Origin of the sequence: Erwinia sp. MMLR14_017, assembly GCF_033657285.1 — a bacterium.
In the GTDB taxonomy this organism is placed as follows: domain Bacteria; phylum Pseudomonadota; class Gammaproteobacteria; order Enterobacterales; family Enterobacteriaceae; genus Erwinia.
This window is the reverse complement of the sequence record NZ_JAWVWP010000005.1, coordinates 288,118-345,788: the sequence shown is the minus strand read 5'-3', so window position 1 is coordinate 345,788 and position 57,671 is coordinate 288,118. Positions and strand designations below refer to the sequence as shown.

Genomic DNA, 57,671 nt, shown 5'->3' with positions numbered 1-57,671 from the left:
TAAGCGTGTGATTGCTGTTGGCGAGCTGGCATCACGGGTTAAAAAAACGGGCAGGCTGATCGAAACAGAGTTCGTTCTGGAGATGATGGTTGAAGAGGGACTTATCACCCGGTTCCGTATGTTTGAAGACAGTTATGCCGTCTCTGAAGCCTGTCGCTGAAGCGGTAAATATCACCAGGGCTGCTGCCGGGCAGGGCAGCAGCCTTCTGCGTCAGGGTTCGACCTTCCCCGGGCTTCAGCATTTATCAGGCTTCGACTTCACCCTGCTTCAGCCAGTTTGGGCAGAGCAGGCATTTGTTGCCCGCTAATGCGCCTGATGCCCTATCTGGTCAGCATTAGCGGGTGAAGGTTAGCTGCCCTTTAGCCCACTTTCGGCAAATCTTTAAAGCTGGTGGTATAGGCGGGCGACAGCATCTCGCGCTTCATTGACCACTCCTGTTTGATCCCCTGGCCAGCGAACCAGACGCGGCTGCCGCTTTTCTCGTTTAATTTATCCAGGACGGCCATCAGATTTTCGCTGTGGGGTTTTGGCTGGAATTCATCAAACAGATTGAGCTGGGCCACGCCCTGCGTGAAAAAATCCCCAAGCATAATGCCCCCCTTCATATAACGATGGCCTGGCCGCCAGATTTTGTCCAGACAGCGGATCGCCGCGCTGATAATGTCACGGGTGTCCTGAGTCGGCGACAGCAGTTTATAACTGGCGGCGTTGGTGTAGTAAGGGTGCTCAGGATCGTGCGGACTGGTACGGATAAAGGTGCTGATCTCCCGGCAGTAGCGCTCCTGCCCACGCAGTTTTTCCGCCGCGCGGACGGCATAGCTGCAGATGGCTTCATGCATCTCCTGATATTCGGTAATACGGCTGCCAAAAGAGCGCGAGCAGAGGATGTTTTGTTTGGCAGGCTGAAGGGATTCCAGCTCCAGGCAGGATTCGCCGCGCAGCTCTCTTACCGTGCGTTCCACTACCACGCCAAAATGCTTGCGGATCAGGGCCACCGGCGTGTCGGCCAGCTCAAGAGCGGAGCGGATGCCCAGACTTTCCAGCTTTTTCGCCAGCCGACGCCCGATACCCCAGACCTCAGCCGCAGGCAGCAGCGCCATCAGCTTACGCTGGCGGAGAGGGCAGGAGAGATCCAGCACGTGGCCGGTTTTGGTCCACTTTTTAGCGGCAAAGTTCGCCAGCTTGGCCAGGGTTTTGGTCTGGGCAATACCCACGCCGACCCGCAGATGAGTATCCTGCCAAATCTTCTGGCGCACCTGATGACCAAATGTCTCCAGCGGCAGGCAGTTGCTGATGCCGGAGACGTCCAGAAAGGCTTCATCGATGGAGTAGATCTCAATGGCTGGCGCCAGCGCCTCCAGCGTGCTCATCACCCGCTGGGACATGTCGGCATAGAGCGTATAGTTTGATGAAAATACCGTGACGTTATGGCGCTGAATATGGTCACGTATTTTAAAAAAAGGCGCGCCCATCGGGATATCGAGCTTTTTCGCTTCTCCATTGCGGGCAATCACGCAGCCGTCGTTATTGGAGAGCACCACCACCGGTTGCCCCAGCAGGTCCGGGCGAAACACCGTCTCGCAGGAGGCGTAAAAACTGTTAACGTCTACAAGGGCAAACATGGTGTTTTGCCTGCTTTAAGGGGGAAAAACATGGCTTTCGGGCCGGGCAAATCAGCTTCATGCTGGCGGAAGGCAGAGAAGCCATCCGAACAGGAGAGGCACGCCATAAAAGGTGCGGGGAGAAGTGAAAATAAATGCTGAGCAGAGTGTGTAACTAACATAACGATCCTCCTTTTTTTACTGTGTTTATATACAGTATGGCGAAACGCCGGAGGCAATCAAGCGGAGCGGTAAAAATTCAGTAAGAAACGCAAAGCCTTTGAGGGGAGAGAGGGATAACTACGCGTTATTAAGAGATAAAGAGGCGGACACCAGCATATCGGGCGTAAAGAATCGCCGCGTAAAGCGGCGAGAGTGGAGTATCAGCTGTTGAGGTTGTCAGGCATGGCCCAGCCAAGCGCCTCAACTATTGCCCTGCGATAGGGCGTAGTCAACTGAGCCGGAACACGCTCAATATAGCGCCGTGCATGGTGCCGTTTTTCGCCTTCCAGTCCACTCAGATAGGCGATCGCTTCCTCTGCTGAGGGGATTTTCCCTTCGACAGAATCACTTCTGGCTGGCAGTGCGGTCCAGATCACCGCCTCGATGTCTCTGGCCTGCGCCCACTCCGCCAGAATACCCACCGGCCGTTCAGTCACTGTCAGGCTGCCAATTCCATCACTACGACTGGCGGGGATCCCTTCCCGCAGAGTGAGCGCGTGCCGTGCTGCCGCCAGATCCTCTGTCCCAAGCCACGCCCACAATACCGGTAAAGGTGCCGCATTCACGCAAATTGCTGTCGCCAGCTCTCCTGCCTCACCAATCCGGCAAAACTCAATGGGTATGGCAGGGCCATCCATCTTCCATTCACCTTTAACGGGTAACTGTTCCTGTTTCCAGATAAGCGACCCCCACCCCAGGCAAGCAATCTTCATGTTTTCCCTTTCTCTCACATCACTAAATTGCGGGTAAAACATCAAGTTTAGTAGGGCGTTCCTGTTTTTGTCGATGCTGAGAGCAGCGCTTCTGCCGCTTTTTTACCGGCCAGAAAAGCATGATCGGAATTGTAATATTCCCATTCACTGTATCGTCCGGAAAGGGTGATACCGTACTGGGTGAGCCATTGTCGAATTTTCGTCACGTTTGCCTGACGCTGATGGTCATAAATCACATAGGCGCAGGGAATATCGGTCTGAGAGGCGGTAAGCACCTCATCATCCGCCGTAAAAAGCCCCACCCTGATGCAATCCTCAATACAGCGCTGGTTCAGCGCCTCCCCGGTTAAAGGCAACGGAGAATCCTCGGTATAGGTCATTTCGCAAGTAAGCCCAAACCCATTTTCCGGATTGCAGAATGGACTGGCATTGCCCTGCATAAAGACGCGGTGGAAGAGCGTATCGCCCGGATAGTAGACCCAGTGCTTATCAGTAATATTCGCCCGTCCGATCCCCAGGTTCACGCAGCGTACGGAAGTGAATTTAAGCCCTGCCGCCGCCTCCCTGATCTCCTGTGGCGCAAATGTTCCCATCATCCTGATTAATTCCGGTAAAGGTAACGTGCTGATTAACGACTCATACTGATAGCGCTGTCCGTCGGAGAGGATCACTCTGCGTTGCGCCGGATGGATGCGTACAATTTCCGCGCCTGTTTTCAGCGTCCCTTTTAATAACGGCAGGAAACCTGACATCAAAGCCTGGAAACCGCCCTGCAGAGGATAGGCGAAGCGGGCATTCGGCCCCACAGGTTTGGCAGAAGGTTCCAGCGCGCCCTCAATAATCTGCGCCAGGTCGGGCAAGGGCACGCGTCCTCCCAGCCAGGAGGTTTCCATTTCATTAAGCGGAACTTTCCAGATCTTTTTGTTGTAGGGAATGGCGAAATGTTTGGCGATGCCAGCGCCCCAGGTACGATAAATAAACGACTCGAAATCAGGGCACTCTTTATCTTCACGCGTGAGCGTGCAGTCACCCGCTGCTGAAACAGTGCCATCGGCACAACAATCTTTATCCGCCAGGTCACGAACCGCTTTCAGATCCGTTCGTCCATAACGAGCCTCGATGGCTCCCAGCAGGCACTCTTTAATCACTGAGGCTGGCAATCCATATAATGCGCCCTGGAAAGGGTAACGGGTATAGACGCCATCGCTCCAGACCCAGGCTTCACGGTTTTGCCAGTGCAGATTTTCACCTAATAAAAGGGTGTACATCTCCAGCACATAGGGATCGGCAGAAAACATAATATGGCCAGCGTAATCAAAGACAAATCCCTTGTCGTTTACCGATCGGCACCAGCCACCCACAGCGTCATTGCGCTCAAGAGTTACCGCCTCTTCGCCAAGATGATAAGCGGCGCTAAGGCCAGTAGGACCCGCACCCAAAATCAGATATTTTGCGGATAGCGGGCGCTCTTCAGGTGCTGAAAACAAATTAACCACCGAATTATCCTCAGCAGAGAGGTAATTTGCCGGCTTATGCTGCAGGCGCTTTCTTGCCGCCTCATCAATCAGATCTTTCATCTGTGCCGCGGTTTCTAACCAGGAACTTCTGCTGACAATATCCCGCATTCTCTGCCGCATGCTGCGGATCTCTTTCCCCGTCATCATTAAAGCCTGCTCACAGCCAGTGATAAAACTGGCGGTATCAGTAGCGATAAAAATAAGATCGCCATACAGCATATCCACATCTTTTATCGCTGTGCTGACGACCGGCAGTTCCGCAGCCATATATTCCAGCACTTTTGTCGGGCTGATAAATTGAGTGGACTCATTAAGAGCGAAGGGCATCAGGCAGAGATCCCAGTCCGCCAGAAACTGGGGCAGAGCCTGATAAGGCTGCTGGCCGAAATAGTGAATATTGCTGGCTTGCGGCAGGGAAGAGGGATCTATTTTGACCACCGGGCCGACATAAATAAATTCCCATTCAGGATGCGCCGTCGCCAGAGCGGCTATCAGCGTAAGATCCATACGTTCATCTATAACGCCGTAATAGCCCAGTCGGGGATGCCGCATCTCCTGTTGCAGAGGATGACCATTACTTCTGTCCAGCGCCTGCTCGAAATGAATGGCATCCACGCTGCTGGGAAAACAGTGAATATTGCTATGCAGCGATTTTTTGGCTGCAAAAAGGCTCGGCCCGCCGGTAAAAACAATATCGGCCCGGCTGAAGAGCTCTTTTTCCCGATTCAGTAAGTCGCGTGGAGCATCTTTAAAAGCGGAGAGCTGATCCATGCAATCGAAGACAATTAAACCCGGTTCGAACGCCTCCATCAGCGGCAACGCCAGCGGCGTATAAAACCAGACGTAAGGGGCATCCTCATCCGCACAATATTCGCCAAGCAGGGGGCGCATCTCCGCTATCTGCTCGTCGCTGAAACCGGGCGAAGAGATCTCGGTGTGAGGACGTGCCACGGTAATATTGGGTGCAGGCTGGGAAAGGTGTAGCCCGGACGGCCCCTGTTCATACACAGGCTCTTCAACATACAAAATGCGAAAATGGGGGGCCAGCAGCGTTAAAAGATGCTGTGGACGCTGATAAACAAAATCCCAACGCAGGTGACTGAACACTATCATTAAAGGGGGCGTCATTTTTCTCTCCTCGCTGTGACGGCTTATGCGGTACTGATGTTCCTGAAAATGCTGCAGAAAATTTCTGGCATTAAGAATGGCATCTGCATAAGGTTGATTTAAGGTTCTTGTAAACAGGCCGGTAGTAAAAGGGGCGACATCCCATATGCCGCTGTGATGCCAGAGATCGCTGTTTTCCCAGTCATGGCGATCAATCGCCGGATAGAGGCAAATTCCCAGTAACTCTGTTCCCTGTAGTAAAGCGTGCGCGATTTCGCCGGTAATATGATTCAGCCAGGCACCTCTGCCGCTGCCGGGGTGGCTTGTTTCTGCCAGCAGAATCGGGCGCTGATAGCGTTGGTAAAGTGTGCCGAGCAGGCGATGCAATGGTTCGCGGCGGGGATCGCCCAGATGCCACCAGAGGCGGTGATGCGTGAGAAGCTCCCATTGGTTATCGTGGTAATAGTTGGCGCCGATAAGGTCCAGATAACGGGGCGCGCCGCCTAATTCAGGTTCAAGACGACCGCACAACATATCCCATGCCTGGTACTGAGCATCGCTTTCCGAACGGGCCATTTCCTGCAGCGCGTCGTCGGGTGCCACGATATGAATGACAGGATCGCAGTGCAGGATGCGGGCGCGCGGGTCCGCGAGCCAGATTGCATCGCAGGCGGCGATGGCAGCCCTGACCAGTAAGCGCTTAATGACCATCCCTTCAGGCAGCGATTCAGCCTCTGAGAAGGGGAAAAAGCCTACCGAGAGCGCCCAGCTGGTAAAAGAGATCTCATTTATCGGAGAATAGATGGGAGCATCGTCATAAAACGGGGCCAGAAAACGGGCCAACGCACCTGAAAACTCAGCAAAGCGCTGAATAAAAACCGCATCAGAAATCAGCGCCTCCGCCGGAAAGCCATAATGACAGATCGACCAGTTTATCTGGATGCCAGCTTTTCTGGCCGCCCTCATACAGCGCTCAACGCCAGAAAAATCATAGCCTGAGCGGGTAACACATTGTCGCCAGCCGGCGCTCTCCCGCACGGTGGTAATGCCTAACTCAGCCAGTGAAAAATAATCTTCCTCTACTTTACTCTGGTGCCCATTGGTAAAAGTCATCGATAAGGGTATTCCCTGCCGCGTTATATGATCTGCTCCCTCAAAGCCCGCCTGCCAAAAGGATGAAAATGGTGTCATATTTTATTCCAGCTAAAAATAAACGTGCCCACGAAAACCTCGGCCAGGACCTTTTTTATTTTAAGTCCTTTATGCTTTAAAATGAGGTATAGAGTCCTCATGTTCAGGAAGGAATTTTTAATAACGTCAGGGAATCGATTCTTTGAGTATTAGTCTGAGGTGGGGAAATTTCAAATGCGGCAGCAGAAATAAGTTAAATTTTCAGAATTTAACACCTTAGTTATTTATTAAGCTTCTTTTTTACAACAGGATAGGTACGGGGCGGCGGCGGGATTTATTCTGGCTCTTTAAAGCGTGACCTTGAACACGGTTTAAATTTATTGCTAATAAAATCAGGCTACATAATTTCTTTTTTTATTATAAATCAAAGGCAAGGTTTAAATATCGCTCAGGGGAATGTATTACATTAAAATAGTTAATGAATCCGACTTTTGTCAGTTCTCTTTATAATTAAATAGCAGCCTTATTAGTTAAAAGTAACAAGCAAAAGTAAATTATTTCATGGTCCTGAAATGATAGAATATTGCCTTGCTTGAATAGCTAAAAACACGTTTGTTTACAGCGAAACAGGATAAAATACGTTACCCGTTACCCGTTACCCGTTACCCGTTACCCGTTACCCGTTACCCGTTACCCGAAAGCGACAACCCTGCTGACAGAGGCGTCTGTTATTTTTTTTGCGTGGCAGGGCGTAAGAACATGATTAACAGTGAAAGCATGGAAAAGGTCACCAGCGCGGCAGTAGCGCTGCTTTGCGCGGAGAGCAGGCCAAACAGCGTGGCGCCAGCAACCTGACCCGCGGCCAGCATAAAAAAGACCACGCTGGCGCCGGTCGCCGGGGCTTTCTCCAGTGCGGAGACGCCACAAACCAGCAGAACGCCTGTCAGAGTGATATAGCCTACGCCACACAGAGCAACCGCAGGAAAAAACCACCCTGACAGCTCATGGCTGAACGCCAGCAAAAGCAGGGGAGCAGCCATACAGAGCTGAGAGGCACGGTAAACCTGGTGCAGACCAATGGATGAGGCAACCGGGCCGGTCAGCACGCCCAGGATCCCCGCCGCGCCGCTGACCAGCCAGAGCAGATTTGCGGTGCGGGCGTCCACGCCAACGTGATGACGCAGGATCTCGGGTCCAAAACTCCACCATGCGGCGCTGGCCATTCCACTTACGAAGGCAATAATCATCAGGCGTACCAGCGCACGGCAAAAAAGGGTTTGCCGCCAGCTTCCCCGTTCTGCGCCCTGACTCACGCTTTCACGCGGCAACCAGCGCAGCGCGGGGATGGCGCAAATCAACGCCAGCAGGGCAAAAATCCAGCAGGCCATGCGCCAGCCACCCGGCACAAAAAACAGTACCGGCACGGAGAGAATGATGCCTGCGCTGGTTCCGGCATTGATCAGGGTATTCATCCCCGGCTGCTGTTTTTCGCTAACCACACGACTTACTGCGTCGGCAAGGGAAGGCGAGGCGAGGCCAGGGCTTAAGCCGGCAATAAAAATCCCGGCAGCAAGCCCTGCCGGAGCGGATGAGAGTGCCAGCACAATCAGACCGACTGCGGCAAACCCCGCGGCTGCGGCTGCCATCAGACGGGGCCCCGCGCGCCTGGCCAGAAGCGGTGAAAAGAGGATTGTCAGACAATAAGCAACAAAGCTACAGGCAGAAAGCAGGCCTGCTACCCGTGGTGTGAAGGGAATATCGCGTACCACATCCGGCATCATCAGCCCCCAGGAGAAGCGGGCCATACCATAGCTGACGGCAATCAGCGAAAAGCCGGTAATGCCAAGCGTCAGGGCACTTTTCATCGCTTCACCTCTGGCCTTGCGATCAACCGACTGGCCGCATCTCCGGCATGGCGGGCGGCGTCCGTGCCTACCACCAGCGCGGTGGTAATAGCGCCTTCAAACAGCATCCAGAGGGCATCAGAAAGCGCATCGTTTTCCTCTCCCTGCGCGTGGCTGACGCAGGCCGCAATGTACTTTCTTAACGTGTAGCGATAGTCGAGGGCGAGCGCTGCCAGAATAAGATCCTCTTCAGCATATTCGCCCCAGGCTTTCATAAAGAAGCATCCCAGCGCGCCCTGTTCCTGCATCCACTTGCCCAGCACGATAAAAAGCTGGCTTACTGCCTCCGGATGCGTGGGGTGAAACAGATCGGCAAAGAATCTTTCACTTCTTGCCGTCATAACCGCACTGGTGAGCACCTCCCTTGAGGGAAAATAGCGATACAACGTCCTTGTGGAGACGCCCGCTTCGCGGCAGATCCGGTCCGTGCTGGTAGCATGGAAGCCGTTGAGATAGAACAACCGTTCGGCGGCCTGCAGGATATCTTGTTTTTTATTCATCCTTAAAAAGTAAACCGATCGTTTTACTTTTGCAACCCGGCAGCGGCAAAAAGCGGTTCAGCTCCCGCGTTATTGCCTGCCGTGATCCCTTACGGCGGCTCTGGCTCGCTACCGCGCCGCATAAATAATGTAAGTAATCACGCCAAAGATGTTCAGGCCCTGTTCATCATCAATATCGATAGAGGGATAGCTGGGGTTCATGGAGAGCAGCCTGACGCAGGGGGTAAGCTGTAGCTTCTTCAGGGTAAATTCGCCATCAATAGCAGCAATCACCCGGTCGCCATGCTGCGGCTTCAGCGAACTGTCCACTACCAGCAGATCGCCGTCGTTAATATTGCCCTCGATCATCGAATTCCCGGCAGCGCGAAGAAAGTAAGTAGCGCTGGGATGAGTGACCAGCAGCTCATTCAAATCGATTCTGGACTCAACGTAGTCTGCTGCCGGGCTGGGAAAGCCGCAGGCCACACGCTCGACGTACAGGGGCAGCGTCAGGGAAAGCGGGGCCTCAGCCAGCTGATAAATATTCATTATTATGACTCAATGTTACTGTGTGTATGTACAGTATTATCAATTACGCCACCTGAGCAAGTGCTTAATAAGCAGAAATTTCTACCCTCCTGTTCCCTGAGAAAATTTAGCGATCGCCTGGCAGCCGTTTTCAGCTCATCTGCTGAGGAAACAACAGGCAGAACTTTTAGTGGCAGGCTACAGAGTGAACAGCGGGTTAATTTGTAAAATTCCAGTAAAAAGTGCCTTCGGTTACTGCATCTACTGAAGGTTTTATCGGCAAAGCCGATACCAGTGCTGAAGGGAGGAACAGGAGGAACAGACAGAGGATGATAAAGCGAATTCAGGTACAGCAACTGCGGCTCGGAATGTATGTGCATAAGCTGGAGGTATTCTGGCTGAAGCACCCATTGGTGCATAACGACATGCTACTCACCACCGATATGCAGATTCAAATCATTGCGGAAAACGACATCAAAGAGGTCTGGATAGATCTCGCCAAAGGGCGCGGCCCTGATAAAGCTGAAACCGGAGCCGGATCGGATCGGGGCATCGCCTCGTGTGGCCCTGGCGGTATGTATGAAGAAATTGGGCAGGCGCAGGCGATCTGCCTGAATGCCAAAGGGCAGGTGATGGGGATGTTCAACGATGCCCGGCTCGGAAGAACCATTGACACGGGCAGCACGTTGCCGCTGGTGGATGAGATCGGCGGATCGATCAGTCGGCATCCGGCGGCGTTACTGAGCGTGGTGCGGCTTAAAACCCATGACGACTATACCTATCTGCATTCAGTGGCGGTCTGCGCGCTGATGATTTCTCTGGCGCGGCAGCTTGAGCTGAATGAAGAACAGGTGCGGCGGGCGGGTATGGCCGGGCTGTTGCATGATGTCGGAAAAGCGGGCATCCCTCTGGAGCTCCTCAACAAGCCAGGTAAGCTGACCGATACAGAATTCACCCTTATGAAGCAACATCCGGTCATCGGTGAAGCCTTGCTGCGTAAAAGTGGCGGGGATGAGGATTTGCTGGATGTGGCGTTACATCATCATGAGAAGGTAAACGGCTGCGGTTACCCGCACGGGCTGAAGGGCAACGAGATTTCGCTGCTGGCCCGGATGGCAGCCGTTTGCGATGTTTATGATGCTGTTACCTCAAACCGGCCTTACAAGTCCGGCTGGAACCCCGCCAGCGCCATGCATCAGATGGCGAGCTGGGAAGGGCATTTCGATCGTAAAGTATTCTATGCCTTTGTGAAGGCGGTAGGTATCTATCCGGTAGGATCAGTCGTTCGCCTGGCTTCCGGCCGTATCGCCGTGGTTGCAGAACCCGGTGACGCTTCTCTGCTACAGCCGAAAGTCTGCGCTTTCTATTCGCTGGTCACTAACCAGAGCATCTCGCCGGAAAAGGTCGATCTCTCGGATCGATTTTGTTGGGACAGCATTACCGGCCCGGAAGAGTCCACCCACTGGCAGGGAATGGATCTTAATGCACTGTGGATGGCACCGGTTGCCTGAGCTGCGGCTAAACTGCGCATTGCCTTATCGCCCAATGGCCAGCAAGGTCTTATAACGTTAACCCCCATCAGCACACTATCTTTACCTCACCTCAGCCCGTTGCACTTCATCAGCGTTGCTATAGCCTTACCCAGCCGCTACTTTTCCCGAGCCATAGAGAGAAACATTTCGCCTTTATCCTATGTATTTTTCTCCAGTGATTTGCCAGTCTGTGTGACCATCACCAGGCCGGCCGCCCCGTTTCGCCTGGCAAAATCGGGATCGGCCACTATACTGAATACTGATAATGTTGCGTTTTCCTCGTGCGTTGGGGTCATACAGATTTTTCTGTCCCAGCCCGTTTATCAGGCTGACTCACTGCCTGCTTAACGTAGCGCCGTAACATACTCAATCAGGAGGAATACTTTGAACACCCAGAATGAGTCCGGTCCCCGGTTAGCCGTGGGCGGACAGTATGCTTTCTTCTTTGATGTTGACGGGACTCTGGCTGCAATCCAGTCCCGACCAGATGAAGTGTTTATCCCAGAGCAGGTTATTGCGCATCTCGCCCGGCTCGCCCGGTTATCAGATGGTGCGCTGGCACTGGTCTCAGGCCGTCCGATTGCAGAACTGGATGCGCTCGCTTCTCCTCTCCATCTTCCTCTGGCAGGCGTCCACGGCGCAGAACGCCGGGATGCTCAAAATCGCGTTGATCGTCTCTCCCTGCCGGATGAGGTTGCCAGCTCGCTCTCACTACTGCTGAGCGATGCGATAGCAAAGATGCCCGATACCCAACTTGAAACCAAAGGCATGGCCTTTGCGCTGCATTATCGCCGCGCGGAGCACTATCAGCAGGAGATCCTCGCCCTGGCCGAAGCGATGTGCGAGCGTTTCCCCATAATGGCTCTGCAACCAGGCAAATGCGTGGTGGAGCTGAAGCCGAAAGGCGTAAATAAAGGCGCTGCTATTAAAGATTTTATGCAGCAGCCTCCTTTTGCTGGCAGAACGCCCGTCTTTATTGGCGACGATCTGACAGATGAAGCCGGTTTTACCGTGATTAATGCCCTGGACGGCATCACCATTAAAGTGGGCGAGGGTCCGACAGAAGCAACTTCGCGGCTGGCGGATGTTAACGCCGTTTATCACTGGCTGGAACAAACACTATTACAATTAGATCAAGACGAAACAACGTCGGTAAGGAGTCAAGGTTATGAGTCGCTTAGTAGTCGTATCTAACCGCATCGCTGTACCCGATGGGTCAAAAGCCAGCGCTGGCGGTCTGACCGTGGGAATTATGGATGCCCTGAAAACCACTGGTGGGCTGTGGTTTGGCTGGAACGGCGAAATCAATGAAATCGGTGAAGATGACGAGGAGATGAGCCTGTTTGAACAGGATAACGTCACCTACGCCTCGTTTGGGTTGAATCAGAATGATTACGACCTTTATTACCTGCAGTTCTCTAACGCTGTGATCTGGCCCGCCTTCCACTACCGTCTGGATTTAGTCAATTTCCAGCGAGAAGCGTGGGAAGGGTATTGCAACGTCAACACCATGCTGGCAAAACGCCTGCTGCCTTTCCTGAAGCCAGACGACATTCTCTGGATCCACGATTATCACCTGCTGCCTTTTGCTGCTGCGCTGCGTGAGTTGGGTGTAACCAACCGGATTGGCTTCTTCCTGCATATTCCTTTCCCAACGCCGGAAATTTTCAACGCGCTGCCGCCGCATAATGAGCTGCTGGAGATGCTGTGCGATTACGATCTGCTGGGCTTCCAGACGGAAAGTGACCGCACCGCGTTCCTGGAGTGCCTGTCACTGATGACGCAGCTGCAGACCACTGGCAAGCAGCACCGCGCCTTTGGCAACACTTTTGCCACCGAGGTTTATCCTATCGGGATTGAGCCGGACAGCATTAAAGAGATGGCCGAAGGGCCGTTGCCACCGAAAATGGCCGCGATGAAAAGAGATTTGGGCGATGCTAAAAATATTATCGCCTGCGAACGTCTTGACTATTCCAAAGGGTTGCCTGAACGCTTCCTGGCCTATGAAGCGCTGCTGGAAAATTACCCGGAACACCGCGGTAAGATCCGTTATTCGCAGATTGCTCCAACCTCGCGTGGTGATGTACAGGCCTATCAGGACATTCGTCATCAGCTGGAAACGGAAGCAGGGCGGATTAATGGTAAGTACGGCACGCTGGGATGGACACCGCTCTACTACCTTAATCAGCACTTTGATCGTCGGCTGCTGATGAAAATATTCCGCCTGACGGATATTGGACTGGTGACGCCGTTGCGTGACGGGATGAACCTGGTTGCGAAAGAATATGTCGCGGCACAGGACCCGGAGGATCCGGGTGTGCTGGTCCTCTCTCGCTTTGCCGGTGCCGCCAATGAGCTGACCTCTGCGTTGATTGTTAACCCTTACGATCGTGACGAAGTTGCTGCTGCACTGAATCAGGCGGCTACGATGCCCCTGAATGAGCGCATCTCCCGCTACAACGATATGATGGCGGTATTACGCAGAAACGATATTACGCACTGGCGTAAAAGCTATCTTAAGGATTTAGAGGCAGTAGCACCCCGCAACCCGAAGCATGGAGAGGCCAGTAAGGTCGCTGTGTTTCCACGCCTGGCATAAATAGCCAGCCGCGACAGGGGCGAATTCTCCTCTTCTGGCATAAGTTGTGCCAGGTCAGACAAAGGTGAATTCTCTTCTGCTAGCATAAGTTGTGCCAGACTTGATAAGGGCGATCTCAGATCGCCCTTTTTTTTATGCAAAAAACCGCTGTAAATCGAGACTCCTGTCTTAAATTCGTCATAAAAAGAGCCATTAATAAGAAAAATAACGAAAATATGGCTTTTAACCTAAAGAATGAGCGCTACCTGCCGATACTGACTGTGAAAAGTAAAATCCCTTGCAAAACATTCACATCCTTTATGTTACTCCCCGTTACATCCCTTTTCAGAGCCTGAACACAAGCCTGGCAAGGCTTACGGAACGTTATCGCTTCCTGTTAAAAACCTGTGTTATGTCACAATTCAGCCATCCTATCCAGAACTGACAGTCACTGAATGTGACTATTCTGTATGCATGGCCGATGGCCCATTACCAGCATAAAATTCTATTTATTTTTGTAAAGTTAGAAATTTTAACTGATATTGATCTAAATCACACCGCCGTTCCCTTTAATACTCGTAAACGGAATCATTTTCATTTGGAAACGGGCACCCGAACAGAAAATTTAACAAAAAGGGGGCAAATTGATTAGTTAGTGAACTAACCAACAGCAATGCTGAAGGGTTATTTTAGTTAAATTAGTCCAAAAGTGTGACCTGCGTCACACTTTATCTAAAATTTCGGTTGGCTCTCGTTGTATGTCGAAATCAGAGGGGATAGAGTTGCCTTGTTTTCGGAATAGTCCTAAAAGGCGGCAGGAAAAATCCTAAAGCCAGGGCAGGGAACGAGAATGAAGACCGGGAGCAGTAACTGGCAAAATGAGTTAATGACTACTTTCTGCACAGCAGCGATTAACGCAGCTGGCAGCTTCGCAAACGTTTGGCTTCTGCCACTTAATTATTTGCCATTTTAGAATTACCCAGCAGCAACCAAGGTAGCGGCGCAATCCGCAAACGTTTAAGTAGTGTCAGTCAGGATGGAAAGAAAAATGGGTACATCAGAATTACTCAAACATATTTACGACATCAACTTGTCTTATTTATTGCTTGCGCAACGCCTTATTAATCAGGAAAAAGCCTCTGCAATGTTTCGTCTGGGCATTGACGAGCCAATGGCTGATGCCCTCTCGCAGCTGACGCTGCCAGAAATGGTAAAACTGGCTGAAACGAATCAGTTAGTGTGCCAGTTCCGTTTTAATGACCACAATACGATTACTCGCTTAACTAAAGAGTCTCGCGTGGATGATTTACAGCAAATCCATACCGGTATTCTGTTATCCAGCCGTTTATTACGCAACGTGTCGGGGAAAGCGGACGAATTGCCGAAAAAGAGGGCGAGTTAATGAGCGAGAAAAGTATTGTTCAGGAAGCGCGTGATATTCAGCTGGCGATGGAGTTAATTTCGTTGGGCGCGCGTCTGCAAATGTTAGAAAGCGAAACGCAATTAAGCCGTGGCCGCTTAATTAAGCTCTATAAAGAACTGCGCGGCAGTCCGCCTCCGAAAGGTATGCTGCCTTTCTCAACTGACTGGTTTATGACCTGGGAGCAGAACATTCACTCTACGATGTTCTGTAACGCCTGGCAGTTTTTACTCAAAAGCGGGTTGAGCAAGGGTGTGGATGCCGTGATCAAGGCATACCGACTCTATCTCGAGCAGTGCCCGCAACAGGACGAAGGCCCGCTGTTGGCGCTGACTCGCGCCTGGACCTTAGTCCGGTTTGTTGAGAGCGGAATGCTGGAATTGTCCGACTGCAAATGCTGCGGCGGCAGCTTTATTAATCATGCACATCAGCCAGTCGGCAGCTTTGTCTGCAGCCTGTGCCAGCCGCCATCTCGTGCGGTAAAAAGACGTAAACTTATCGTAGAATCTGCCGATAACATTTCACAACTGCTGGATGAACAGGTTAAACAAGCCGTTTAATAGTGTTCACCACGTGGAATGAATCCAGCAGCGGTTAATAACCGCTGCTTTTTTTTTGCCCACGCCTGGTGAAACAACCTGACTCCCTCTGGTTCATTTTTAACCCACACGTCACCAGACGTAAGGATCGCTTGTGTTAATTATTTTAGGGTATGTCCTGGTTCTCGGGTCGGTGTTGGGAGGCTATGCAATGGTGGGGGGGCACATGGGTGCGCTCTATCAACCTTCAGAGCTTTTGATTATCGGTGGCGCGGGCATCGGTGCCTTTATTGTCGGAAATAATGGCAAAGCGATTAAAGCCACCGTGAAATCCCTGCCTTTATTAATGCGCGGCGCAAAATATAACAAAGCCGTCTACATGGATTTGATGGCGTTACTTTATCGCCTGATGGCGAAATCCCGTCAGCAGGGGATGCTTTCGCTGGAAGGGGATATTGAAAGTCCGCAGGAAAGTGAAATTTTTGCTAATTACCCGCGCATTCTTGCCGATAAAAGATTAGTGGACTTCATTACCGACTATTTGCGACTGATGGTCAGCGGCAATATGAATGCCTTTGAGATCGAAGCGCTGATGGATGAAGAGATTGAAACCTACGAACACGAATGTGAAGTTCCGGCGACGGCACTGCAAACGGTAGGGGATTCACTGCCAGCCTTCGGCATCGTGGCGGCGGTAATGGGGGTGGTACATACGCTGGCCGCCGCCGACCGTCCCGCTGCAGAGCTGGGCGCGTCAGTGGCCCATGCGATGGTGGGGACATTCCTGGGTATTTTACTGGCCTATGGATTTATCTCTCCCCTGGCGGGCGTGTTGCGGCAGAAGTGTGCTGAAACCACCAAGATGATGCAGTGCATAAAAGTGACGTTGCTCTCAAGCCTGAATGGGTATGCGCCGCAAATTGCCGTTGAGTTTGGCCGCAAAACGCTCTACTCAACCGACAGGCCGTCGTTTACCGAGCTGGAGGAGCACGTCCGTAACGCGAAATCACCCGCGAAACAGACTTCGGATCAAGACGCATGAAGCATAACAATCATCCCATTATTGTGGTTAAGAAAAAGAAGCACAAAGGCCATGAAGGTGGGCATGGGTCATGGAAGATTGCTTATGCCGACTTCATGACCGCATTGATGGCGTTCTTTATGGTGATGTGGCTGATTTCCATCTCCACACCTACAGAGCGTGAGAGCATAGCGGAATACTTTAAAACGCCGTTGAAGGTTGCTATCACCGGCGGTACACGCAGCAGTGAAAGCGTCAGCGTAATCCCGGGCGGCGGAGAAGATCCGACGCAGAAAAAGGGAGAAGTGCAGAAGGTCATGGATATGGATGCGCAGAAACGCAAGCTGGATGACATCCGTCTGAACCGTCTGCGTGAAAAGCTTGACCAGCTGATAGAAGCGGATCCAAGACTCAAAGCGCTGCGTCCCCATTTGATCATCAATATGGTGGAGCAGGGCCTGCGGATCCAGATTATCGACAGCCAGAACCGGCCAATGTTTAAAACCGGCAGTGCCGAAGTGGAGACGTACATGCGCGATATTTTACGGGGAATCGCGCCGATCCTTAATGATATTCCAAACAAAATCAGCCTGGCCGGCCACACCGATGACTTTCAGTATGCCAATGGTGACCGTGGGTACAGTAACTGGGAATTGTCAGCCGATCGTGCTAACGCCTCGCGGCGTGAGCTGGTAATTGGTGGGCTGGATAGCGGCAAGATGCTGCGCGTGGTCGGCATGGCCGATACCATGAGATTAAAAAACCGCGGCGCGAATGATGCTGTGAACCGTCGAATCAGTCTACTGGTGTTGAACCATGACACCGAAGTAGAGATTGAGAAAGAAAACGCGGAAAGCGACGCGACGCAAATCGGCAACGATCCGGGCGCGCTTAAAGAAATCGTTGCCCCGGCTATACCGTCCGGAGCAACAAAAAACCCTGACCCTCAACCTTCAGAGGCTGGGCCAGCGGGTGATAAAGCCACGTCGGGAGCAGTAGCCCCGGTTAAGCCAACACCAGCGGTTCAGACCGATCGCGACTCACAGCAGAGGTGATACCGTGAGCATGGATATCAGCGATTTTTATCAAACGTTTTTCGATGAAGCCGACGAACTGTTGGCCGACATGGAACAACACCTGCTGGGATTAGACCCGCAGGAACCCGACTCGGAGCAGCTTAACGCTATCTTCCGTGCGGCCCACTCAATTAAAGGCGGAGCGGGGACCTTTGGTTTTACTGTATTACAGGAAACCACGCACATTCTGGAAAACATTCTCGACGGTGCTCGTCGCGGCGAAATGCAGCTGAGCACCGATATCATCAACCTGTTTTTGGAAACTAAAGATATTATGCAGGAACAGTTGGATGCCTATAAAACCGCCACGGAACCAAATGCCGAGACGTTTGAATACATCTGTCAGATGCTGCGTCAGCTGGCCCTGGAAGCCAAGGGTGAAGTGATTGAGCCGCCAAAAGTCCTGGCGTCTGTGGCTGCTCCGGCAGCGGCCGCAGGTCTGAGACTGGCGCTGGTCGATCTGAAGCCGAACGAAATCCCGCTGATGCTGGAAGAGTTAGGTAATCTGGGCACGGTTTCTGACGTGGTTAAGGGTGAAACCTCCGTTGAACTCACCCTGGACTCCTCTGTAGGTCAGGATGACATCGTGGCCGTGCTTTGCTTTGTGATTGAAGAGTCGCAAATCAAATTCCCCGCCGCCGGTGCCGCTACGCCGGTAGCAGAAGTGGTGGTCGAAAAGCCGGTTGAAGAGCCTTCTGCGCCGTTGGCGACAGTCAGCGACATCACGCCTGCGGTGAAACGTGAAGCGCCGAAAAAAGCGGCCGCGCCGAAAGTCAGTGAATCGACCAGCATCCGCGTTGCGGTGGAAAAAGTGGATCAGCTGATTAACCTGGTAGGTGAACTGGTGATCACCCAGTCTATGCTGGCGCAGCGTTCAGGCGAGCTGGACCCGGTGGCGCATGGCGACCTGCTGAACAGCATGGGGCAGTTAGAACGTAACGCCCGTGACCTGCAGGAATCGGTGATGTCCATCCGTATGATGCCGATGGAATATGTCTTCAGCCGCTTCCCGCGTCTGGTTCGCGACCTGGCGAGCAAGCTTGGCAAAGAGGTGGAGCTGACCCTGCTGGGGAGTTCTACTGAACTGGATAAGAGCCTGATCGAACGCATTATTGACCCGTTAACCCACCTGGTGCGTAACAGTCTGGATCACGGTATCGAGTCACCAGAGAAACGCCTGGCTGCGGGCAAAGACGCGGTAGGTAACCTCACGCTCTCCGCCGAGCATCAGGGTGGCAATATCTGCATTGAAGTGGTGGATGACGGTGCGGGCCTGAACCGTGAACGTATTCTCACCAAAGCGCTCTCTTCCGGCCTGCCGGTCAGCGAGTCGATGAGCGATGAAGAAGTTGGCATGCTGATCTTCGCCCCTGGCTTCTCAACGGCGGAGCAGGTGACCGACGTCTCTGGCCGCGGTGTCGGCATGGACGTGGTGAAGCGAAATATCCAGGAGATGGGCGGCCATGTCGAGATCTCCTCTAAACAGGGCAAAGGCACCACCATCCGTATCCTGCTGCCGCTGACGCTCGCCATCCTTGACGGCATGTCTGTACGTGTGGCGAACGAAGTCTTTATCCTGCCGCTGAACGCGGTGATGGAGTCGCTGCAACCGCTGGCTGATGACCTGCATCCGCTGGCCGGAGGCGAGCGTGTGCTGGAAGTGCGTGGCGAATACCTGCCGCTGGTGGAGCTGTGGAACGTGTTCGACGTGCAGGGTGCAAAAACTGAAGCGACTCAGGGCATCGTGGTAATCCTGCAAAGCGCCGGAAAGCGCTATGCGATGCTGGTAGATCAGCTGATTGGTCAGCACCAGGTGGTGGTAAAAAATCTGGAAAGCAACTATCGCAAAGTGCCGGGTATCTCTGCGGCCACCATCCTGGGCGATGGCAGCGTGGCGCTGATTGTCGATGTTTCGGCACTGCAGTCTCTCAACCGTGAAAAGCGTGTGGCGGGAGCCGCGGCCTGACTTTAACCGATTAAGGGTAGAACTATGACTGGAATGGCAACTGTCACTAAACTTGCTGGCGAAACCGTAGGCCAGGAGTTCCTGGTGTTTACGCTGGGAGACGAAGAGTATGGCATTGATATTTTGAAGGTGCAGGAGATCCGTGGTTACGACCAGGTGACCCGTATTGCTAACACCCCTTCATTTATCAAAGGCGTGACTAACCTGCGCGGCGTTATCGTGCCAATCATCGACCTGCGCATTAAGTTTGCGCAGCCGGATGTGATTTATAACGAAAACACCGTGGTGATCGTACTCAATCTGGAACAGCGCGTAGTGGGTATTGTGGTGGATGGCGTCTCTGACGTGCTCTCCCTGACCACCGATCAAATTCGTCCTTCTCCGGAATTTGCGGTCACCATGTCTACCGAATACCTGACCGGCCTGGGCGCGCTGGGCGACCGCATGCTGATCCTGGTGGATATCGAGAAGCTGCTGAACAGCGAAGAGATGGCGCTGGTGGACGTGCTGCGCAGCGCCTGATAACTGCGCAGGTCGCTAACAGAGGGCTGTACGTAACGCGTACAGCCCTTTTTTTCAGAGCAGGCAGCGAGATTACCGCGCCAGAAGCGGCTTTAATTAACTACAAAAGTCTAAAGTAATGTTTGCTCTTTGATTTAAATAGCAAAATATATCTCTTACAAAACCCTCCTTTACCACATAAAGTTTCAATATTCTGCGCCGATAGATCTAATGTTGTTCCATTTCATACATCAAGGGTTCCCTATGTTTACACGCATCAAAGTGGTTACCAGTCTGCTGTTAGTGCTGCTGGTCTTCGGCTCCATGCAGCTGATCTCCGGCGGTCTGTTTATTCGCGCACTGACCAGCGATAAAGAAAGTTTTTCCATTGCACAGAACTCGAGTGACAACGTGGCGGCGTTTACCGACGCATGGATTGCGCTGAACCAGACCCGTATCACCTTAAACCGTGGCATGCTGCGCCTGCAAAGTGATACGGCCAACAGCATCAACAGCGCCTCTCTGACCGCTATCAGCGATCAGGGGAAAAGTTTACTGGCGGATGCGGATAAAAGTTACAGCAAATATAAAAGTATCCCCAACACTAAGGGGCTGGATCCGGCGGTGATTTCCAACCTGGAAAGCAACTACGATAGCTACTCAAAAGCGCTGTCGCAGATGCTGGATCTGATGAGCAGCAAACAACTTGACGAGATGTTCAAACTGAACATTGAGCAGAAGCAAAACGACATGCAGGCGGCCTATACTACCTGGCGTAACGCGCAGAGCGTGATCACCGTGCAGGGCGTGGCGGCTAATGAAGCAGCCTACACCACTATGCTGTGGGTGATCGGCACGGTGATGGTGTTGGTGGTAGCGCTGATTGCGCTCTGCTGGGTAGGGCTGCGCAAAGTGCTGATCACCCCGCTGCAAACCAACATTACTCATATCAGTCATATCGCAGGCGGCGACCTGACCCATACGATTGAAGTTGAAGGTCGTAATGAGATGGCCCAGCTGGCAGCCAGCCTGCTGGAGATGCAGCAGGCGCTGGTACGTACCGTCAGCGACGTGCGTGACGGTTCCGATGCGATTTATACCGGCGCCAGCGAAATTGCCGCAGGTAATAACGACCTCTCCGCCCGTACTGAACAGCAGGCCGCTTCGCTGGAAGAGACCGCTGCCAGCATGGAGCAGCTGACTGCCACCGTGAAGCAGAATGCGGAAAACGCCCGTCAGGCGTCCCAGCTGGCGCTCAGCGCCTCTGAAACGGCGATGAAAGGCGGCAAAGTTGTGGATGGCGTGGTGAAAACCATGAGCGATATCGCCGGAAGTTCCAAGAAAATTGCTGATATTACCAGCGTGATCGACGGCATTGCTTTCCAGACCAACATCCTGGCGCTGAACGCGGCAGTAGAAGCTGCCCGTGCCGGTGAGCAGGGGCGTGGCTTCGCTGTAGTAGCAGGCGAAGTGCGTAATCTGGCTCAGCGAAGTGCGCAGGCCGCGAAAGAGATCAAAAGCCTGATCGAAGACTCGGTAACCCGCGTAGACAGCGGTACTGCCCTGGTAGGCACGGCGGGTGAAACGATGGCGGATATCGTCAATGCCGTCACCCGCGTCACAGACATCATGGGCGAAATCGCCTCTGCGTCAGATGAGCAGAGCAAAGGCATTGATCAGGTTGGCACTGCGGTCACCGAGATGGATCGCGTGACGCAGCAGAACGCCTCGCTGGTTGAAGAGTCCGCTACCGCCGCCGCCGCGCTGGAAGATCAGGCCAGCCGTCTGACCCAGGCTGTGGCCGTATTCCGCGTGCGTAAAGAGCAGGGCAGTAAGCCAGCGCTGCGAACGCCTTCCCTCAGCCGTCCGGCTCAGTCTGTGGCGCGTAAGGCCGCTGTGCCTGCCGCCTCCGAAGGCAACTGGGAAACCTTTTAATTTCTGAAATCCTGTAAGAGGTCTGTCCGCTGAGCAATCGGCGGACAGCTGCATAAAGTTCCCCTCCGCCGTGCCGATAACAGTGCCAATTGTTGTTCATTCAGAGGTAATCATGTTCAAGCGTATAAAGGTTGTTACGGGCCTCGTCAGCGTGCTGGTGCTGTTTGCACTGCTGCAACTGGGTACGGGCGGGTTGTTTTTCAGTACGGTCAAAAATGACAAAGACAATTTTGCCTTCAGCCAGCAGTTGCGCACGTTGCAGCAGGCGATGGGCACGTCCTGGGTTTCACTGGTGCAGGCACGTAATACGCTGAACCGTGCCGGGATACGTTATCTGCAGGATGCAAACCAGACGGGTGCGGGCGCCACAGTGGCAGAACTGATGACGCAGGCGCAGGAAGATCTCAGCACGGCTGATAAATCGCTGGCGGTGTTCAATGCTAATTTGTCAGAAAAAGGCAAATCGGCAGAAAACGTCAAGACGCTGCTGGCAAATTATCAACAGCTGCATGATGCGTTAGGTGAGCTGATAGTGGCGATGCAGGCCGGACGCTTTGCCGAATTTGTCGCCCAGCCGACGCAGAGTTATCAGGACCAGTTCGAAAAAACCTATAACGAGTGGCTGGAGACCAATAACCAGCTTACGGCTAACGGCGTCAAAGCTAACCAAACAGCATATCAGCAGACGCTGTGGCTGCTGCTGGCCGTGCTGCTAATCACCCTGACGGTTATTACGCTCGCATGGAGCGGTATCTACAAAATTCTGCTGAGTCCGTTAAAAAGCAATATCGATCATATCCGTCATATCGCCAGCGGCGATCTGACGCAGACTATTGAATCGCATGGCCGCAACGAGATGACGCAGCTTGCCGACAGCCTGCGTGATATGCAGCAGGCGCTGGTGCGCACGGTAAGCGATGTGCGTGATGGCTCTGACGCTATCTACACCGGTGCCAGCGAAATCTCCGCAGGGAATAACGATCTCTCATCCCGTACCGAACAGCAGGCTGCCTCGCTGGAGCAGACGGCGGCCAGCATGGAGCAGCTCACCGCTACGGTGAAGCAGAACGCCGAAAACGCCCGTCAGGCGTCCCAGCTGGCGCTGAGCGCCTCTGAGACAGCGCAAAAAGGGGGCAAGGTGGTGGATGGCGTGGTGAAAACCATGAATGAGATAGCCGGAAGTTCCAAAAAGATCGCCGATATTACCAGCGTGATCGACGGCATTGCTTTCCAGACTAATATCCTGGCGTTGAACGCCGCTGTTGAAGCCGCCCGTGCGGGTGAGCAGGGACGTGGCTTTGCGGTGGTGGCGGGCGAAGTGCGTAACCTTGCCCAGCGCAGTGCCCAGGCAGCGAAAGAAATTAAAGGACTGATTGAGGATTCCGTAGCCCGCGTGGATACCGGTTCCGTGCTGGTAGAGAGCGCCGGTGAAACCATGGCGGATATCGTCAGCGCGGTCACCCGCGTCACGGACATCATGGGCGAAATCGCCTCTGCGTCAGATGAGCAGAGCAAAGGCATTGACCAGGTTGGTACTGCGGTGACGGAGATGGACCGGGTAACGCAGCAGAACGCTTCGCTGGTGGAAGAGTCTGCTACCGCCGCTGCCGCGCTGGAACAACAGGCCAGCCGACTCACTCAGGCGGTCGCGGTGTTCAGAATTCGTAAAGAAAATGTCATCCAGGCCGTTAATAGCAGTAAGGCAAATAAAAACCCACTTTTGAAGCCGGCAGCAGCCTTACCGAAAGCGCTCGCCGCGACGACTTCAAATGACAATTGGGAAACGTTTTAGCACTTATTCGCCGCTCAGATTGGGCGGCCACACCCGGAGGTTTTGATGGCTAGTCGTATTCGTATCTCTACCGCAATCTTCTTTTTGCTGGGGCTGTTTTGTCTGATGCAAATTGTGGGCAGCGGTCTGTCGTTCAACTCGTTTCGTCTGGATGCGCGCAATTTAAGTGAAGTGGAAGTCAGCAGTAACCAGCGTGAAGCGCTGGGAGAAACCTGGGCTGCCTTACTGAGCGCGCGCGTTACGCTGAGCCGTGCGGGAACCCGGGCAGCGCTGAGCTTACCGCGCGATCAGGTCACAAGTTTGATGAGTAAGGCTCAGGAAGATCTGAATACTGCCGATAAAGCTTTTAAGCAATTTAATGCCATCCCGGTTGTTACTCCGAAAGGCAGCGAATTGAAGAAATCGATGACTGCTGTTTATAACGATTACGCGCATGAACTTTCGCAGCTGATCGCTTATCTGCAGAACTATCAGCTGCAGGATTTCCTGGATTCGCCAACGCAGGGCGTTCAGGACAAGTTTCAGGTGCAGTACAACCGCTGGATGAAGCATATCGATGTTCTGCGTGAGCATGCCAATCAGGCGGGTAAAGGTTTTTATAACCAGTCAAAAGTGATCTTTATCGTGGCGGTGCTGCTCTCGCTGTTGGTAACGCTCGTTGGCGTCTGGTGGGTTCGGAAGGCGGTGGTTGCGCCTCTGTCCAGGATGCGCGGTCATTTTGAACGCATCGCCTCTGGTAACCTGGGCGGCACAATTGACACCCAGGGACGCAACGAACTGAGCCAGTTATTTATTAGCTTACAGGCGATGCAGCACTCGCTGGCAGAAACGGTAAGCAGCGTGCGGGAAGGGACGAATGCGATGCAAACCGGCATTCGTGAGATCGCTTCGGGCAACAATGATTTGTCTTCCCGTACCGAGCAGCAGGCGGCGTCACTGGCAGAAACAGCAGCCAGCATGGAGCAGCTGACGGCGACGGTAACCGGTAACGCCGAGAACGCCCGTCAGGCTTCTCAGTTGGCGAAAGAGGCTTCCACTACCGCACACAAAGGCGGCACGCTGACCAGCAAAGTGGTTACCACCATGAGCGAGATTGCCAGCAGCTCGAAGAAAATTGGCGATATCACCGGCGTGATTGATGGCATTGCGTTTCAGACCAACATCCTGGCGCTGAATGCGGCGGTGGAAGCGGCCCGCGCGGGTGAGCAGGGCAGAGGATTTGCCGTGGTCGCAGGCGAAGTTCGCAACCTGGCGCAGCGCAGTGCGCAGGCGGCAAAAGAGATTAAAGCGCTGATTGAAGCCTCAGTTAACCGCGTTGATCAGGGAGCGGAGCTGGTGGCCTCGGCTGGCGAAACGATGGAAGAGATAGTGCAGTCCGTCACCCGCGTTAACGACATTATGGGTGAGATTGCTTCGGCATCGGACGAGCAGCGCAGGGGCATTGAGCAGGTCGCTCAGGCGGTCAGCCAGATGGATCAGGTGACACAACAGAACGCCGCGCTGGTAGAGGAAGCGGCAGCAGCCACAGAAGCCCTGGAAGCACAAGCTGAACACCTGACGAACGCAGTGACGAGATTTTCACTGGACGCGGGGGACGCGCTCACAGGCCAACAGATCGGCATACAGGGAATATAGCTCTGTTTTAACCCCTTAATCAGCACTTTGCAGGGTAGCCTTACATGAAAAAATCGACGTTGTTAGCACCGCAGGAGAATGCCACGCTGCTGTCCCAGATGGTTCAGCGCCTGCCGTTATCCGATACGCACTTTAAGCGTATCAGTCAGTTGATCTACCAGCGCGCTGGCATCGTTCTCGCCGATCATAAGCGAGAAATGGTTTATAACCGCCTGGTTCGTCGGTTGCGGATGTTAGGCATAGACGATTTTGGTCGTTACCTTGCGCTGCTGGAGAGCGATTCCAACAGCCCGGAGTGGCAGGCTTTTATTAACTCGCTGACCACCAACCTGACGGCGTTTTTCCGCGAGGCGCACCACTTCCCGATTCTGGCAGAACATGCCAAACGGCGCAGCGGCAGCTTTAACGTCTGGTGTGCGGCGGCGTCTACCGGCGAGGAGCCATACTCCATCGCCATGACGCTGAGCGAGACGCTGGGAGCAGGTCCGGGCAAGTTTCAGGTACATGCCAGTGATATTGACACGCAGGTGCTGGAGAAGGCGCTGGCCGGCGTTTATCGCCAGGAAGAGCTACGCACGCTCTCGCCTCAGCAGCTGCAAAAGTTCTTTTTCCGTGGCACTGGCCCGCATTCAGGCATGGTCAGAGTCCGGCCTGAGCTGGCGAACAGCATTACTTTTGCCCAGCTCAATCTGCTGGGCAATGAGTGGGCGCTGCCGGGACCGTTTGACGCCATATTTTGTCGTAATGTCATGATCTATTTCGATAAAGAGACGCAGGAAAAGATTTTAAGGCGCTTTGTCCCCATGCTGAAACCCGGTGGGATCCTGTTTGCCGGACATTCAGAGAACTTCAGCCAGATCAGTAAAGAGTTTTATCTGCGCGGTCAGACAGTCTACGGACTGACTAAGGAGAGATAATGGGAAAAATCAGAGTGTTATGCGTAGATGATTCTGCGTTGATGCGTCAGTTGATGACAGAAATCATAAACAGCCATGCGGATATGGAGATGGTGGCCTCGGCACCAGACCCGCTGGTGGCAAGGGATTTAATCAAAGAGTTTAATCCGGACGTGCTGACGCTGGATGTGGAAATGCCGCGTATGGACGGACTCGATTTCCTTGAAAAGCTGATGCGCCTGCGGCCTATGCCGGTGGTGATGGTCTCTTCCCTGACCGGTAAAGGCTCGGAAGTCACGCTTCGCGCGCTGGAGCTGGGCGCGGTGGATTTTGTCACTAAACCTTCGCTGGGCATCCGTGAAGGAATGCTGGCTTACAGCCAGATGATAGCGGACAAAGTTCGCGCCGCCTCCCGAGCCAAACTGCATCTGCGCGGGCCACAGAGCGCGCCGGTGATGCTGAAAGCGGGGCCGCTGCTGAGCAGTGAAAAGCTGATAGCTATAGGCGCTTCGACCGGGGGTACGGAAGCGATCAGACATGTGCTGCAACCTTTACCCGCCACCAGCCCGGCGCTGCTGATTACGCAGCATATGCCGCCAGGTTTTACCCGTTCTTTTGCCGAGCGGCTGAACAAGCTCTGCCAGATCACGGTGAAAGAGGCGGAAGATGGCGAGCGTATTCTGCCCGGCCACGCCTACATTGCGCCAGGCGCCATGCATCTGGAGCTGGTAAGAAGCGGCGCCAACTATCAGGTCAAGCTGAATAAAGGACCGCCGGTCAACCGCCATAAACCGTCGGTGGACGTGCTGTTTAAATCGGTGGCTCAGCACGCAGGACGAAACGCCGTTGGCGTCATTCTGACCGGCATGGGTAACGACGGTGCCGCAGGTCTGCTGGCCATGAACAAAGCGGGTGCCTGGACGATTGCCCAGAACGAAGCCAGTTGTGTCGTATTTGGCATGCCACGAGAGGCAATAGCCCTCGGGGGAGCCAGTGAAGTGGTGGATCTTCACCAAATCAGTCAGCACATGCTGACCAAAATTAGCGCCGGACAGGCATTACGTATTTAACGCAGCGCCCGTCCAGCGGGCTACAAAATAACGGGAGTGAGTATGGTTGATAAAAATATGCGGTTTCTGGTGGTCGACGACTTCAATACGATGCGTCGTATCGTCCGTAACCTCCTGAAAGAACTCGGCTTCAACAACGTTGATGAAGCGGAAGATGGCGTGGATGCTCTGAACAAACTGCGAGCTGGCGGCTTTGATTTCGTGGTGTCTGACTGGAATATGCCCAACATGGACGGTCTGGAACTGCTGAAGACCATTCGTGCGGATGCGGCGATGAGCAAGTTACCGGTGCTGATGGTCACGGCGGAAGCCAAGAAAGAGAACATTATTGCGGCTGCTCAGGCTGGTGCCAGCGGCTATGTCGTTAAACCTTTTACTGCAGCGACCCTTGAAGAGAAGTTAGGCAAGATCTTCGAAAAGCTGGGTATGTAAGGAGCCGAGATGAGCACACTTCCGACACCAAATGTTGATGCGGCTTCCGCCAACGACATAATCTCCCGAATTGGTTCGCTGACGCGGATGCTGCGCGACAGCCTGCGTGAATTGGGACTGGATCAAGCTATTGCTGACGCGGCGGAAGCGATTCCTGATGCCCGCGACCGCCTGGATTACGTAGTGCAAATGACCGCTCAGGCGGCAGAACGTGCGCTGAACTGCGTGGAGGCTTCACAGCCACGTCAGACGCTGATGGAAGATGGCGCGAAAGCGCTGAAAGGTCGTTGGGATGCGTGGTTTGAAAATCCTGTTGAACTGGCAGATGCCCGCTCTCTGGTTTCGGATACCCGTGGTTATCTGGACTCCGTGCCTGAACACACCGCTTTCACCAACGCGCAGCTGATGGAAATCATGATGGCGCAGGATTTCCAGGATCTGACCGGTCAGGTTATCAAGCGCATGATGGATGTGATCCAGGAGATTGAGCGCCAGCTGTTAATGGTGCTGCTGGATAACATTCCAGATCAGGCTTCCCGTCCGAAGAAGGATGTGGACAGTTTGCTGAATGGTCCCCAGATCAACGGTGCTGCGCCTGGCGTGGTAGCGAATCAGGATCAGGTGGACGATCTGCTGGACAGCCTCGGGTTTTAAGCTTGTCTTGACAGGAGCTGGCGCCCGCCAGCTCCTGCTATTTTTACTATCCCGCAAATAACCCCCTTTTTACGCGTTTACTCGCGGCATTATCCCTGCGCCAATTTGGCATGCTGGCACCTGAAATTCCGTATCGAGGAAAGGCTGCCGTGGCCGGAGACAGTGAAGAGGAAAAGACCGAATCCGCAACCCCCCACCGAATAGAAAAAGCACGAGAAGAGGGACAGATACCGCGTTCGCGCGAGCTGACTTCCGTGCTGATGCTGGTGGCGGGGCTCTCTATTTTGTGGATGACCGGAGCCTCTATGGCGCGAAAAATCGGTGCGCTGCTGGCAGACGGGCTTAAATTCAATCACTCCGTGGTCAGCGATACCAGCCAGATGTTTCATCTGCTGGGAAATCTTGTGACTCAGGGCGTGTTTGCGCTGATCCCGATGATGGGCGGTCTGGTACTGGTCGCGATCGCCGCGCCGATGCTGCTGGGCGGCATCGTTTTCAGCAAGGCGCTTAAGTTCGATCTGGGAAAGATGAACCCGATAAAAGGGTTAGGGCGGCTGTTTTCCGCTCAGTCCGCCGCTGAATTACTGAAGTCCGTATTGAAAGCGATTCTGGTGGGCTGCGTGACCTGGCTTTATATCAGCAGCCACTGGCCGGATATGCTGCGGCTGATCAGCGAAAACCCCTACAGCGCACTGGCAAACGCGCTGAATATGATTGCGATGTGCAGCATCCTGATCGTGCTGGGGCTGTCGCCGATGGTGGGCTTTGACGTGTTCTGGCAGCTCTACAGCTACTTCAAGGGGCTGCGTATGACTCGTCAGGATATCCGCGATGAGTACAAGCAGCAGGAAGGTGACCCGCACGTTAAAGGGCGCATACGGCAGCAAATGCGTGCCGCAGCCCGCAGACGCATGATGGCCGATGTGCCGAAAGCGGATGTTATCGTCACCAACCCGACGCACTACTCAGTCGCCTTACAGTATGACGAACGCAAGATGAGCGCCCCGAAAGTGGTGGCGAAAGGGGCAGGGGAAATTGCCCTGCGCATTCGTGAATTGGGGAAAGAGCACCGTATTCCTGTTTTAGAAGCACCGCCGCTGGCGCGTGCGTTGTACCGACACAGTGAGATTGGCCAGCATATTCCGGGAACGTTATATGCGGCCGTAGCAGAAGTGTTAGCCTGGGTATGGCAACTCCGTCGCTGGAAGCTGGAGGGTGGCCTGGCCCCGAAAAAACCTGACAATTTACCGGTGCCGGAAGCACTGGACTTTGCCACAAGAGAAGATGACTGATGGCGAATCTGGCCGCTTTATTACGGTTACCGAATGTTAAAGATACCCAATGGCAGGTAATGGCCGGACCGGTATTGATTCTGATGATCCTCTCGATGATGGTGCTGCCGCTGCCGCCTTTCATCCTGGATCTGCTGTTCACCTTTAATATCGCGCTGTCGATCATGGTGCTTCTGGTGGCGATGTTCACGCAGAAGACGCTGGAGTTCGCTGCCTTCCCGACCATTCTTCTCTTTTCAACGCTGTTGCGCCTGGCGCTGAACGTCGCTTCCACCCGTATCATTCTGATGGAAGGCCATACCGGAGCGTCTGCCGCAGGTCAGGTGGTTGAAGCGTTTGGTCACTTCCTGGTAGGCGGTAACTTCGCCATCGGTATCGTGGTGTTTATCATCCTCGTTATCATCAACTTCATGGTGATTACCAAAGGTGCGGGCCGTATCGCCGAAGTGGGCGCGCGCTTTGTGCTGGACGGGATGCCCGGTAAGCAGATGGCTATCGATGCCGACCTGAATGCCGGTTTGATTGGGGAAGATGAAGCGAAGCAGCGCCGCTCTGACGTGACGCAGGAAGCAGACTTCTACGGATCGATGGACGGTGCGAGTAAGTTTGTCCGTGGGGATGCCATCGCCGGGATCATGATCATGGTGATCAACGTGGTGGGCGGCCTGCTGGTCGGCGTTATCCAGCACGGGATGGATGTGGGTCACGCTGCCGAAAGCTATACGCTGCTGACCATTGGCGATGGTCTGGTGGCGCAGATCCCTGCTCTGGTTATCTCAACCGCCGCCGGTGTGATCGTGACCCGCGTGGGCACCGATCAGGATGTAGGCGAACAGATGGTCACCCAGCTGTTCAAAAATCCGCGCGTGATGATGCTGAGTGCCGGCGTACTGGGCCTGCTGGGCCTGGTGCCGGGCATGCCAAACCTGGTATTCCTGATGTTTACCGCGGCGCTGCTTGGGCTGGCCTGGTATCTTCGCGGCAAGGAAAGTAAGCCTAAAGCTGAACCTAAGGTGCAGCCGAAACAGATTGAAACCGCCTCTAACACCGAAGCTTCCTGGACCGACGTCCAGCTGGAAGATTCGCTGGGGATGGAAGTGGGTTACCGCCTGATCCCGATGGTTGACCATCAGCAGGATGGTGAACTGTTGGGACGTATCCGCAGCATCCGTAAAAAATTCGCACAGGAGATGGGCTTCCTGCCGCCGGTTGTGCATATTCGCGACAATATGGATCTGCCGCCTGCACGCTACCGTATTCTGATGAAAGGGGTGGAGATTGGCAGCGGGGATGCCTACCCAGGCCGCTGGATGGCGATAAATCCCGGCACGGCAGCAGGCAGCCTGCCGGGTGAAGCGACCGTTGATCCCGCCTTTGGCCTTGCCGCAACCTGGATTGACAGCGCGCTGAAAGAACAGGCGCAGATCCAGGGCTTTACCGTGGTGGAAGCGAGTACCGTGGTAGCAACGCATATGAACCATCTGATTGGTCAGTATGCCAGCGAGCTGTTTGGCCGCCAGGAAGCGCAGCAGCTGCTGGACCGCGTCACGCAGGAGATGCCGAAGCTGACGGAAGATTTAATTCCCGGCGTGATCACCCTGACTACGCTGCATAAAGTGTTGCAGAACCTGCTGGCTGAACGCGTTTCTATTCGTGATATGCGCACCATTATCGAGACGCTGGCGGAACACGCTGCCGTGCAGAGCGATCCGCACGAGCTGACCTCCGTGGTGCGCGTCGCGCTGGGCCGCGCCATTACGCAACAGTGGTTCCCTGGGAATGGCGAGGTGCAGGTTATTGGTTTAGATACCACGCTGGAACGTCTGCTGCTGCAGGCTCTGCAGGGCGGTGGTGGACTGGAGCCAGGGCTGGCTGACCGCCTGATGGCGCAGGCGCAGGGCGCGCTGGATCATCAGGAGTCGCTGGGTGCGCCGCCAGTACTGCTGGTTAACCATCCGCTGCGTGCCTTGCTGGCTCGCTTCCTGCGCCGCAATATGCCGCAGATGATGGTGATCTCCAACCTGGAGTTGACCGATAATCGTCAGATCCGCATGACCTCTACCATTGGCGGCCATTGATGAAACAACTGTTGTGTCTGCTGACATTTCTGCCGGGTCTTGCTTGCGCCAGCGGCGCCTGGCAGGCCAGTTCACCGGGGCCGGGGTTGCAGAACCGCGGCATGCAGGCCTCATCGCCGGCGTTGACGGCCAGAGAACCTGTTAACGGGGCGATCACCGAGGTTTCCTGGCGTTATGTGCTGACCGGGCCTGCGCCCTCTGGCCTGGTCGTCCATCTCTGTGCGGAAAAGCGCTGCGTCCCGCTCGACGGTGCCAGTGGGACAACGCGTGGGTTAAGTAACCTGACAGCTTATCAGGGGCTTTACTTTGTTTATGGTGTTCAGGGTAAGGGCAGGCTGCACAGGGATTTGCGGGTGCTGAGTAATCAGGTCATGGTGAATTACCATTAGATGCCGGGCCGCTCTGAAACGCAAAAAGGGGACGAATCGCTTCGTCCCCTTTTTTGATCTGCAGGAAAATTACATTCTCTCTACGGTCTCGATTCCCAGCGTATCCAGCCCCTGCTTCAGGGTTCTGGCGGTTAACAGCGCCAGCTTCAGACGGCTCTGCTTTGTCGTTTCGTCACTGGCCGTCAGGATTGGACAGTGCTCATAGAAGCCAGAGAAGAGACCGGCCAGCTCATAGAGGTAAGCGCACATCACATGTGGCGTACCGTCACGGGCGACCTGAGTGATCGTCTCTTCAAACTGCAGCAGCCGAACCGCTAGCGCCGCTTCACGATCTTCAGTGATCTGCACCTTGCCCGTAACGCCGGACTCATCAATCCCCGCTTTACGGAACACCGACAGCACACGGGTATAGGCATACTGCATATAGGGCGCGGTATTGCCTTCAAAGGCCAGCATGTTGTCCCAGTCGAAGATGTAATCTGTGGTGCGACTCTTGGAAAGGTCAGCATATTTCACCGCGCCGATGCCGACGGTGTTGGCCAGCGCTTTCAGCTCCTCTGCTGGCATATCCGGATTTTTCTCCGCCACCAGCTTAGTGGCGCGCTCCACCGCTTCATCCAGCAGATCGGAGAGCTTAATGGTGCCGCCAGCACGGGTTTTAAACGGCTTGCCATCTTTTCCGAGCATCATGCCAAACGCATGGTGCTCCAGCGGCACGGACTCCGGCACATAGCCAGCTTTACGCACGATAGTCCAGGCCTGCATCAGATGCTGGTGCTGGCGCGAATCGATGTAATAAAGCACGCGGTCGGCATGCAGCGTCTCGTAACGGTATTTGGCACAGGCAATATCCGTTGTGGTGTAGAGGTAGCCGCCATCCTTTTTACGGATGATGACGCCCATCGGGTCGCCATCTTTGTTTTTATACTCGTTAAGAAACACCACCGTGGCGCCTTCACTCTCTACCGCCAGACCTTTGGCTTTCAGGTCATCGACAATGCCCGGCAGCATGGCGTTGTAAAGACTTTCGCCCATCACGTCTTTACGGGTCAGCGTGACGTTCATGCGGTCATAAATCAGCTGATTCTGCGTCATGGTGATATCCACCAGCTTCTTCCACATGGCACGGCAATATTCATCGCCTCCCTGAAGTTTTACTACGTAGCCGCGCGCGCGCTCGGCAAACTCAGGGTCTTCGTCATAGGTGCGCTTTGCTTCGCGATAGAAGTTTTCCAGATCGGAGAGCGCGATCTCTTCATGATGCTCATTCTGCTGCTTTTCCAGGAAGGCGATCAGCATACCGAACTGGGTTCCCCAGTCGCCGACGTGGTTTGCGCGAATAATATTGTGGCCGAGGAACTCCAGCGTGCGCACGGCGGCATCACCGATGATGGTAGAGCGCACATGCCCGACATGCATCTCTTTCGCCACGTTGGGTGCAGAGTAATCAATGACGATAGTTTGCGGCGTGACGGGCGCAACACCCAGACGAGGCGCAGCCGCTACCTGGTCAACCTGAGCAGAGAGCCAGGCTTTATCCAGAAACAGATTAATGAAACCAGGGCCGGCGATCTCGATTTTGCTGGCTATGCCGGTTAACGCCAGGTGCTTCAGAACCTCTTCTGCCAGTTGTCGGGGCGCCATACCGAGCTGTTTGGCTACGGCCATGATGCCGTTCGCCTGGTAATCACCAAACTGAATCCTGGCAGACTGCCGCACCTGCGGTTCGCAATCGGCCGGAGCGCCAGCCGCGATCATCGCCTGACTGACTTTTTCTGAGAGAAGCGCCTGAATATTCACAAGTTACCTTATATGCTAAAAAAGCCTGCCTTTATGCAGACCGTCACCCTGAGCGAGGCCAGCCAACAAGGTTTGTTGTACACTGGTACCGCTAAAAAAGAAGGGGAAAAGTATACTGCATTTCAGGCAGAGTTATCCAGGAACCTGAGAACGTCTGGCGAGGGCGGCGGGAAACGGGCTCTGTTTCCCGCCAGAGTTTTTAACGGCGACGGGCTGCACGATGGGGGCGATGGGGACTCGCAACGGTAGTTTTATCGTTAAGTACCTTCCAGTGGCGGACCAGCGCAAACCCCATCATTGCAATCAGCACTGCAACTAAAATTAACATAAGCATTTTGCTTTTCCTTGATGTGAGGGTCAGAACAAATCTATAAGGATGCAGAATAACCTACAACGGGTCGTACGGGATTTAAGAATAGTCGCATTGTATAAATTTAACTAAACTAAAACAAAAAGTTAAAGGGCACTTTCTAAATATTAGCGTGGCTCTGAACCAGCTTAAACTGGAAATTTGATTTAAATATCGTCTTAAAAGAGCAGGTTCTTAATGAATTGTGGCGTAATCATCAGTTACGCTGGTCCGGTAATCGGGCATGGCAGAAAATGAATGTTAAGAAAAACTACAGTAAGGTAAGCAAATGACGCTGTTTGCAGGCAAGAATGCAGAAGAATTAAACGATCTGGCTAATGATTTACCCCGTTTTTTACACTCTCTTTACGATTTAGCGGATCGCCTGGGGCTGGTGCTGACGCAGTTGGAGGTCGATCATATTGCGGTGCGTTGTCATCAGAACACCACCGCAGAGCGCTGGAAAACCGGCTTTTTGCAGCATGGCGTCCTGCTTTCTGAAAAAGAGATCAATGGCCGTCCTGTGTGCCTTTTTGAACTGGAGTCGCCGTTAAGCGTGGGGCCGTGGGAGATAAGCGTAGTTGAACTACCCTGGCCAGGTAACCGCCTCTATCTCCACGAAGGTTGGGAACATATAGAAGTGGTTTTACGGGGAGATGTGGAGCAATTAGGCAGCCGGGCGCTGGCGCTTTGCTCGGACAGCGGGCTGACTCAGCAGGGTATCTCCATCAAAAGCAGTGCCCCAAAGGGCGCAGGGGAGCGGCTTCCTAATCCTACCCTGGCCATCACCGATGGCATCGTGACGATCAAGTTCCATCCCTGGAGCCTGAAAGAGATTGTCGGCAGCGAACTATAGGGTGTTCTGGCGAGGGAGCGCTTTTATAGCGTTCTCCATCCGTTTTAAAGCTTCCTCCACCAGCGCGCGTGGACAACCAAAATTGAAGCGGATAAAACCGTCATCGCCAAAGTCACGCCCTGGCGAGAAACCCAGTCCATGCCGTTCAAAGAACTGCGCCGGGCTGGCGACCTTAAGCTGGCTGGCATCAATCCACGCGAGATAGGTAGCCTCTGGCGCAACCAGCGACAGGCCGGGCATCGCATTGACGCGGCGGGTGATAAGGTCACGGTTTTCACGCAGGTAAGCCAGTTTTTCCTCCAGCCACGGCTGGCCGTCCCGCCAGGCTGCCGTGGCGGCGACATAGGCCAGAATATCAACGTCAGGTACGATCCCCCGGCGCTGTTGGGTAAAGCGTTTGCGCAGTTCAGGATTGGGAATAATCGCCAGAGAAGCGCCCAGACCGGCAATATTAAACGTTTTAGAAGGCGACATCAGGGTCACTGAGCGTTGCGCGGCGTCCTCGCTCAGGCTGGCAAAAGGAATATGCCTGACACCAGGCTCCAGCAGCAGATCGCAGTGGATCTCATCGGAGCAGACAATCAAATTATGCCGTTTAGCAAAGCGCAGCTGTGCTTCAAGCTCATCCCGACGATAGACCGTTCCACCCGGATTGTGCGGGTTACACAGCATCAACAGCTTTTCGTTTCCACTCATTTGTGGCTCAAGCGCCGCGAGATCCATCACCCAGCGATTTTCCTCTAACCGCATCTGCGCATTCAGCTGCGTGCGTTCAGCGAGTGCGGATGCGGAACGGAAAGGGGGATAAATGGGCGTTGGGGCAAGGGTACCCTGATGCGTTTCAGTAAATGCGCGCACGGCCAGGTTCAGTCCGCTGACGATGCCGGGTAAAAATACCAGCCAGTCAGGTTGAACCGCCCACTGATACCGTTCAGCAAGACGGGCAATAATCACTTCCGTTAACTCTGCCGGGGGCTTTCCGTAGCCAAAAACCCCATGCTCCACACGCTGCTTAAGTGCATCAATAATACAGTCCGGTGAACGAAAATCTGTGTCAGCTACCCAGAGTGGCAGGATGTCCTGATCACCATATTTCTGCCATTTCAGGCTATCGCTGTGACGGCGATCGATCCGTTCATTAAAATTGCATGCCATGTTAGTGATTCCCGTTAATATTAAATTCAGGTTCTGGACTCAGACTAAACATCCGGAAAGATTTACACAACCAGCCAGCAGTCATTAACAGGAGGATGGGATGCTAAAACTGGAAGTATGCTGCTATGGAGTCGATTGTGCACTGGCTGCCGAGAAAGCAGGAGCGGATCGGGTAGAGTTATGTGCTGCCCCTGCCGAAGGCGGGTTAACCCCCTCAGCGGGTAGCCTGAAACAGGCCCGCGCGGCTCTTACCTTGCCCGTTCATCCTATTGTTCGTCCACGCGGTGGCGACTTTTGCTTCACGAACAGTGAATTTAATGAGATAAAATCAGATATCGCCCTGATCCGGGAACTCGGATTTCCCGGCGTGGTGGTGGGCGTACTGGATGTGGATGGTCATATTGATCTGCCGAGAATGAAGCAGATCATGCCACTGTGTGAAGGAATGGCGGTAACCTTTCACCGCGCTTTCGATCTTTGCCACAGTCCATTAATGGCGCTGCAACAGCTGACCGACCTGGGCGTGGCGAGGATCCTCACCTCTGGTCAGCAGCAAAGCGCAGAAAGCGGATTAGCGCTGCTTAAGGAACTAAACCGGATGACCCGGGGTCCTATCATTATGGCTGGGGCTGGCGTGCGCCTCAGCAATTTGCAAAAGTTTATTGATGCTGGCTTGAGTGAAGTTCACAGCTCAGCCAGCCAGCGGGTTGCCTCACCCATGCGTTATCGCAAAGCCGGTGTCTCTATGAGTTCCGTAGCAGAAACCGATGAGTTCAGCCGCACCTGCGTGGATACCGATATGGTTGAAGCGATGAAGGTGGCGCTGTCGCTCAGTTCGCCGGTGAGAGTCGCCTGACGCCGTTTTTGCCGCGCAGCACGCCAGTAAAAGACGTGATGTTTGCAAGTACCAGGCCCCATCATTTTGGTGGGGCTTTTTTTCATCTTATTCTGCCGCAAGGCAGCAATTCCTCGTACACTTACCTTAATTCCTTTTCTCTTTGACGAGATTGTTCATGAAAATCATCATGCTGGCTGCAGGGAGTTTTGCATTTTGGGCGCTACAAACGGGCCATGCCAGCGCGGCGGAATGCCCGGCACAGGCTCAGCAGATTAATGACAGCAACAGCCTGGTGCTGCTGGGCGGCACAGCAAAGGGAAAAATCAAACAGGTGGTGGTGGGGGAGTTTGGCAAAGATGTGAACCAGCAGAAGCGCATTCTTGGACAGTTTGATCGTTGCGGTGCACTGCTCAGGGCTGACATCAGCTATGACAAAAACGAAGGTAATATGATGCTGAGGATGGTGCAGAGCGTCGCCAGGGTGACCACCGGCTGGCAGGCAGTGTATGACATGTCGGTGTTTGTGATCAAAGAAGGGCAGCCTGTTGAAGTAAACCGCAAGCAGGGAACTATTGATTATCTCATCAGTAAAAAGGGCATCATCACCAGTTCAACCGACGCTTTTTTACTAAAGGGCGAAAAAGGCTTTACCGAAACCACCAACAGTTTTGATTCCCGCCTGCGGCTGGTGAAAAGCGTGGCGCGCGGATCGGATGTACAGGCTAACGGCGAATATCGCTATCAGTGGAACAGTAAGGATCAGCTGCTGACCTCCAGCTCTGCTAACAGCAAAATGAGCTGGACCTATGATAAGCAGAATCGCGAGCAGCGTTTACTGACCGTTACCCATTCCGACAACAGTGACCTGACCTCGGTTGATGAATGCCAGCTGTGGGACGATCAGGGAAATTGCACGCTAAGCTACTCAAAGGAGACAGAGGTTTTCACCAAAGGTGAGATCAATCGCCATATCAGCGCCGCCTACAAGTTTGAGTACTGGGAGCGTTAACAGGCGCTAACCGTTTTGAGCAGGGGTGAAATTACGTTACCGGATCTCAGCAGCAGCTGAGAACAAGGGCGAACGGATCTGACTCACTGACAGTAAAAGGGACAGCCTGATCTTCCGGCTGCCCCTGGTTTTAAGGCCTCAGCTAAATCATTTCACCGTCTGGCTGAAGGCATCTACGGCCAGAATAGCGCTGGCGATATCCTCCGCGCTGAGGTTAGGGTTCAGGTTTTTCAACGTGTCTCCTTCGCTGTTCGCCAGCGCACCCACTTTGACCAGGTTTTCCCAGCTTTCATTTTCCAGATGCAGCTCTTGTAAGGTGGTCGGCATCTTGATGGAGCGGTAAAAACGAATATAGCGGGCGATCTCATCATCAGGGCGCTGCTCCAGCACCATCTGAGTCAGCGTGCCGTAGGCAACTTTCTCGCCGTGCGTCAGATGGTGGATATCGCCATCAATCGCCGTGAAGCCGTTATGAATGGCGTGCGCAGCGGCCAGCCCTGCGTTTTCAAATCCCAGCCCTGATAACAGCGTATTCGCTTCCACCACTGCTTCAACGGCTGGCGTGACAATTTTTTTCTCAACAGCCTGATAAGCGCTGAAGCCGTAAGTAAGCAGCGTTTTTTCGCAGGCTTCAGCGATGGCCATTCCGGCAATGGTCGGGTCGCCATTGACCATCGATTTACTGTGCGAGCGTTTCACCGCCTGCGCTTCCACAAAGGTCGCCAGGCCATCGGCAATGCCGGAAGCGAACAGACGTACCGGTGCGCGGGCGCAAACCTGAGTATCTACCAGCACCAGATCGGGGTTTTTGCTGTAGAAGCGATAGGTTTCAAATACGCCGGTATCGGAATAGATCACCGAAAGGGCGCTACAAGGCGCATCGGTTGAAGCGATGGTAGGCACAATCACTACCGGCTGTTTTAGCTCGTCGGCGACAGCTTTAACAGTATCCAGCGTTTTACCGCCACCCAGGCCAATCACCAGACTGGCGCCGCCCTCTCTGGCTAAACCGGCGAGGCGGGTAATTTCGTTGCTGGAGGCTTCACCGTTGAACTGCTGGTAATGGAACGTAATATTTTTCTGCTTCAGCGAGGCCTCAACATCTTTACCAATCAGCCCCCAGACAATTTCATCAGCCACAACAAAGGCGTTGTTACCCAGTTCTGCCACATACTCGCCTAGCTGGGCCATCACACCTGCACCCTGGACATATTTACGTGGTGACGAGAAGACAAACTTACTCATATGGGACTCCTTTCAGTTAAATGAAACAGATGACGTACTTCATTAAGAGTGGACCCTAAAACCAGAAAAGGTTTGTTTAAATACGAGATTTTGTAAAAAAGGCGCCAGTATTCAGATCGCAGGGCGAAGCACGGATTGAATATCTTCACAATGCCGTTAGAATGTGAATTTCATGTTACGGAGTCACCTGTGAACACTTCATTAATCACTTTTCTTTGCGCCATCATCGTGTTAACGCTCACTCCGGGATTCGATACAGCGTTAATTCTGCGTACTTCCGCCGCGCATGGTTGGAAAAAAGCATTAATGACTGAAATGGGTATTAATGCGGGTTGCCTTGCATGGGGGGCCGCGGTAGGGCTGGGGCTGGGCGCACTGCTACTGACTTCTGAAGTGGCTTATAACATTATCAAACTGGCAGGGGCAGCTTATCTGCTGTGGCTGGGCGTTGGATTGTTGATTAAACCACGTAGTCACTTTGAGGATAAGGTCAATGTTGGTCAGGAGAGAACCACCTATGCCCGCATGTTTATGCGGGGATTCATGGGGAATTTATTGAATCCAAAAGTGGGCGTGTTTTATGTTTCTTTCCTGCCGCAGTTTATTCCTGCGGGCAGCTCGGTTGCACTTTGGAGCGTGGGACTGGCGTTTATTCACGTAATCGTAGGAACGCTGTGGAGCGGCATATTAATCGTCTCCACCCGCTATTTTGCCGAACAGCTACGCCGTCCAGCGGTGATGAAAGTCATGGATCGTTTGACTGGCTGCGTATTTATCGGCTTCGCAGCAAAGCTGGCGTTTGCACGCCGCTAAAATAAGTTCAAAGGTAGTGAGTGGTATAGGGATTTTGCAGCCTGGTCAGGGAGACCGTGTCGCCTGCGGAGTTGGTGGCCTGGTCAGGGAGAGCCAGGCTTCAATACTGAACATAAGGAAAGGGCAAGTTGCCTGAGGGTGCAGTACTCCGGTCAGGGAGAGCGGGCTGAACACAAAGACGCCGTGAACCCATACGTGGGGGCTGCGAAGCGGCGTCCATGCCGCTTAGCCTTTGCTTATCAGCCCGTTCTCCCTTCCCGTTAGCTTCGGCGTTGCCTGTTAATATTAAGCTCCCTGCCAAAGCCAAAGCCAAAGCCAAAGCCAAAGCCAAAGCCAAAGCCAAAGCCAAAGCCAAAGCCAAAGCCAAAGCCAAAGCCTACTATTACACTTGGTTTTTGACTTGTATGACCACTAAACATACTGACAAAGCTGAACCTGATGGGGTGGCACCATAGAGCACGTTAGCCGAGTGTATGCCGCATCCAAGTCTCCAGGGATGGATTCACGACGTCTCGGATAACGTGCTCTATGGTGACGCCTTGCCACCGCATCCGGTTTTGACCTTCGTGCTACGTGGTGACGCCTGCCACCGCACCCGGTTTTGACCTTCGTGCTACGTGGTGACGCCTGCCACCGCACCCGGTTTTGACCTTCGTGCTACGTGGTGACGCCTTGCCACCGCACCCGGTTTTGACCTTCGTGCTACGTGGTGACGCCTGTCACCGCACCCGGTTTTGACCTTCGAGCTACGTGGTGACGCCTGCCACCCGCCCAGGTTTTGATCCTGAATTACGGCTTACGCGCGACCAGCACCGCCCGCAGTGGAGCAGGATAGCCTTCAACGGTTTTGCCTGGGTCGTTGGGATCAAGGAACTCTGCCAGCGACTCGCTGGTCATCCAATCGGTACGGCGCTGCTCTTCCGTGCTGGTAATGGAGTAATCTGCGATGCGAACATCTTCAAACCCACACTTCTCCAGCCAGCTCTTTAGCGCACCGGTGGAAGGAATAAAATAGACGTTCCGCATCTGCGCATAGCGCTCACCTGGCACCAGCACTTCACGCTCGCCACCCTCAATCACCAGCGTCTCCAGCACCAACTCCCCGCCGCTGACCAGCTGATTTTTCAACTGCAACAAGTGGTCGAGCGGAGAGCGACGATGGTACAACACGCCCATCGAGAAGACGGTATCGAAGGCTTTCAGCTCGGGCAACTGCTCAATGCCGAGCGGCAGAAGGTGAGCACGCTGATCGTTACCCAGCAATTTCCGCACCGCCTCGAACTGGCAGAGGAAAAGCTGCATCGGGTCGATACCAACCACCAGATGCGCTCCGGCACCAATCATCCGCCACATGTGATAACCGCTGCCGCAGCCTACATCCAGCACCGTCCTGCCTGCCAGCGGAGAAATGTGCGGTAAAACCCGCTCCCATTTCCAGTCTGAACGCCATTCGGTATCGATGTTAACGCCATAAAGCGAATAGGGGCCTTTGCGCCACGGCATCAGATTGCGCAACAGCTTTTCAATGCCGCCACGCTGACGATCGGTCAGATTGGTGGCATCGGCGGTGACGCTGTGCAATAAATCCAGCGATTCAGGCGTTAGCGCGGGAAGATACTCTACCGCCCGGTCCCAGTTTTTAAAGTGACCATGAAGCTGCTCGCGCTGCCAGGTCGCTATCTGCGCGGGCAGCGTCTCAAGCCAGTGGGAAAGGGGGCTTTTTGCAATCAACTGGTAAAAATTACCGAAATCCATCAGAGCGAACCTGCTTTCAGGGCTATCAGTGAGCCAAAATTAAAACACTGGAACCACAGCTCAGCATGCTCAAAACCTGCCGTGCGCAGACGCGCCTTGTGCGTCTCCACGCTGTCAGTCAACATCACGTTCTCCAGCATGCTGCGCTTCTGGCTGATCTCTAACTCGCTGTAGCCGTTTGCCCGCTTGAAATCGTGGTGCATGTTAAACAGCAGTTCTCCCACGTCAGCATCGGCAAAACTGAATTTCTCAGAGAGCACCAGCGCGCCGCCCGGCAGCAATCCCTGCCAGATGGTGTTCAGTAACTGCTGACGCTCTTCCGGTTCGAGAAATTGCAGCGTGAAATTCAGGACCACCATTGAAGCATTTTCAATCGTGATATTGCGAATATCAGCCTCTATCACCTCAACTGGCGTATCGGCACGGAAGGCATCAATGTGGCGACGGCAACGCTCAACCATAGCTGGGGAGTTATCCACGGAGATGATCTTACAGCCGCCAACTTTAATATTGCGACGAACGGAGAGCGTGGCGGCCCCTAATGAACAGCCAAGGTCATAAACCTGGGTGTTGGGCTGCACAAAACGTTCTGCCAGCATGCCAATCATCGAAATGATATTGGAATAACCCGGCACGGAGCGCTGGATCATATCGGGGAAAACTTCAGCAACGCGCTCGTCAAACGTCCAGTCACCCAGTTTGGCAATTGGCGCGGAGAACAACGTATCGCGGTTAGACATAGTGGTAAGTCCGGAAGAAAACGGAAAGGCGGTATTTTGGCAGAAAGCGGCGCAGGCTGCACCCTTTCTGCCAGAGTTGCTGAACGGGCGAGCGAAAAAGCCTCCCGGCCAGCGATCAGTGCAGAGTCAAAACCAGATCCCAGGGCAGATAGATCAGATTAAAGATAATCATTCCCAGCAGCGAAAGCAGCGTGATGATCATACCGTTTTTGCGCCATAACAGCGTGCTGGTTCGCATACCATAGAAATGCAGGGCACGACCCAGGAAGAAAAAAAGCCCGACCAGATGCAGCATCCAGATATCCGCACCGTTCATCTCCATCACCACCAGCAGCAACGCCGCCAGCGGAATATATTCTATCGCATTGCCGTGAATGCGGATGGCCATTTGCAGCTCATAAAATCCGCCATCCCCGTGAGACACGCGATAGAGGCGACGCAGGCGAACGACATCAAGAGAAAACTTAATGATAAACAGGGCTCCAAGCACAACATACAGGGCGCTGACCATCCCAACTCCATTAGTACCGTAATTCCAGGGCGCCATCATAACGAGCAAACAGCTGACTGTCAGTGCGTTAGCCCTACAGATAAAGAATATTCTCAGGTCCACCCTTAAAAAAGGGTCTCCTGCTGCGGCCAGTCTGGCGCCTCACCCACCTGCGGCACAGCCTGTTGCAGGGCGCTCCACAGATGCTGTACCAGACCAGGCGCAAAGGCGATATCGGGAGTGTGAATAAACAGCCAGGGCTGGCCCTGTTCACACCACTGCGGCAGCTTGGTCAGCCAGGCCTGAAACCATTTCAGATTGGCATCGGGATCGTCACCGCCGATAAACCGGATCATTGGCTGATCGGCCGTCATCACGGCATGCACGGGCAAATGCGGTTTTTTTCGCTGCGCTTCAATAATCGCTTCATTACTGGGCGTGGCGGAATGCACGCCACGGACATCCAGGATTACCCGGTTCACGCCGCGCTGATGCAGACCACGATTCAGCGCCTGCTCCGCTTCCCCTTTGGTAAAGAAATCGCGATGGCGGACTTCGACCCCATAGCTGAACTCACGGGGTAAACCGTCGAGAAACGCCCAAAGTGCGGGTAAATCCGCCGGACCGAAGGTATGCGGAAGCTGAAGCCAGTACTGCCCCAGACGGTCTGCCAGCGGGGCCAGCAGAGTGAAAAATTCAGCCGTGAGATCGCCGCAGTTGCGCAGCGCGGAGTGATGGCTGATGGTGGCGGGAAATTTAAAGCAGAAACGAAAATCGTCATGTGTCATATCGCGCCAGCGTTGCACAATTTCCGGCCGCGGAAGCGCATAAAGCGTGGTGTTGCCTTCAACGCAGTTGAAGTGCTGCGCATAGTCAGCAAGCGTGGTCATGCCCAGTTTTTTCCACTGAGGATGCTGCCACTGCGGTAAGCCAAGATAAAAAGGCATCCAGCGTTTCCTGTTCAGTTCACTGGTCTGAAAGGTAGCAAATTGCGGGGGGAGTGCAACCCGGCTGGGGAACCGCCGGGCTGAAATGACTTACAGGGCGGAGATAACCTCAGCAGACTGGCGAACACGACCCAGACGCGGGAAAATGTGCTTAAAGCTGCCGTTATGCTCTTCGGTGCTACCCGCGCTGCAGATATCTTCCACTACCACCAGATTGAAGCCCAGTTCCCAGGCGTTACGCGCTGTAGATTCCACGCCAATATTGGTGGAGATGCCGCCCAGAACGATGGTATCAATGCCGCGACGACGCAGCTGTAATTCCAGGTCTGTGCCATAAAAAGCGCCCCACTGGTGCTTGGTCACTTCGATATCGCTCTCTTTCTTGCCCAGCGCTTGCGGGTATACCCACCAGTTTTCAGGTAAGGGGCCGCTGTGGCTGGCATCCACTTCCTGCTTAGGCGCATCGCCAAAATCTTTTGCCCAGCCTACACGCACCAGCACCACAGGCGCCTTCACGGCGCGAAACTTCTCGGCCAGCAGTGCGGCGCGTTCCACCACATCAGAGGCTGTATTCGGGCCGCCAGCAAAAGGCAAAATCCCCTCCTGCAGATCAATTAATACCAACGCCGTTTTGGCAGCATTTAATTCCAACATACTCTCTCCGGTGAAAAGGGGGAAAATGTGATATTACGGAGGACGAAGTGCGACAACAATCCAGGATTGGGGTGAAATTTGTTAACTTTTGTGAGAAGTGGGCGAATTGTGAGGAAATTTGCCGCTAAACCAGGCGCCAGATGCGGTTACAACACTTATCGCGCCGGGCTTTTTCCATTATAATGGCCGCCTTTTTTCGCGGCAGCATACAGAAAGATCGTGCTGCGCGTGACGGCGAAGTTTAAAGGATATCGTTATGCGTACTGAGTATTGCGGACAGATCAACCTGTCTCACGTAGGCCAACAAGTGACACTGTGTGGTTGGGTCAACCGCCGCCGCGACCTGGGCAGCCTGATCTTTATTGATATGCGTGACCGTGAAGGTATCGTGCAGGTCTTTTTCGATCCGGACCGTCAGGATGCCTTTAAGCTGGCCTCTGAACTGCGTAACGAATTTTGCATTCAGCTCACCGGCACCGTGCGTGCGCGTGACGACAAAAATAAAAACAGCGAGATGGCCACCGGTGAAGTCGAAATCTTCGCCACCGATTTGACCATTATCAACCGCTCCGAGCCACTGCCGCTGGACTCCAACCAGGTCAACAGCGAAGAAGCGCGTCTGAAATACCGCTATCTCGACCTGCGTCGTCCCGATATGGCGCAGCGCCTGAAAACGCGCGCCAGGATCACCAGCCTGGTCCGCCGCTTTATGGACGATAATGGCTTCCTGGACATTGAAACGCCGATGCTGACCAAAGCCACGCCGGAAGGGGCGCGTGACTACCTGGTGCCAAGCCGCGTGCACAAAGGCAAATTCTATGCGCTGCCGCAGTCTCCACAGCTGTTTAAACAGCTGCTGATGATGTCCGGTTTCGATCGTTACTATCAGATCGTTAAGTGCTTCCGTGACGAAGACCTGCGAGCGGATCGTCAGCCTGAATTTACCCAGATCGACGTGGAAACCTCCTTTATGACCGCGCCTCAGGTGCGTGAAATCATGGAGAAGCTGGCGCGCCAGCTGTGGCAGGAGGTGAAAGGCGTTGATCTCGGCGACTTCCCGACCATGACCTTTGCAGAGGCGATGCGCCGTTACGGCTCTGATAAACCAGACCTGCGTAACCCGATGGAGCTGGTGGACGTTGCGGACCTGCTTAAGGACGTGGAGTTCAAGGTCTTCTCTGGTCCCGCCAACGATGCCAAAGGCCGCGTTGCCGCGCTGCGCGTGCCGGGCGGCGCTCAGCTTAGCCGTAAACAGATTGATGAGTACGGCAAATTCGTTGAGATTTACGGCGCCAAAGGGCTGGCGTGGATGAAGGTCAACGAGCGTGCGAAAGGTCTGGAAGGCGTGACCAGTCCGGTTGCCAAATTCCTGACGGCAGAGATTGTGGAAGCGATCCTGACCCGCACCAATGCCGCCGATGGCGACAGCATTTTCTTCGGCGCGGACAGTGCCAAAGTGGTAGCGGATGCGCTGGGTGCGCTGCGCCTGAAGCTGGGCCGGGATCTGGATATCACTAACGGCAACGCGTGGGCGCCGCTGTGGGTGGTGGACTTCCCGATGTTTGAAGAGGATGGTGAAGGCGGCCTGACCGCTATGCACCACCCATTCACCGCACCAAAAGATATGACGCCAGAGGAGCTGAAATCTGCGCCGGAAACGGCGATTGCCAACGCTTACGATATGGTGATCAACGGTTACGAAGTGGGCGGCGGCTCCGTGCGTATTCACAATGGTCAGATGCAGCAGACAGTGTTTGGCATTCTGGGCATCACCGAACAGGAGCAACGTGAGAAGTTCGGCTTCCTGCTGGATGCGCTGAAGTTTGGCACGCCTCCGCACGCGGGCCTTGCCTTTGGCCTGGATCGTCTGGTGATGCTGCTGACCGGCACCGATAACATTCGTGATGTTATCGCGTTCCCGAAAACCACCGCGGCTGCCTGCCTGATGACCGAAGCGCCAAACTTTGCAAACCCTGCTTCACTGAGCGAGTTGGGCATAGAGGTCATGCAGAAGTACCGGGCCGACGCGCAGTCTGAGAGCGAGTAATGGCTTTCAAGCATCCCGTCTCGGTGCTGGTGGTGATTCACGCCCGCGATACCGGGCGGGTGCTGATGCTCCAGCGTCGGGACGATCCCAGCTTCTGGCAGTCGGTCACCGGCAGCCAGGAGCCTGGCGAAACGCTGGCAGAGACCGCAGTGCGGGAGGTCCGCGAAGAGCTGGGAATTGACGTCAACGCCAGGCAGCTCACAGTAGTGGACTGCCAGCGTCAGATACAATTCGAGATCTTTGCCCACTTCCGCCATCGCTATGCGCCGGACGTCACGCACAACAGCGAGCACTGGTTCAGCCTGACGCTGCCCTCGGAGTGGGAGATGACGCTTAGCGAGCATCTTGCACTGCAGTGGCTGCCGCCGGCTGACGCGGCCAGGCTCACCAAGTCCTGGAGTAATCGCCAGGCAATTGAAGAATTTGTTATTTAGTCTTTTCTGGAGAATTGAATTTATGGCAGGCCACAGTAAATGGGCTAACACCAAACACCGTAAAGCGGCACAGGATGCCAAACGCGGTAAGATCTTCACCAAAATTATTCGCGAGCTGGTCACAGCAGCCAAGCTGGGCGGCGGCGATGCGGCTTCCAACCCTCGTCTGCGTGCGGCAATGGATAAAGCGCTCTCTAACAATATGACGCGCGACACCATGAACCGTGCGATTGCACGTGGCGTGGGCGGTGATGATGACAGCAACATGGAAACCATCATCTATGAAGGCTACGGCCCGGGCGGTACGGCTGTAATGGTGGAGTGCCTGAGTGATAACCGTAACCGTACCGTCTCTGAAGTGCGTCATGCTTTCACCAAAACCGGCGGTAATCTGGGTACCGATGGCTCGGTAGCCTACCTGTTTACCCGTAAAGGCGTGGTGACTTTCGCGCCAGGCCTGAACGAGGATGAGGTGATGGACGCGGCGCTGGAAGCCGGGGCAGATGATGTCGTGACTTACGACGACGGCACCATTGACGTTTTCACTGCCTGGGAATCTCTGGGTCAGGTGAAGGATGCGCTGGAAGCGGCTGGCCTGAAGGCGGAATCTGCTGAAGTCACCATGATCCCTTCCACCAAAGCTGATATGGATGAAGAGACCGCGCCTAAGCTGCTGCGTCTGATCGATATGCTGGAAGATTGCGATGACGTGCAGGAAGTCTACCATAACGGTGAGATCTCCGACGAGGTGGCGGCAACCCTGTAATGGCGTTGTCTCCTCAACATCTGCTGGCCGGTGAGGCGTAATGGCGATCATATTAGGTATCGATCCTGGTTCACGCATCACCGGCTACGGCGTTATCCGTCAGGTTGGCCGCCAGCTGACCTATCTCGGCAGCGGCTGTATCCGCACTAACGTGACCGATCTTCCCTCCCGGCTGAAGCTGATTTACGCTGGCGTCAGTGAAATCATTACCCAGTTTCAGCCGGAGTTTTTCGCCATTGAGCAGGTCTTTATGGCGAAAAATGCCGATTCGGCATTAAAGCTGGGACAGGCGAGGGGCGCGGCCATTGTCGCAGCGGTAAACCAGGATCTGCCGGTATTTGAATATGCGGCGCGTCAGGTAAAACAAACCGTGGTGGGCATCGGCAGCGCAGAAAAAAGCCAGGTGCAGCACATGGTGCGAACCCTGCTGAAACTCTCTGCTAATCCGCAGGCGGATGCGGCCGATGCGCTGGCCATTGCCATCACGCATTGCCACGTCAGTCAGAATGCCAACCGCATGGGGGAAGGGCAGTTAAACCTTGCGCGTGGTCGTCTGCGCTCCTGACAAGCTGGATATTCATCCAGCTTTTTTTATGGTATAAATCCCCCCTCTACTTTTTGTGAAGGAAGCGAATGTGATTGGTCGTCTCAGAGGCCTTATTCTTGAAAAACAGCCTCCGCTGGTGTTACTGGAAGCTAACGGCGTAGGCTACGAAGTGCATATGCCGATGACCTGTTTTTATGAGCTTCCTGACCTGAATCATGAAGCCATTATCTTCACCCAGTTCGTGGTGCGTGAAGATGCGCAGCTGCTGTTTGGTTTTAACAGCAAGCAGGAACGCGCGCTGTTTCGTGAGCTGATTAAAGTCAACGGCGTGGGTCCTAAGCTGGCGCTGGCGATTCTCTCCGGCATGTCTGCCCAGCAGTTTGTCACCGCCGTTGAGCGTGAAGAGATCGCTTCCCTGGTGAAGCTGCCTGGCGTTGGCAAGAAAACGGCCGAACGTCTGGTGGTCGAAATGAAGGATCGCTTCAAGGGCATGCACGGCGACCTGTTTGCGGTTGATACGCCGTTCGCCCTGACCAGTGAAGTGCAGTCTGGGGAGGCAGGAAATGATGCGGAAAGCGAAGCCGTTGCTGCCCTCGTCTCGCTGGGATATAAACCTCAGGAAGCCAGCCGGATGATCAGCAAAGTGGGTCGCCCGGATGCCGACTGTGAAACGCTGATCCGCGAAGCGCTCCGCGCCGCCATTTGAGGTAAGCATGATAGAAGCCGATCGCCTGGTCTCACCAGGCACCATCACGGAAGAAGAGGTCATTGACCGCGCCATTCGCCCTAAGCTCCTGACGGAGTATGTTGGTCAGCCGGTGGTGCGGGAGCAGATGGAGATCTTCATTGAGGCGGCTAAAATGCGCGGAGATGCTCTCGATCACCTGCTGATTTTCGGTCCGCCGGGGCTGGGGAAAACCACGCTCGCTAATATTGTGGCGAATGAGATGGGCGTTAATCTGCGTACCACCTCGGGTCCGGTCCTGGAGAAAGCGGGCGACCTGGCGGCAATGCTGACCAACCTTGAGCCGCACGATGTGCTGTTTATCGATGAGATCCATCGCCTGTCACCGGTGGTGGAAGAGGTGCTCTATCCGGCAATGGAAGATTATCAGCTGGATATCATGATTGGTGAAGGTCCCGCCGCCCGCTCCATTAAACTCGATCTGCCGCCCTTTACGTTGATTGGCGCAACTACCCGCGCCGGCTCGCTAACCTCGCCCCTGCGTGACCGTTTCGGCATCGTGCAGCGTCTGGAGTTTTATCGGGTGGAAGATTTGCAGCACATCGTTTCGCGCAGCGCCGCCTGCCTGGGGCTGCCGTTGAGCGAAGAGGGCGCGCTGGAAATTGCTCGTCGCGCTCGCGGTACGCCGCGTATTGCTAACCGTCTGCTGCGCCGCGTGCGTGACTTCTCTGAAGTTAAAGCCGCCGGGAGCCTGAGTGGCGAGGTCGCCTCGCGGGCGCTGGATATGCTCAGCGTCGACACCGAAGGCTTTGACTACATGGACCGTAAGCTGCTGCTGGCGATCATCGATAAGTTTACCGGCGGACCGGTAGGGCTGGATAACCTGGCAGCGGCTATTGGCGAAGAGCGGGAAACCATTGAAGACGTGCTGGAGCCTTATCTTATTCAGCAGGGCTTTATTCAGCGTACGCCGCGTGGCCGCATGGCTACTAATCATGCCTACAAACACTTTGGCATCGCGCGCGAAGAGTAGCCGTGGTCTGAAAACAGGCTTAACGGCAACGCCAGAAGTGAAGTTAAGGGAGTTATGCTCAGGCTCTCTGAAACATGCTCACCGGCAACGCCAATCGTGAAGTTAAGGGAGTTATGCTCAGGGCCTCTGAAATATGCTCACTGGCAACGACAATCGTGAAGCGAAGAGATTACGCTCAGGCTCTCTGAAATATGCTCACTGGCAACACCAATCGTGAAGCGAAGAGATTACGCTCAGGCTCTCTGAAACAAGCTCACCGGCAACGCCAATAGTGAAGCGAAGAGATTACGCTCAGGCTCTCTGAAACAAGCTCACTGGCAACGCCAATCGTGGAGCGAAGAGATTACGCTCAGGCTCTCTGAAACAAGCTCACCGGCAACGCCAATCGTGAAGCGAAGGGAACGCGGGCTGTGAATAAAGCGTCTCGCGCCATGGACGGCGCGAGCCGAGCTGTCAGGGATGATGCTTTTTGCGTCTTTATGAACAGCCCGCGCTCCCTGAGCCGATCGCTCAACTCCAAGCGGTCAGTACACAAAAATCACCCGCGTTTCCCGAGCCGATCGCTTAACCCCCAGCGGTCAGTACACAAAAATCACCCGCGTTCCCTGAGCCGATCGCTCAACTCCAAGCGGTCAGTACACAAAAATCACCCGCGTTTCCCGAGCCGATCGCTTAACCCCCAGCGGTCAATACACAAAAATCACCCGCGTTCCCTGAGCCGATCGCTCAACTCCCAGCGGTCAGTACACAAAAATCACCCGCTTTTCCCTGAGCCGATCGCTTAACCCCCAGCGGTCAGTACGCAAAACTCCCCTGCAATGCCACCTACATTCAAACCGCCGGGCGCTTCATCATACTCAGCATAAACATCACCGAAGCGCCAAGCACCACGGATGGTCCCGCTGGCGTATCGTACCAGGCTGAAAAGCTCAGGCCAGCCGTTACCGCCAGGATACCGACCAGCACTGCCATTCCCGCCATCTGCTCCGGGGAGCGGGCAAAACGACGGGCGGTAGCGGCGGGAATAATCAACAGCGAGGTGATAATCAGCGCGCCAACAAACTTCATCGCCACGCCAATGGTCAGCGCCGTTACCAGCATCAGAACCAGCTTGGTACGCTGAATATTAACGCCATCAACCTGCGCCAGCTCCGGGCTGATGGTCATCGACAGCAACGAGCGCCAGTTTATCGCCAGCACCACCAGCACAATAGCCACGCCCGCAGCAATGGTATAGAGATCGGCTGGCGTTACCGAAAGCAGGTCGCCAAAGAGATAGGCCATTAAATCCACCCGCACGTTGGACATCAGGCTCACCACAACCAGTCCGAGCGACAACGCACTGTGTGCCAGGATACCCAGCAGTGTATCGATAGCGAGATGCGGCCTGCGTTCCAGCCAGACCAGCAGCAGAGAGAGCAGCAGCGTCACGGTAATCACCGCATAAAATGGGCTGACGTTAAGCAGCAGCCCAAACGCTACGCCCAGCAGGGAGGCGTGGGCAAGGGTATCGCCAAAATAGGACATTCGCCGCCAGACCACGAATGAGCCAAGCGGACCTGCCGCCAATGCCAGTAAAAAGCCAGCAAACCAGCCGGGTAGTAACAGTTCAATCATGACGGACCCTGTCCTCTGCGTAAAACAATACGTCCCTGAAGATCGTGACGATGATTATGGTGATGACGATAAATAGCCAGCTGTTCAGCTCCGCGAGGGCCAAACATGGAGATGAATTCGGGGTGCCTGGAGACGACTTCCGGCGTACCGGAACAGCAGATATGTTGATTCAGGCACAGCACTTCGTCGGTTTTGGCCATTACCAGATGCAGATCGTGAGAAACCATCAGCACCCCGCAGTTAAGCTCGTTACGAAGCTGATCGATCAGGTCGTACAGTGCAACCTGCCCGTTTACATCCACACCCTGCGTTGGCTCATCCAGCACCAGCAACTGCGGCTGATTCAGCAACGCACGGGCCAGCAGCACGCGCTGCATTTCCCCGCCGGATAACTTTTGCAGAGGATAGTTCAACAACTGGGCGGCCTGCACACGCTTCAGCGCGTGCAGCACATCTTCACGCTTTACGCCGCCGCGCAGCAGCATAAACCGCTCAACGGTCAGGGGCAGGGTGGCATCCAGATGGATTTTCTGCGGCACATAGCCAATCTTAAGCTGGGCAGGGCGTACCATTTTTCCCGCATCGGGCTGGATCAAGCCCAGCACCACCCGCACAAGGGTCGATTTCCCGGCGCCATTTGGGCCAAGCAGCGTAAGGATTTTACCGGGCTGCAGCGTCAGCGACACGTCGGAAAGCACACGACGTTGTCCAAAGCTTACGGAAATTTTTTCAAGACTAATCAACGAAGACATAAACATTTCAGCTTGCAGAAGATTTAGAATGTTATAATATCACACTCCATCAACTTCTCACGATGGATCGACGCATTATGTTACATAATAAAAAGCCCCTTTTTACTCTTATTGCCATGCTCGGTTTAAGCGCTTCGCTTGCTGCCCCTGCACACGCTGCCGTTGTCGCCTCCGTTAAGCCTTTGGGATTCATTGCCGCCGCTATCGCGGATGGCGTCACGCCGGTAGAAGTCCTGCTGCCTGATGGCGCTTCGGAACATGACTACGCCCTGCGCCCCTCCGACATCAAACGCTTGCAGGGCGCGGATTTAGTGGTCTGGGTTGGCCCCGAAATGGAAGCCTTTATGCCCAAAGCCGTAGCGCAACTTCCGGCACAAAAATCAGTGGAATTATCCGAATTAGCCACGGTAAAACCCCTGCTGATCCGGGGCGTGGAGGAAGATGAAGAGGATCATGATGAGGCCAGCGCAACCCATAATGAACATCAACATGCTCACCACCACGGTGAGTACAATATGCACTTGTGGATGTCCCCAGAGATAGCAAGGCAATCGGCGGTTGCAATCCACGCAAAATTATTGGAACTTATGCCGCAAAGCAGAGACAAACTAGACGCGAACCTGCAGCATTTTGAAGCAGAATTGGCGACAGCCGATACGCAAATCGGGTCTCAGCTTGCGCCAGTGAAGGGGAAGGGGTATTTCGTTTTTCACGATGCTTACAGCTACTTTGAGAAACACTTCGGTTTGACCCCTACAGGTCATTTTACCGTTAACCCAGAGATCCAACCCGGCGCCCAGCGACTACATCAAATTCGAACAGAGTTGGTTGAGCAGAAGGCCGTATGCGTCTTTGCTGAGCCACAGTTCAGGCCTGCCGTCATAGATGCTGTTGCCAGAGGAACAAAAGTGCGTTCAGGCACGTTGGATCCGCTGGGAATAGATATCACTGTTGCAAAAGATAGCTATGTGAAATTCCTTTCACAGCTGTCGAGCCAGTATGCGAGCTGCCTGAAAGGAGCCTAGAGGAACTTAATAAGTGCAGCAGATTTCCCGCGCTGTCAGCATGGCATTTAACACATTGCCACGAACCCATCGCATCATGTTGGGTTCGCTCACCGTCATCACTCTGGCCGTCTCCGTCTGGCGGCCCTACGTTTACCATCCCGGTGGTGAAACCAATCCCATTGTAAAAAGTATTGAGCTGGATAAAAATCAGCTACGCACCTTGCTGCCAGAAGCCAGTGAACCCATCGATCAGGATACGCCTGCCCCGGAAGACGATCTGCCAAAAGATGAGATAGACACGGATGTGCCGAATGAGATCGGTACTCACGACTATGTGGTTTCATCAGGTGATACGTTAAGCAGCGTACTTAATCAGTATGGCATCGATATGGGTGATATCAATCAGCTGGCCAGGGTGGACAAAGATCTGCGTAACCTGCAGGTAGGTCAGCAGCTGAGCTGGACGCTCACTGACGATGGTCAGTTACAGCGCCTTACATGGGAAGCCTCCCGCCGTGAAACCCGCACCTACGACCGTTCTGGCGACACGTTCAAACCCTCTTCTGAAGTGCAAAAAGGCGAGTGGAAAGATACCGTGCTCTCCGGCACCGTCAACGGCAGCTTCGTGAACAGCGCGAAACAGGCGGGACTGAGCAGTGGCGAAATCAGCGCCGTCATCAAAGCGCTGCAGTGGCAGATGGATTTCCGCAAATTACGCAATGGCGATAAATTTTCCGTACTGATGTCCCGCGAGATGCTGGAAGGTAATAGCGAGCAGAGCCAGCTCTCGGGCGTCCGCCTGCAGTCGGGTGGCAAAGATTACTACGCTATTCGTGCCGAAGACGGCAAGTTCTATGACCGTACCGGTGCAGGTCTGGCGCAGGGCTTTATGCGCTTCCCGACGGTGAAACAGTACCGCGTTTCGTCAAACTTTAATCCACGTCGTCTGAATCCGGTCACCGGGCGCATTGCACCGCACAAAGGGGTGGATTTCGCGCTGCCAGTTGGTACGCCAGTGCTGGCAATCGGCGACGGCGAAGTGATTGTCTCTAAACGCAGCGGCGGCGCAGGCAACTACGTGGCTATTCGCCACGGTCGTCAGTATATGACCCGCTATATGCACATGAAAAAACTGCTGGTAAAACCCGGCGAGAAGGTGAAACGTGGCGAGCGCATTGGCTTGTCGGGCAGCACCGGCCGCTCCACAGGCCCGCATCTGCACTTTGAAATCTGGATCAATAACCAGGCGGTCAATCCTCTGACGGCAAAACTGCCGCGTATGGAAGGATTGAGCGGGAAAGATCGCAGCGCCTATCTGGCTAAAGTCCGTGAAGTGATGCCGCAGTTGCGCTTCAAATAATACGGATGCAGCGTGAAGTTTAAAGCCGACGGGATCTCCCGCCGGCTTTTTCATTTTTAACCAGAGATGATTCGGCATTGCAATCCTGCCCGGCAACACTATCATTAGCCGGTTATTGTCTGAGGCGAGTGCATGGAAACCAGTAAAAAAAGCAACAATGAGTTTATTCCCACCTTTCAGAAGTCTTTCCTGTTACCTAAGTACTGGGGAAACTGGCTGGCGATAGGTGCCTGCGCCGGTCTGGCCTGGGTGCCGGCTGCTATCCGTGACCCGCTGCTGGGCGCGCTGGGGCGCTTTGCCGGAAAGTTTGCCAAAAGCGCCAGAAGGCGCGCGCAGATCAATCTCTTTTACTGTATGCCGGAAGTGCCGGAAGCAGAGCGCGAAAAAATCATCGATGAGATGTTCGCCACTGCGCCACAGTCGATGGTGATGATGGCTGAACTGGCGATGCGCCCTGAGCATACCCGTCCCCGCATTATCTGGCATAACAAGGCGATCATCGACACCATCAGGGAGCAGGGGCAGAACGTCATCTTCCTGGTGCCGCATGGCTGGGCCGTGGATATTCCGGCCATGGTGTTGGCCTCAGAAGGCCAGAAAATGGCGGCGATGTTTCATAACCAGCGCAATCCGCTGATGGACTATATCTGGAATGCTATTCGTCGCCGTTTTGGCGGGCGGATGCATGCCCGTAATGACGGCATCAAGCCCTTTATCAGCTCGGTGCGACAGGGCTACTGGGGTTACTATTTGCCGGATCAGGATCATGGCGCAGAGCACAGCGAATTTGTCGATTTCTTTGCTACCTATAAAGCGACACTGCCCGCCGTGGGGCGCCTGATGAAAGTTTGCCGCGCGCGCGTGGTGCCGCTGTTCCCCGTATATAACAGTAAAACTCACCAGCTTGATGTCTATTTGCGTGAACCGATGGATGATTTGCTGGAAGCGGATGACCAGACGCTGGCACGCCGGATGAATGAAGAGGTGGAAATCCTGGTCCGGCCAAATCCGGAACAGTACACCTGGATCCTGAAACTGCTGAAAACCCGCAAAGAAGGCGATATCGAGCCTTATAAGCGTAAAGATATCTACCGGAAAAAGTAGGCATCCTGAACAGGGGCAGAGAATTCCGCCCCTGATTTCAGAACTTACCGCACGGCGGTTATTGACGTCCTGCGCTTACGTTCCCGCAGGAATGCCCGCACCAGTCCGAACCATACCAGCCCACACGCCAGATTAATCATGCTGAACCAGAAGCTGCCGCCGCTGAAGTAAGCGCTTTTCGCCAGTTCAATGCCCAGCGCAAATACCACAATGCTCACCATACCCAACATTGCGGCCACGCTGCCTTTTCCCGCCTGGCTGGAGAAGAGCGTCAGACGGTAAAGCCCGGCATTCACCAGCCCGGTACCAAAGCCGTAGAGACTCAGCCCGGCAGTGAGCCACAGGTAGCTGTGCGGATTGATGGCGGTGCAGAGCGTGGCCAGCAGCAGTCCTGCCAGAATCGGCCAGGCACCCAGCTTCAGCGGCTGCTCAATCGGCATACGGCCAGAAAGTTTCCCTAACGTCAGATTACCGGCAATCATTGCAATAAATACCGGCAGCTGTAGCAGAGCGTAATCCATGCGGGTCAAACCTTCATCATGGATCAGGATCACCGGCGAGAGGGCCACCCAGGCCAGGCAGGGGATGGTGACCAGTCCGATAGCCAGCGAGCCGCTCATCACCTGACGATCCCGGAACAGGGAGTAATACCCTTTTCCTAACGACTTCAGCGAAAGGGAGGTGGAACGGTCTCCGGACGTTTCAGGCATAGTGCGCCACAGCCCCAACAGCGCTATCGCCGTTACGCCGCCAAACAGCCAGAACATGGTTCGCCATTCACCAACAGAGAGAAACGCGGCGCCTGCCAGCGGGCCGGCAAGCGGAGCCAGCAGCGCGACGTTGGCCATCAGCGCCATGATTTTTACGCTCAGCGATTCATCAAACGCTTCCTGAATGGCGGCATAGCCAACCGCACCGATAAAGCAGAGGCTGATCCCCTGTAAAAAACGCAGCAGGATAAACTGTTCAATGCTCTGCACCCAGTGGGTAGCGAAGCAGGTCAGCATGAAAAAGGCCACGCCAGCCAGCATAACCGGCCGTCTTCCCAGCTTGTCTGAAAGCGGGCCCAGCAGCCATTGCAGCACAATGCCCCCAATCAGATAGGCCGTCAGCGAAGCCGAAACCCATTCCGGGCCAACGTTAAATTCACTGGTGACCAGCAGCATGCCGGGCTGGATCATGTCATGCGCGATATAGGTCGCGAACTCAAACAGCACCAGCGAGAGGGGGAAAATCAGGTGGCGGCGGGTCAGGCTCGACACCGGAACAAATGAGGCCATTCTGGCTCCTTCCAGCAGGAAAAAATAAAAAACGCGGCCGCCTGAGCGACCGCGTCAACATACACCAGTTTTATGCTTAATTGATGAATTATCTGACGCAATGCGGCTCTGCAGCGTCGGACCCGTCAGGGCTTAGCGGTAAGCGGCTATAGGGTTAACCAGCGTACCGGCAAATTTCAGATTTTCTGCCGGATCGGCCAGGTTAATCATCTGCTGATTATTGGCCAGCTGCAGGCGGTTCAGACAGGAGCGGGTAAACTCCGGCGTGAACATATCGTAGCGGGCGAATTTACTCGCCATCTGCGGATGCATCTGCTGATACTCCTTCACGCAGCGGGCGACGGCTTGCCAGAACTTCTCTTCAGGCAACGTGCCGGAC

The 57,671-nt window shown here is 54.2% G+C and carries 54 protein-coding genes (2 of these 54 only partly in view); 35 read left to right on the top strand and 19 right to left on the bottom strand.

Annotated elements, in window-relative coordinates; translation table 11 throughout:
- Both SD961_RS11275 and SD961_RS11270 read left to right on the top strand, forming a co-directional pair.
- A protein-coding gene (locus SD961_RS11275; RefSeq protein WP_318790454.1) for a nuclear transport factor 2 family protein crosses the window boundary here: on the top strand, positions 1 to 160 show its end. Its footprint begins 248 nt before the window's first position; only the last 160 of its 408 coding nucleotides appear in the window; its start codon lies beyond the left edge, outside the window; its stop codon occupies positions 158 to 160.
- Entirely contained in the window at positions 135 to 308 is a 174-nt protein-coding gene (locus SD961_RS11270; protein ID WP_318790453.1) for a hypothetical protein, read from the top strand. Before SD961_RS11275 ends, SD961_RS11270 begins: the two co-directional genes overlap by 26 nt.
- Positions 309 to 360: 52 nt before the next feature.
- On the opposite strand, the gene umuC is transcribed toward SD961_RS11270, so the two are convergent.
- The 6 genes from umuC to umuD all read right to left on the bottom strand — a co-directional run bounded on the left by umuC (position 361) and on the right by umuD (position 9,224).
- Complete coding sequence (gene umuC / locus SD961_RS11265; RefSeq protein WP_318790452.1) at positions 361 to 1,623, bottom strand: translesion error-prone DNA polymerase V subunit UmuC; 1,263 nt, start codon at positions 1,621 to 1,623, stop codon at positions 361 to 363.
- Positions 1,624 to 1,985: 362 nt separating this feature from the next.
- On the bottom strand, positions 1,986 to 2,537 hold the full coding sequence (locus SD961_RS11260; protein ID WP_318790451.1) for a hypothetical protein: 552 nt from the start codon (positions 2,535 to 2,537) through the stop codon (positions 1,986 to 1,988).
- 47 nt (positions 2,538 to 2,584) lie between these two features.
- Positions 2,585 to 6,352, bottom strand: coding sequence for an FAD-dependent oxidoreductase (locus tag SD961_RS11255; RefSeq protein WP_318790450.1), 3,768 nt, complete (start codon positions 6,350 to 6,352; stop codon positions 2,585 to 2,587).
- A gap of 668 nt (positions 6,353 to 7,020) precedes the next feature.
- The gene (locus SD961_RS11250; RefSeq protein WP_318790449.1) at positions 7,021 to 8,157 is read right to left on the bottom strand and encodes an MFS transporter; all 1,137 of its coding nucleotides are present in this window, start codon (positions 8,155 to 8,157) and stop codon (positions 7,021 to 7,023) included.
- Positions 8,154 to 8,696 (bottom strand): helix-turn-helix domain-containing protein, encoded by a 543-nt coding sequence (locus tag SD961_RS11245; RefSeq protein WP_318790448.1) that lies wholly within the window; start codon positions 8,694 to 8,696, stop codon positions 8,154 to 8,156. Before SD961_RS11245 ends, SD961_RS11250 begins: the two co-directional genes overlap by 4 nt.
- Positions 8,697 to 8,804: 108 nt before the next feature.
- On the bottom strand, positions 8,805 to 9,224 hold the full coding sequence (gene umuD / locus SD961_RS11240; protein WP_318790447.1) for a translesion error-prone DNA polymerase V autoproteolytic subunit: 420 nt from the start codon (positions 9,222 to 9,224) through the stop codon (positions 8,805 to 8,807).
- A gap of 308 nt (positions 9,225 to 9,532) precedes the next feature.
- Here umuD and SD961_RS11235 point away from each other — a divergent pair, with 308 nt between their 5' ends.
- The 19 genes from SD961_RS11235 (at position 9,533) to flhE (ending at position 32,009) form a co-directional block, all read left to right on the top strand.
- Positions 9,533 to 10,714, top strand: a complete 1,182-nt coding sequence (locus tag SD961_RS11235; RefSeq protein WP_318790446.1) for an HD-GYP domain-containing protein — start codon at positions 9,533 to 9,535, stop codon at positions 10,712 to 10,714.
- Positions 10,715 to 11,119: 405 nt separating this feature from the next.
- Positions 11,120 to 11,929 (top strand): trehalose-phosphatase, encoded by an 810-nt coding sequence (gene otsB, locus SD961_RS11230; protein ID WP_318790445.1) that lies wholly within the window; start codon positions 11,120 to 11,122, stop codon positions 11,927 to 11,929.
- Positions 11,904 to 13,334, top strand: coding sequence for an alpha,alpha-trehalose-phosphate synthase (gene otsA, locus SD961_RS11225; protein ID WP_318790444.1), 1,431 nt, complete (start codon positions 11,904 to 11,906; stop codon positions 13,332 to 13,334). The genes otsB and otsA overlap by 26 nt, the downstream gene beginning before the upstream one ends.
- A gap of 1,027 nt (positions 13,335 to 14,361) precedes the next feature.
- The gene (gene flhD / locus SD961_RS11220; protein ID WP_318790443.1) at positions 14,362 to 14,715 is read left to right on the top strand and encodes a flagellar transcriptional regulator FlhD; all 354 of its coding nucleotides are present in this window, start codon (positions 14,362 to 14,364) and stop codon (positions 14,713 to 14,715) included.
- Positions 14,715 to 15,293, top strand: coding sequence for a flagellar transcriptional regulator FlhC (gene flhC / locus SD961_RS11215; protein ID WP_306206050.1), 579 nt, complete (start codon positions 14,715 to 14,717; stop codon positions 15,291 to 15,293). Before flhD ends, flhC begins: the two co-directional genes overlap by 1 nt.
- A gap of 133 nt (positions 15,294 to 15,426) precedes the next feature.
- Entirely contained in the window at positions 15,427 to 16,314 is an 888-nt protein-coding gene (motA, locus tag SD961_RS11210; protein ID WP_306206048.1) for a flagellar motor stator protein MotA, read from the top strand.
- Positions 16,311 to 17,348, top strand: coding sequence for a flagellar motor protein MotB (gene motB, locus SD961_RS11205; RefSeq protein ID WP_318790442.1), 1,038 nt, complete (start codon positions 16,311 to 16,313; stop codon positions 17,346 to 17,348). The genes motA and motB overlap by 4 nt, the downstream gene beginning before the upstream one ends.
- Positions 17,349 to 17,358: 10 nt before the next feature.
- Positions 17,359 to 19,335, top strand: coding sequence for a chemotaxis protein CheA (gene cheA / locus SD961_RS11200; RefSeq protein WP_318790494.1), 1,977 nt, complete (start codon positions 17,359 to 17,361; stop codon positions 19,333 to 19,335).
- A gap of 24 nt (positions 19,336 to 19,359) precedes the next feature.
- Positions 19,360 to 19,857: a chemotaxis protein CheW gene (cheW, locus tag SD961_RS11195; RefSeq protein WP_318790441.1), complete on the top strand. Its 498-nt coding sequence runs from the start codon at positions 19,360 to 19,362 to the stop codon at positions 19,855 to 19,857.
- A 243-nt stretch (positions 19,858 to 20,100) separates the two neighbouring features.
- Positions 20,101 to 21,771, top strand: coding sequence for a methyl-accepting chemotaxis protein (locus tag SD961_RS11190; protein ID WP_318790440.1), 1,671 nt, complete (start codon positions 20,101 to 20,103; stop codon positions 21,769 to 21,771).
- Positions 21,772 to 21,883: 112 nt separating this feature from the next.
- Positions 21,884 to 23,563, top strand: a complete 1,680-nt coding sequence (locus SD961_RS11185; RefSeq protein WP_318790439.1) for a methyl-accepting chemotaxis protein — start codon at positions 21,884 to 21,886, stop codon at positions 23,561 to 23,563.
- Positions 23,564 to 23,608: 45 nt separating this feature from the next.
- The gene (locus tag SD961_RS11180; RefSeq protein WP_318790438.1) at positions 23,609 to 25,198 is read left to right on the top strand and encodes a methyl-accepting chemotaxis protein; all 1,590 of its coding nucleotides are present in this window, start codon (positions 23,609 to 23,611) and stop codon (positions 25,196 to 25,198) included.
- 44 nt (positions 25,199 to 25,242) lie between these two features.
- Positions 25,243 to 26,115: a protein-glutamate O-methyltransferase CheR gene (gene cheR, locus SD961_RS11175; RefSeq protein WP_318790437.1), complete on the top strand. Its 873-nt coding sequence runs from the start codon at positions 25,243 to 25,245 to the stop codon at positions 26,113 to 26,115.
- A complete protein-coding gene (locus tag SD961_RS11170) occupies positions 26,115 to 27,164 on the top strand; it encodes a chemotaxis response regulator protein-glutamate methylesterase (RefSeq protein ID WP_318790436.1) in 1,050 nt (349 codons plus the stop codon). Before cheR ends, SD961_RS11170 begins: the two co-directional genes overlap by 1 nt.
- Before the next feature lie 42 nt (positions 27,165 to 27,206).
- Positions 27,207 to 27,596: a chemotaxis response regulator CheY gene (gene cheY, locus SD961_RS11165; protein WP_306206030.1), complete on the top strand. Its 390-nt coding sequence runs from the start codon at positions 27,207 to 27,209 to the stop codon at positions 27,594 to 27,596.
- 9 nt (positions 27,597 to 27,605) lie between these two features.
- Positions 27,606 to 28,250 (top strand): protein phosphatase CheZ, encoded by a 645-nt coding sequence (gene cheZ, locus SD961_RS11160; RefSeq protein WP_318790435.1) that lies wholly within the window; start codon positions 27,606 to 27,608, stop codon positions 28,248 to 28,250.
- Between the two features lie 149 nt (positions 28,251 to 28,399).
- The gene (gene flhB / locus SD961_RS11155) at positions 28,400 to 29,542 is read left to right on the top strand and encodes a flagellar biosynthesis protein FlhB (RefSeq protein WP_318790434.1); all 1,143 of its coding nucleotides are present in this window, start codon (positions 28,400 to 28,402) and stop codon (positions 29,540 to 29,542) included.
- Positions 29,542 to 31,620, top strand: coding sequence for a flagellar biosynthesis protein FlhA (flhA, locus tag SD961_RS11150; RefSeq protein ID WP_318790433.1), 2,079 nt, complete (start codon positions 29,542 to 29,544; stop codon positions 31,618 to 31,620). Before flhB ends, flhA begins: the two co-directional genes overlap by 1 nt.
- A complete protein-coding gene (gene flhE, locus SD961_RS11145; protein ID WP_318790432.1) occupies positions 31,620 to 32,009 on the top strand; it encodes a flagellar protein FlhE in 390 nt (129 codons plus the stop codon). The genes flhA and flhE overlap by 1 nt, the downstream gene beginning before the upstream one ends.
- A gap of 69 nt (positions 32,010 to 32,078) precedes the next feature.
- On the opposite strand, the gene argS is transcribed toward flhE, so the two are convergent.
- Together argS and SD961_RS11135 are read right to left on the bottom strand one after the other, a co-directional pair.
- Positions 32,079 to 33,809 carry an arginine--tRNA ligase gene (argS, locus tag SD961_RS11140; RefSeq protein WP_318790431.1) on the bottom strand — a complete coding sequence of 577 codons (1,731 nt, stop codon included), beginning with the start codon at positions 33,807 to 33,809 and terminating at the stop codon, positions 32,079 to 32,081.
- Between the two features lie 199 nt (positions 33,810 to 34,008).
- The gene (locus tag SD961_RS11135; RefSeq protein WP_318790430.1) at positions 34,009 to 34,143 is read right to left on the bottom strand and encodes a hypothetical protein; all 135 of its coding nucleotides are present in this window, start codon (positions 34,141 to 34,143) and stop codon (positions 34,009 to 34,011) included.
- 304 nt (positions 34,144 to 34,447) lie between these two features.
- Here SD961_RS11135 and SD961_RS11130 point away from each other — a divergent pair, with 304 nt between their 5' ends.
- Complete coding sequence (locus SD961_RS11130; RefSeq protein ID WP_412916675.1) at positions 34,448 to 35,014, top strand: VOC family protein; 567 nt, start codon at positions 34,448 to 34,450, stop codon at positions 35,012 to 35,014.
- On the opposite strand, the gene SD961_RS11125 is transcribed toward SD961_RS11130, so the two are convergent.
- The gene (locus SD961_RS11125; RefSeq protein WP_318790429.1) at positions 35,009 to 36,169 is read right to left on the bottom strand and encodes a PatB family C-S lyase; all 1,161 of its coding nucleotides are present in this window, start codon (positions 36,167 to 36,169) and stop codon (positions 35,009 to 35,011) included. The genes SD961_RS11130 and SD961_RS11125 overlap by 6 nt on opposite strands.
- Before the next feature lie 100 nt (positions 36,170 to 36,269).
- Here SD961_RS11125 and cutC point away from each other — a divergent pair, with 100 nt between their 5' ends.
- Complete coding sequence (gene cutC, locus SD961_RS11120; protein ID WP_318790428.1) at positions 36,270 to 37,025, top strand: copper homeostasis protein CutC; 756 nt, start codon at positions 36,270 to 36,272, stop codon at positions 37,023 to 37,025.
- A gap of 157 nt (positions 37,026 to 37,182) precedes the next feature.
- Complete coding sequence (locus tag SD961_RS11115) at positions 37,183 to 38,016, top strand: hypothetical protein (protein ID WP_318790427.1); 834 nt, start codon at positions 37,183 to 37,185, stop codon at positions 38,014 to 38,016.
- Between the two features lie 147 nt (positions 38,017 to 38,163).
- On the opposite strand, the gene SD961_RS11110 is transcribed toward SD961_RS11115, so the two are convergent.
- Positions 38,164 to 39,261: a glycerol dehydrogenase gene (locus SD961_RS11110; RefSeq protein WP_318790426.1), complete on the bottom strand. Its 1,098-nt coding sequence runs from the start codon at positions 39,259 to 39,261 to the stop codon at positions 38,164 to 38,166.
- A 189-nt stretch (positions 39,262 to 39,450) separates the two neighbouring features.
- Between SD961_RS11110 and SD961_RS11105 the strand changes: the two genes are divergently transcribed.
- A complete protein-coding gene (locus SD961_RS11105; protein WP_318790425.1) occupies positions 39,451 to 40,074 on the top strand; it encodes a LysE family translocator in 624 nt (207 codons plus the stop codon).
- A 218-nt stretch (positions 40,075 to 40,292) separates the two neighbouring features.
- On the top strand, positions 40,293 to 40,529 hold the full coding sequence (locus SD961_RS11100) for a hypothetical protein (protein ID WP_318790424.1): 237 nt from the start codon (positions 40,293 to 40,295) through the stop codon (positions 40,527 to 40,529).
- Positions 40,530 to 40,863: 334 nt separating this feature from the next.
- Here SD961_RS11100 and cmoB read toward each other — a convergent pair whose 3' ends face one another.
- The 5 genes from cmoB to SD961_RS11075 form a co-directional block, all read right to left on the bottom strand.
- Entirely contained in the window at positions 40,864 to 41,832 is a 969-nt protein-coding gene (gene cmoB, locus SD961_RS11095; protein WP_318790492.1) for a tRNA 5-methoxyuridine(34)/uridine 5-oxyacetic acid(34) synthase CmoB, read from the bottom strand.
- Complete coding sequence (gene cmoA / locus SD961_RS11090; protein ID WP_318790423.1) at positions 41,829 to 42,569, bottom strand: carboxy-S-adenosyl-L-methionine synthase CmoA; 741 nt, start codon at positions 42,567 to 42,569, stop codon at positions 41,829 to 41,831. The genes cmoB and cmoA overlap by 4 nt, the downstream gene beginning before the upstream one ends.
- A 115-nt stretch (positions 42,570 to 42,684) precedes the next feature.
- Positions 42,685 to 43,080: an MAPEG family protein gene (locus SD961_RS11085; RefSeq protein ID WP_318790422.1), complete on the bottom strand. Its 396-nt coding sequence runs from the start codon at positions 43,078 to 43,080 to the stop codon at positions 42,685 to 42,687.
- A gap of 104 nt (positions 43,081 to 43,184) precedes the next feature.
- Complete coding sequence (locus SD961_RS11080) at positions 43,185 to 44,006, bottom strand: DUF72 domain-containing protein (RefSeq protein ID WP_318790421.1); 822 nt, start codon at positions 44,004 to 44,006, stop codon at positions 43,185 to 43,187.
- 90 nt (positions 44,007 to 44,096) lie between these two features.
- Complete coding sequence (locus SD961_RS11075; RefSeq protein WP_318790420.1) at positions 44,097 to 44,660, bottom strand: hydrolase; 564 nt, start codon at positions 44,658 to 44,660, stop codon at positions 44,097 to 44,099.
- A gap of 256 nt (positions 44,661 to 44,916) precedes the next feature.
- Here SD961_RS11075 and aspS point away from each other — a divergent pair, with 256 nt between their 5' ends.
- The 6 genes from aspS to ruvB all read left to right on the top strand — a co-directional run bounded on the left by aspS (position 44,917) and on the right by ruvB (position 50,172).
- The gene (gene aspS / locus SD961_RS11070) at positions 44,917 to 46,707 is read left to right on the top strand and encodes an aspartate--tRNA ligase (protein ID WP_318790419.1); all 1,791 of its coding nucleotides are present in this window, start codon (positions 44,917 to 44,919) and stop codon (positions 46,705 to 46,707) included.
- Positions 46,707 to 47,141: a dihydroneopterin triphosphate diphosphatase gene (nudB, locus tag SD961_RS11065; RefSeq protein WP_318790418.1), complete on the top strand. Its 435-nt coding sequence runs from the start codon at positions 46,707 to 46,709 to the stop codon at positions 47,139 to 47,141. The genes aspS and nudB overlap by 1 nt, the downstream gene beginning before the upstream one ends.
- 22 nt (positions 47,142 to 47,163) lie before the next feature.
- Positions 47,164 to 47,907, top strand: a complete 744-nt coding sequence (locus SD961_RS11060) for a YebC/PmpR family DNA-binding transcriptional regulator (protein WP_318790417.1) — start codon at positions 47,164 to 47,166, stop codon at positions 47,905 to 47,907.
- Between the two features lie 40 nt (positions 47,908 to 47,947).
- The gene (gene ruvC / locus SD961_RS11055; RefSeq protein ID WP_318790416.1) at positions 47,948 to 48,472 is read left to right on the top strand and encodes a crossover junction endodeoxyribonuclease RuvC; all 525 of its coding nucleotides are present in this window, start codon (positions 47,948 to 47,950) and stop codon (positions 48,470 to 48,472) included.
- A gap of 70 nt (positions 48,473 to 48,542) precedes the next feature.
- Entirely contained in the window at positions 48,543 to 49,160 is a 618-nt protein-coding gene (ruvA, locus tag SD961_RS11050; protein WP_318790415.1) for a Holliday junction branch migration protein RuvA, read from the top strand.
- Between the two features lie 7 nt (positions 49,161 to 49,167).
- Positions 49,168 to 50,172 (top strand): Holliday junction branch migration DNA helicase RuvB, encoded by a 1,005-nt coding sequence (gene ruvB, locus SD961_RS11045; protein WP_306205866.1) that lies wholly within the window; start codon positions 49,168 to 49,170, stop codon positions 50,170 to 50,172.
- A gap of 831 nt (positions 50,173 to 51,003) precedes the next feature.
- Here the strand turns inward: ruvB and znuB are convergent.
- Entirely contained in the window at positions 51,004 to 51,789 is a 786-nt protein-coding gene (gene znuB, locus SD961_RS11040; RefSeq protein ID WP_318790414.1) for a zinc ABC transporter permease subunit ZnuB, read from the bottom strand.
- A complete protein-coding gene (gene znuC, locus SD961_RS11035) occupies positions 51,786 to 52,541 on the bottom strand; it encodes a zinc ABC transporter ATP-binding protein ZnuC (protein ID WP_318790413.1) in 756 nt (251 codons plus the stop codon). The genes znuB and znuC overlap by 4 nt, the downstream gene beginning before the upstream one ends.
- A gap of 77 nt (positions 52,542 to 52,618) precedes the next feature.
- Between znuC and znuA the strand changes: the two genes are divergently transcribed.
- From znuA to lpxM, 3 genes are all read left to right on the top strand, one after another.
- A complete protein-coding gene (gene znuA, locus SD961_RS11030) occupies positions 52,619 to 53,566 on the top strand; it encodes a zinc ABC transporter substrate-binding protein ZnuA (protein WP_318790412.1) in 948 nt (315 codons plus the stop codon).
- A gap of 13 nt (positions 53,567 to 53,579) precedes the next feature.
- Positions 53,580 to 54,908 (top strand): murein DD-endopeptidase MepM, encoded by a 1,329-nt coding sequence (gene mepM, locus SD961_RS11025; protein ID WP_318790411.1) that lies wholly within the window; start codon positions 53,580 to 53,582, stop codon positions 54,906 to 54,908.
- Positions 54,909 to 55,040: 132 nt separating this feature from the next.
- Positions 55,041 to 56,012, top strand: a complete 972-nt coding sequence (lpxM, locus tag SD961_RS11020) for a lauroyl-Kdo(2)-lipid IV(A) myristoyltransferase (protein WP_318790410.1) — start codon at positions 55,041 to 55,043, stop codon at positions 56,010 to 56,012.
- 44 nt (positions 56,013 to 56,056) lie between these two features.
- Here the strand turns inward: lpxM and SD961_RS11015 are convergent, their stop codons facing one another.
- Both SD961_RS11015 and SD961_RS11010 read right to left on the bottom strand, forming a co-directional pair.
- Positions 56,057 to 57,292: an MFS transporter gene (locus SD961_RS11015; protein WP_318790409.1), complete on the bottom strand. Its 1,236-nt coding sequence runs from the start codon at positions 57,290 to 57,292 to the stop codon at positions 56,057 to 56,059.
- Positions 57,293 to 57,424: 132 nt separating this feature from the next.
- A protein-coding gene (locus tag SD961_RS11010) for a GNAT family N-acetyltransferase (protein ID WP_318790408.1) crosses the window boundary here: on the bottom strand, positions 57,425 to 57,671 show its 3' portion. 2,105 nt of this gene lie beyond the right edge of the window; the window shows 247 of its 2,352 coding nt (coding positions 2,106-2,352); its start codon lies off the right edge, out of view; its stop codon occupies positions 57,425 to 57,427.

Excerpts from the sequence above, each read along its gene's own strand:
- flhE (WP_318790432.1), top strand. The coding sequence starts at position 31,620 with ATGAAACAACTGTTGTGTCTGCTGACATTTCTGCCGGGTCTTGCTTGC.
- cmoA (WP_318790423.1), bottom strand. The coding sequence starts at position 42,569 with ATGTCTAACCGCGATACGTTGTTCTCCGCGCCAATTGCCAAACTGGGT.
- SD961_RS11110 (WP_318790426.1), bottom strand. The coding sequence starts at position 39,261 with ATGAGTAAGTTTGTCTTCTCGTCACCACGTAAATATGTCCAGGGTGCA.
- flhA (WP_318790433.1), top strand. The coding sequence starts at position 29,542 with ATGGCGAATCTGGCCGCTTTATTACGGTTACCGAATGTTAAAGATACC.
- motB (WP_318790442.1), top strand. The coding sequence starts at position 16,311 with ATGAAGCATAACAATCATCCCATTATTGTGGTTAAGAAAAAGAAGCAC.
- nudB (WP_318790418.1), top strand. The coding sequence starts at position 46,707 with ATGGCTTTCAAGCATCCCGTCTCGGTGCTGGTGGTGATTCACGCCCGC.
- SD961_RS11190 (WP_318790440.1), top strand. The coding sequence starts at position 20,101 with ATGTTTACACGCATCAAAGTGGTTACCAGTCTGCTGTTAGTGCTGCTG.
- znuC (WP_318790413.1), bottom strand. The coding sequence starts at position 52,541 with ATGTCTTCGTTGATTAGTCTTGAAAAAATTTCCGTAAGCTTTGGACAA.
- SD961_RS11260 (WP_318790451.1), bottom strand. The coding sequence starts at position 2,537 with ATGAAGATTGCTTGCCTGGGGTGGGGGTCGCTTATCTGGAAACAGGAA.
- SD961_RS11255 (WP_318790450.1), bottom strand. The coding sequence starts at position 6,352 with ATGACACCATTTTCATCCTTTTGGCAGGCGGGCTTTGAGGGAGCAGAT.
- SD961_RS11015 (WP_318790409.1), bottom strand. The coding sequence starts at position 57,292 with ATGGCCTCATTTGTTCCGGTGTCGAGCCTGACCCGCCGCCACCTGATT.
- flhD (WP_318790443.1), top strand. The coding sequence starts at position 14,362 with ATGGGTACATCAGAATTACTCAAACATATTTACGACATCAACTTGTCT.
- umuD (WP_318790447.1), bottom strand. The coding sequence starts at position 9,224 with ATGAATATTTATCAGCTGGCTGAGGCCCCGCTTTCCCTGACGCTGCCC.
- umuC (WP_318790452.1), bottom strand. The coding sequence starts at position 1,623 with ATGTTTGCCCTTGTAGACGTTAACAGTTTTTACGCCTCCTGCGAGACG.
- SD961_RS11130 (WP_412916675.1), top strand. The coding sequence starts at position 34,448 with ATGACGCTGTTTGCAGGCAAGAATGCAGAAGAATTAAACGATCTGGCT.
- cheZ (WP_318790435.1), top strand. The coding sequence starts at position 27,606 with ATGAGCACACTTCCGACACCAAATGTTGATGCGGCTTCCGCCAACGAC.
- SD961_RS11100 (WP_318790424.1), top strand. The coding sequence starts at position 40,293 with ATGCCGCTTAGCCTTTGCTTATCAGCCCGTTCTCCCTTCCCGTTAGCT.
- flhC (WP_306206050.1), top strand. The coding sequence starts at position 14,715 with ATGAGCGAGAAAAGTATTGTTCAGGAAGCGCGTGATATTCAGCTGGCG.
- otsA (WP_318790444.1), top strand. The coding sequence starts at position 11,904 with ATGAGTCGCTTAGTAGTCGTATCTAACCGCATCGCTGTACCCGATGGG.
- lpxM (WP_318790410.1), top strand. The coding sequence starts at position 55,041 with ATGGAAACCAGTAAAAAAAGCAACAATGAGTTTATTCCCACCTTTCAG.
- SD961_RS11080 (WP_318790421.1), bottom strand. The coding sequence starts at position 44,006 with ATGCCTTTTTATCTTGGCTTACCGCAGTGGCAGCATCCTCAGTGGAAA.
- cutC (WP_318790428.1), top strand. The coding sequence starts at position 36,270 with ATGCTAAAACTGGAAGTATGCTGCTATGGAGTCGATTGTGCACTGGCT.
- SD961_RS11235 (WP_318790446.1), top strand. The coding sequence starts at position 9,533 with ATGATAAAGCGAATTCAGGTACAGCAACTGCGGCTCGGAATGTATGTG.
- SD961_RS11060 (WP_318790417.1), top strand. The coding sequence starts at position 47,164 with ATGGCAGGCCACAGTAAATGGGCTAACACCAAACACCGTAAAGCGGCA.
- SD961_RS11270 (WP_318790453.1), top strand. The coding sequence starts at position 135 with ATGCCGTCTCTGAAGCCTGTCGCTGAAGCGGTAAATATCACCAGGGCT.
- SD961_RS11085 (WP_318790422.1), bottom strand. The coding sequence starts at position 43,080 with ATGGTCAGCGCCCTGTATGTTGTGCTTGGAGCCCTGTTTATCATTAAG.
- SD961_RS11135 (WP_318790430.1), bottom strand. The coding sequence starts at position 34,143 with ATGCTTATGTTAATTTTAGTTGCAGTGCTGATTGCAATGATGGGGTTT.
- SD961_RS11250 (WP_318790449.1), bottom strand. The coding sequence starts at position 8,157 with ATGAAAAGTGCCCTGACGCTTGGCATTACCGGCTTTTCGCTGATTGCC.
- cheA (WP_318790494.1), top strand. The coding sequence starts at position 17,359 with ATGGATATCAGCGATTTTTATCAAACGTTTTTCGATGAAGCCGACGAA.
- znuA (WP_318790412.1), top strand. The coding sequence starts at position 52,619 with ATGTTACATAATAAAAAGCCCCTTTTTACTCTTATTGCCATGCTCGGT.
- cheW (WP_318790441.1), top strand. The coding sequence starts at position 19,360 with ATGACTGGAATGGCAACTGTCACTAAACTTGCTGGCGAAACCGTAGGC.
- ruvC (WP_318790416.1), top strand. The coding sequence starts at position 47,948 with ATGGCGATCATATTAGGTATCGATCCTGGTTCACGCATCACCGGCTAC.
- SD961_RS11075 (WP_318790420.1), bottom strand. The coding sequence starts at position 44,660 with ATGTTGGAATTAAATGCTGCCAAAACGGCGTTGGTATTAATTGATCTG.
- cheR (WP_318790437.1), top strand. The coding sequence starts at position 25,243 with ATGAAAAAATCGACGTTGTTAGCACCGCAGGAGAATGCCACGCTGCTG.
- aspS (WP_318790419.1), top strand. The coding sequence starts at position 44,917 with ATGCGTACTGAGTATTGCGGACAGATCAACCTGTCTCACGTAGGCCAA.
- SD961_RS11180 (WP_318790438.1), top strand. The coding sequence starts at position 23,609 with ATGGCTAGTCGTATTCGTATCTCTACCGCAATCTTCTTTTTGCTGGGG.
- SD961_RS11245 (WP_318790448.1), bottom strand. The coding sequence starts at position 8,696 with ATGAATAAAAAACAAGATATCCTGCAGGCCGCCGAACGGTTGTTCTAT.
- ruvB (WP_306205866.1), top strand. The coding sequence starts at position 49,168 with ATGATAGAAGCCGATCGCCTGGTCTCACCAGGCACCATCACGGAAGAA.
- SD961_RS11170 (WP_318790436.1), top strand. The coding sequence starts at position 26,115 with ATGGGAAAAATCAGAGTGTTATGCGTAGATGATTCTGCGTTGATGCGT.
- znuB (WP_318790414.1), bottom strand. The coding sequence starts at position 51,789 with ATGATTGAACTGTTACTACCCGGCTGGTTTGCTGGCTTTTTACTGGCA.
- cheY (WP_306206030.1), top strand. The coding sequence starts at position 27,207 with ATGGTTGATAAAAATATGCGGTTTCTGGTGGTCGACGACTTCAATACG.
- SD961_RS11185 (WP_318790439.1), top strand. The coding sequence starts at position 21,884 with ATGTTCAAGCGTATAAAGGTTGTTACGGGCCTCGTCAGCGTGCTGGTG.
- SD961_RS11125 (WP_318790429.1), bottom strand. The coding sequence starts at position 36,169 with ATGGCATGCAATTTTAATGAACGGATCGATCGCCGTCACAGCGATAGC.
- SD961_RS11115 (WP_318790427.1), top strand. The coding sequence starts at position 37,183 with ATGAAAATCATCATGCTGGCTGCAGGGAGTTTTGCATTTTGGGCGCTA.